Raw genomic sequence first — 57,671 nt, 5'->3', positions numbered from 1 at the left:
ATGCGTACGTCCTGCACAAGGAGCTTGGCGAATTGATGACGAACAACATGACCGTCGTTCGCTTCAATAAACGTCTGGAAGAAACGATCTCGACGATCAAGGAATTGAAGCAGCGCTACCGGAACATCAACATCAACGACACCGCGCGCTGGAACAACGCCGGCGTTGCGTTCACCCGTCAGCTGTGGAACATGATGGAGCTGTCCGAAGCGATGACGCTGGGCGCCCTGATGCGCAACGAAAGCCGCGGCGCGCACTACAAACCGGAATTCCCGGATCGCAACGACGAGGAATTCCTCAAGACGACCAAAGCCAAGTGGACGGCCGAGGGCCCGCAAATCTCGTACGAGGATGTCGACGTTTCGCTGATCACGCCGCGCAAACGCGACTACTCCAAGGATAAATCATAGGAAGGAGAATCACGATGGCGGAAACAGCAGTAGCAACTAAAACGGTTAAGCTGGTTATTACGCGTCAAGACGCTCCGGATTCGGCGCCGTACACGGAAGAGTTCGAAGTTCCCTACCGCGCGAACATGAACGTCATCAGCGCGCTGATGGAAATCCAGCGTAACCCGAAGAAGGTCGACGGTCAGAAAACGGCTCCCGTATGCTGGGAATCCAACTGTCTGGAGGAAGTCTGCGGCGCGTGCTCGATGGTCATCAACGGCAAGCCGCGTCAGGCTTGCAGTTCCTTGATCGACCAATTGGAGCAGCCGGTTCGACTGGCTCCGATGAAGACGTTCCCGGTCGTACGCGACCTCGTCATTAACCGCGAGCGCATGTTCAACGCGCTCAAGCGCGTCAAAGCATGGATTCCGATCGACGGTACGTACGATCTGGGTCCTGGCCCGCGCATGGCCGAAACGAAACGCCAATGGGCTTACGAGCTGTCCAAATGCATGACTTGCGGCGTTTGCCTGGAGTCCTGCCCGAACGTCAACGACCGCAACAGCTTCATCGGCCCTGCGGCGATCTCGCAGGTTCGCTTGTTCAACGCTCACCCGACGGGCGAGATGAACAAGGAAGAGCGTCTGGAAGCGCTGATGGAAGACGGCGGCATCGAAGGCTGCGGCAACTCGCAGAACTGCGTGCGCTCCTGCCCGAAAGGCATTCCGCTGACGACGTCGATCGCGGCGATCAACAAGGATACGACGAAGCATTTGTTCAAGAAATGGCTGGGCATGTAGCTCCGGTTTTGCGATGGGCGCTCCCGTGGTGCTTCGCACCAAAGTCGCTCCCATGCGCAAAACCTGCGCGGCGGGTTAGGTAGAAAAGCTGTTCCCCGAACTTCTGGGGAACAGCTTTTTTCGTGTGCGCTTGCGGTGCTTCGCACCAAAGGCAGACTCGGTTTTGCGATGGGCGCTCCCGTGGTGCTTCGCACCAAAGTCGCTCCCATGCGCAAAACCTGCGCGGTCGGGAAATCCACGACCATAGCAAACATGGAAGCTGGCCGTATCATGTTCTTCCATCCAAACTGGCCTCAACAAGCGGCGTGAAATCGGACGGAAACCTAACGATTGCCAGCGTTGCTAATTCACGAATAATGTGGGTTTTAAAACTCTAACGGTTGTGGCTGATCTTATTGGGCGTAGAGGCCTGATTGTGCAATGGAAATTTCGCAATAGGCGCTCTGGCAACCGTTAAATTTATAAAATGGTCATTTTGAACCGATTAGCCTTCCTGGCAATCGTTAGACTTAACGGGTTCTTTTTCGCAAGTACGCTTATATCTATTTGCATGGCGTCGAAAGCAAGACTTTGCTCATAGGCGCGTTGCTCGAGGGGGGCACAGATTCATGATGGCAGGACTAACGGCGAATCGATTCATCCGTTTAAAAGAACGCCAGGCATTACCCGTCCTATACAAGCATGCAATTATAAGTTCGATTACGGCCAGCTGGAGGATTTCGCTGCGGTTAATCCGGCGACGTTGGAATCCGCGCTGCGCGAAAGCTTCTGTATTATATATACAACACGATGCAACCGACTTTCGTGCGTGGACCAAAATCGCTTGCGCACGCTGGCGCTGGAAGGCGGCAACAACTTCGTGATACGAAGCCGACGCCGGACGAACACGAGCTTTAGTTGTCTGTGCTGTCTTATGGCTAGCAGGCACGCGGTGAGAATCCGAGCGACGCCGAGGGAAGGGGGGCCTGAGACGACGTCGAGCTGATGCAGCGTTAAGCTTGAAAAGCCCGAAGTTTTTCGAGCGTCAAGCATTAATGGCTATCATAAGGCTGCTCTAACTCATCTCACGATGGCGACTTGCGGCCTCTTTACTATGGGAACGCGATTCTATACGATAGCATAGACGGACGGACGCACTAGGACAAATAGCGAATGCACAAGTACAAAGGAGAGTGGGCTCATGCGCAAGGTGCTGGTACTCGGAGGAACGCGATTCTTTGGCAAATTATTGGTCGAACGGTTGATCGCCGCCGGGGATGACGTGACGATCTTGACGAGAGGCGGGCTGCCGAATCCGTTCGGCGACCGCGTGACACATATTCAAGCCGACCGCAAGGACGCGGAGGCGCTCGGGCAAGCTTTGGGACAGTCGGCGTACGACGTCGTATACGATAACATCTGTTACTTGCCGGAGGAGGCGGAGGAAGCGGTGAAGCTGTTCGCGGGCCGCGTGGGCAAATACGTCGTGACTTCCACGCTCAGCGTCTACCCGTTCGGTGGTCCGCGCAAGACGGAAGCGATGTTCGAACCCCGCGGATACGAGCTACCGACTCCCTATCCGGCGGAGATTAATTACGGCGAGGGCAAGCGCTTGGTCGAAGCGGTCTTCTTGCAAAAGGCGCCTTTCCCCGTCGCTGCTGCGCGGTTTCCGATTGTGCTCGGCGCAGAGGATTATACGCGTCGGCTGCATTTTCACGTCGAGCACGTGCAGCAAGGGAAACCGATCGGCATCCCTGCGCCGGAAGCGAAGCTGTCGTTCATTGTTGCCGGCGAAGCGGCCGAATTCCTGGATTGGCTTGGTCGCTCGGCTGCGGAGGGTGCATACAATGCTTGCTCCTCGGGGGATATCTCGCCAAGCGAAATCGTGAAGTTGGTCGAGCAAGCGACAGGCAAGGAAGCGAGCGTCGCGCCGGAGACCGAAGCGGCCGATATGTCGCCTTTCGGCGTTCCCGATGATTGGCGGATGGATACGGCGAAGGCCGAAGCGGAAGGGTTCGTCTTCCGGGAGCTGGACGACTGGCTGCCGCAGCTCATCGTCCGGCTGGCGCAGGAACCCGCACGCGGCTAAGCGAATACTGACGTTGCCGCGGAAGTGTTTTACGGGCAGGGAATGGAAGAGATCGGCACAAGATCAACAAAAGGGCTGCTCCCGTCGAGGAACAGCCCTTTTGCTATCTTGCTATGATAGGGTAAGCAGCCAGCGGCGGCTTAGCACCAATGTTCGCCCCAATCTTGAATGGATTGGATAACGGGCTCTAGACCTTGCCCCTTCTGGGTTAATTCATATTCGATCCGGACGGGCATTTCCGGATAGACATTACGTTTGATGATCTCGCAATGCTCAAGTTCCTTCATGCGGTCCGTCAGCATTTTATCGCTCATTTCCGGAATCTGTTCCTTGATCTCCTTGAACCGTTTCGGTCCACCGAGCAGGACGCGTATAATCAATCCGGTCCACTTTTTCCCAAGCAACTCGGTTGCGCATTCGTACTTTGGGCACATTTTGGAATAATCCACGTTATCACCCCTCTTTCGCTTCCTCTATTGTAACACAGGACGATTTGTAAAGGGAATGGATATTCGGCTTGTCGAATAGAATACTTTTGATTTTCTATCAACTATAGTAAAGTAAGTCCTGCATGAAGAGGAATATAATGGAACAATACATGAGCCTCGTTCCTATTGCCGAAATATTTTCTAGTACGCAGCGGATGATGGACTGTTATAATAATGAGACATACATCGGTCACTGAGGTGCATAATGACGGACAATTGGGGTTTTTATGAACGGCGCACGGGCAACGATCACATGCGCGTTCTTGTAAATATCGGCTATAAGGCCGCGGCGCCGCTGCCGGATTATCCGGAGCTGCTATCCGTGACGGTGAATCTCTATCCCGTTCGCGCGCAAAGCCGCAATAACCGGCAGGTCATCGTGCAGCTGGAAGAGCTGGAATCGAAGCTGGAGACTTGGCTGAGCGATAAGGCGGACGCGATTTATATCGGCCGCATCAATGCGGCGACGCGCTTGGAGTTTTATTATTTTCTAAAGGAAGGCCGGCTGGATGGGGCGGTATTCCGCCAATGGCTGGACGAGAACTGGGCGCATCGGGCGCAGTCTTATATTAAACCCGATCCGGAATGGGAGTTTTATCGATTTCTGCTGCCGACTGCTCTCGAGGAGCTTTACGTTCACAACGCCCAAATGATCTATGCGCTGATTCACAAGGGCGACAAGATCGGCGAACCGAGAAATGTCTATCATTGGCTGCTGTTTCGGGAGGATGAGGACAGGCTCGAGATGGAGGACCTGCTTCAGCGGGAAGGATACGTCATCGAGAAAGACAAGGAAAGCAAGCCGGAGGAAGATTATCCGTACCCGCTCGTCATCAGCAGATACGAAGACGTGAAGCTCGATACGGTTAACGCCCGCGTACGGGATCTCCACCGCCTCCTTGACGGCGTAGACGGACGATATGACGGCTGGGGGTCCACGATGCGGCTCTCGAACGTGAACCGATTTCGCCGCTATATCCGGCGCCGCAAGGATACGGCCTACTCGGCGCTGCGCCGGATGTTCGCTTGCGGACATTCACAATCGAACCAGAATCAAGCCGGCAAACATTAACGCGAATGCCGACCACTGCAGCGTCTGCAGACGTTCCCGGTATACGAGAATGGAACCGGCGGCGACAACGAGACTGTTCGCGGCAAAGATCGGTCCCGCAATGTTCGCTTGTCCCATTTGCAGCGCTGCCGCATACAGCTGCAAGCCGGCATAGGAGAAAAGCCCGGCGATAAGTCCCCATTTCAGCCCCGCCGAAGCTGCATGAGGCTTGATGGCCAAGGAGCTGCGCTCACCGGCTATTGATTGCAAACCGCCGAGGGAATGTATCCGGGACCGGTCCCGGACGGCAATCCAGGCAAACCCGATGAAAGAAAGCAGATAGGCGGCGAATAAGACCGGGGATCCGTGCAAGCCGATGGCATCCGTCACTTTCAAGCCGCCGTTGCGCAGCGCGAACAGCAGGATACTGAGACTGACGAACAGATGCCATCTGGGATTCAGCCGCGTCTTGGCGCCGCTTCGTTTGATGGAGATAAGCACGATCGCGATCAGGAGCAGCAAGACCCCCGCGAGCTCCGCCGAGGTCAGCGGTTCATCGTAGACGAAGGTGCCGAGCGCGATTACGAGGATGATATTCATGTTCGTCAGCGGGGAAGTCAGGCTGGCCGGACCGTACGCCAACGCCTTCATGAACAGTGCATTGCCAAGCGCGGAACCGGCGCCGATGAGCAGTCCCGCCGCCCATACGCGAGGGTCGGTCCAGGCCGCTCCGAGCGTACCGTCGACCGCGCCGTTTACGGCGAAGCCAGCCGCCCCCGAGAAATACAAACCCAGAAACAAATAGACGGATGAACCGCCCTGCATCTGGGACACTTTCATCCACCATCCCGCAAGCCCGAAGAGCAATGCGCTGCCGACGGCTGCCGCAAACCACATGTCGTTGTCACCTTCCTGGAGAGCACGGTTCGAATTTGTCACACAACTGCAATGTTCCTGTTATCGTCCCATTACAATTGTGGGGTAAGATACTGACCAAGACCCCCTTTTGATTATATACTTTTAACGGACCTGCATCGTGCAGGTCCGCTTTTTTTTACCGCATGTGCCCCGTTAGCCGCAGCGTCATATTCGCTTTTGCCCTGCCTGCAGCGCATTTAGAGCGGCACGGCTACAGGCTGTTTGTTTTTGTAGTACACCCACTGTTTATAACCGATTTGCTTCAATCGCTTCGCGACACGATCCCAATCTTCGCCGACCCGGCTCGGTTTATGCGCATCGGAGCCAAACGTCACCGTAACGCCGTAATGGCAGGCCCGCTCCAAGATCGCATCCGACGGATACCAGCCGCCTACGTCCTTGGTGGATCCCGATGTATTGATCTCGATGGAGGCGCTGCTGTCCGCGATGAGCCTCAGCGCTTCGTCGATCGCGTCATCGGCCTGGATCGCGGAGAAGGCCGGATAATAACCTTTCATGGCATCGATATGACCGAGGACCTGGAACATTCCGCTCTGCGCGGATTGTCCGATCAGCTTGTAATAGTGGCGTTTCTCATCCTGCTTCTTGGCTTCCGACAGGCCTTTCCACCGGTTTCGGTTGAAGATGCTGACCCCCCGCGATTGATGCACCGAGCCGATGATGTAATCGAACGGATATTGGGCGTAGATATCCCGGTACACGGCCGCATGCTCGGGGAAGAAATCCGATTCGACGCCGAGCAGGACGTCGATTTTGCTTTCGTATTTTGCTTTCAGGCGCTGAACCTCGTCGATGTAATGCACGAATTCGCTCTTCGCCATCGCGATGCCCGGATTCGGACGGTCCTCCACGCTCGCGAAGAACGGGGAATGATCCGAGATTCCGATAACGCCTAAGCCTGCCTTGATGGCGGCTTTAATATAATCCTCGATATTGTCGTCTGCGTGACCGCAGCGGAAATGATGCGTATGCAGGTCGAATTTCATACAGGCACTTCCTCCTATTCGCTGCTAATGAAATGATCCTCGGGCATGCCTTTCAAATCGCTTAGAAACTGATTCATCGCGGAATTGATATACCGTCCCGACTTATAGACGAGACCGACGGGGTGGCTCATGTCGAGTTCGCTCACTTTGATGCGATTGAGCGTCCCGAGGCGAACTTCGTTGGCGATGGAGAGCTTGGATACGACGGCGGCGCCGAGGTTGATTTCCACCATTCGCTTCACTTCTTCGCTGCTCGACAGCTCCATGACGATATTGGGCTGCAGGTTGAACCGCCGGAAGATTTGATCCAGAAAACGGCGTCCTAACGTATCGGGCGAAAGCATAATCATCGGTATGTCCTTCAACGATTCGACCGTCGTATGCTTCAGATGGCTCATCGGATGCTCAGGCGCGACGACGAGCTCGTACGTGTCGTAATACAAGATCGACGTTTCCACGTTCGGGTTCCGTTCGTTCAAATAGGTGATGCCGATATCGACGCTGCCGTTCTCGACGCTGGCCATGACGCCGGACGAGGGCATGGAGTGAATGGTTGTTTTGATAAGCGGAAATTGGTTTTGAAAATAAGACAGCACGCGCGGCAAAATCTGTATGGCGATGGAAGAGGTGGTGCCGAGAACGATATGGCCCTGCGGCGTTTGGCTGAGATCGGACAGTTTCTGCTTCAATTCTTCTACGATGGCAAGAATCCGCTCGGCGTGGTCAAGAAACACTTGTCCGCGGTCGGTCAGCGTTACGGGCTGATTCCGATCGATTAGCACCGTCTTGAACTCGTCCTCAAGGCTTTTGATTTGAGCGGATACAGCGGGCTGGGTCAAATTGAGCAGCTCGCCGGCTTTGCGGAAACTCATTGTCCGAGAGATCGTCAACAGCGTTTCAAGCTGGTTAATGTTCACGGAATCCCTCCAAGTCTATTAAAGATTTTTATCACAATCCTTTCTTATTATAAATGAAATTCCGTCGAACGCAAAGCATCAGGACGCTGCCGCAGGACGCCGCGGCCTAAAATCGTTCGGCAGGATTCATTCTGAAGTTGTCGAATGTTGTGTGAGACCGATGAGTCTAAAGCCATAAAGGAGCGAATCGCATGGACCCGAAGGCCGTCAGAAGCTGGATCATGTACGACTGGGCCAACTCCGCGTTTGTTACGACCATCATGGCTGCCGTCATGCCGATTTTTTACGCCGATGTCGCCGGTGCCGGACTGAAAGGAAATACCGCGGAGACCTACTGGGGCTACACGCAGACGATCGCAATGATCTTCGTTGCCGTGCTTTGTCCGATTCTTGGCGCCATTGCGGATTATACGGGCTCGAAGGTGCGATTCCTCTCGGCATTCATGATCGCAGGGGCGGCGGCCTCGATCGGCATGGCGTTTATCGGCGAAGGGGATTGGTTGTTCGCGTCTTTCCTTGTCGTGATCGGCACGATCGGATATGCGGCGTCCAATACGTTCTATGATGCGCTCCTGCCGAGCGTCTCCACGCCGGCTACGATGAATGAGGTCAGCAACAAAGGCTATGCGATGGGCTATCTGGGCGGCGGCTTGCTGCTGCTGGTTAATCTTGTTATGATCCTATTTTACGATACGCTCGGCTTCCCGTCGAAAACCGCGGCTTCGCAGACCGTATTCGTCATGGTCGGGCTGTGGTGGATTCTGTTCTCGCTGCCGATCATGCGCAATGTCAAAGAAACGGCGCGCGAGACATCCGGCTTCGCCGCAGCGGTGAAGATCGGGATTCGGCGCGTGAGAGGGACGATCGGCACGTTGAAGAGGTACCCGGAGCTGCTGAAATACATGGCGGCCTTCTGGTTCTTCAACGACGGCATCAACACGGTCATCGTCATGGCCACCATTTACGGCAGAGGTATCGGGATCGAAACGAACGATCTGATCGCCGCGCTGCTGATCACACAGTTCGTCGGCTATCCCAGCACGCTGCTGTTCATTAAGTTTGCCTCGCGCATCGGCGTCAAGAAGTCGATCTACAGCTCGCTGCTGGTCTACGTGCTGATCGTCATCTTGGGCTTCTTCATGACGAACGCGATACACTTCTACCTATTGGCCGCGATGGTCGGGCTCGTGCAGGGAGGAAGCCAGGCGACCGCGAGATCGCTCTATGCCGCGCTCGTGCCGCCGTCGCGGACGGCGGAGTTTTTCGGATTCCTCAGCTTGTCGAGCAAGTTCGCCTCCGTTGCGGGACCGTTCGTGTTCTCGGTCGTCGGCACGCTGACGGGCTCCAGCCGGTACGGCATTCTGGCGCTGCTCGCTTTCTTTATCATCGGCATCGCGATTTTGGTTTATGTGGACGTGGACAAAGGACGGGAAGAGGCGCTCGCGGCAGAAGTTTAAGCCAAGAGGGTTCGACGCGGACGTAGGACACTCATCAGGTTCAGTCACAAGAGAGGGGTTAACGGAACATGAAAGGAACGACGCATCTGACGATCGGTCTGGCGATCGGGGCAGCCGCGGCTGCAAGCCATGCGTTCACGGTCAAGCATGCGGCACTGTACGTTGCCGTGGCGGCATTCTCGTCGCTCAGCGCCGATCTGGACGGCACGAATATGCTGAGCGGCAAGCTGAACCGCACGGCGAGGACCATTCATGCCCTGCTGCTGTGGGGCGGCGCCGCGCTGACTGTCGCAATCGGCGTGCAGTACGCGGCGCAGGGCGTGCTGCACATGGAATGGGCGATCGCGGCGGTCGCGGTCCTGCTGCTCGGGCTCGTGCTCGGGAACGGGATGATCCGCAATGCGCTGGTCAGCGCGATCGGTGCCGCACTGTTATACGGCGGCCTCAACGGCGAAATGAATTGGCTGATCGGCTTGGGCGTATTCGTAGCTTGGGTACCGTGGCTGAACCACCGGGGGCTGAGCCATACGATTTGGGCGGCGGGAGCATGGTGGGCGATCGGCTGGGGACTGGAGCAGCAGATCGGGGTGGACGGCATCGCGCAAGTCGCGTTATGGGGATACCTGTCGCATCTCATCGCGGATACGCTGACGCCGAGCGGCGTCAAATGGCTGTACCCGCTCACGAAGAAGACGTTCAAACTGCCGATTGGCAAGCTCTGAGCAGGAGCGGATACCGCAGTCATCTATGAATCGCCGTTTAGAGGCCTTAAAGAGTCCTGACAAAAAGCCCCGTTGATCCAACGGGGCTTTTTGCGTATGTCGATGTCAGAGCCATTCTTTCTTGCGGAAGATGAAAAACATTCCGAATCCCAGCAGCAGCATGAACGATAGCAGGACATAGGAGCCGCCGTGCATATGAAGGCCGGGGATATAATCGAAGTTCATTCCGTAGATGCCGGTAATGAAGGTCAGAGGCATGAAGATCGTCGTCAAGGCCGTGAACACGCGCATGATTTCATTCGCCCGGTTGGCCAGGCTGGACTGGTATGCCTCTCGCAAGTTGCCCATCAGATCGCGGTACGTATCGAAGGTCTCGGAAATTTTGACGGCATTCTCGTAGATATCGCTGAAGTATTTCTGGAGCTGGTCGTCGATCAGCTTCAAGTCCTTCTTGTTGAGCGTCGCGATCAGTTCCTTCTGCGGTCCGAGCACTTTCTTCAGCCACAGAATTTCGCTTCGCAGGCCGATGATTTCGTTCAGATGCGATTTCTTCGTATGCATGAGGATGGCTTCCTCGAGGCTCTCGATACGCACCTCAATCCGGTCGCCGACGAGGAAGTAATTATCCACGACGATATCGACCAAATGGTAAAGGAAATGATCCGGCCTGCTGACCTGCTCCTGAAGCAGAATCGGCTTCAGCGTGCGCAGCTCGTTGATCTTCTGTTTCGTGACGGTAATGATATAATGGCGTCCCAGAAAAATGTTCAAGGCGCGCAGAAAAATTTCTTCATCGTCGAACCGTATGCTGTTTATGACGAGAAAATAATGGCCTTCGTGAATTTCGATCTTCGGCCGCTGCTCTTCTTCGCTCAGGCAGTCCTCGACCGCCAGCTCGTGAAGCGAGAATAACGGCTGCAAGATGGTCAGATCGTCGACGTCCGCGTCAATCCAATAAAAGCCTTCGGCAGGCGGAACGGTCGCCGTGGAGATGTCTTCGATCGTTTTGAAAATGCCTTGCGTCACATGACGGATTTTCATCCGCGCTCCTCCTCTCTTGCCTAGCTGTATTTCCCGGATGCCGGCATGAGGAAGGAAAGCATGTGCGAATACGCTCACGGAACCATTCGCCGATTACCGCGTAACCGCGGGGTGTGCGTACGAATAGGATCGGGTAAGCGCAGGCGGACAAACTGACGTTCCAACATGCCGGTTATCAATGCGGAAACACGCATTACCATTGCGGATAATCGCATGGTTCATGCGGTTGTCCGCAGGCCTCGGGTCGCCTTCCATAGTCGTAAACACCCCTTTATACGTTCAAATAAGTGCGTTATTATGCATAATCCTTGTCTAGTATACTCCCACAACGACTTTCCATACAAGCACAAAAGCGGCAGGTGTCCGCGTGGTATAGCATATGCGTCCGAGAGCCCGCGGTGACGCGATTTTGGACCCTTGAAGCGGCGGCGTCTTGACGGAAACGAAGGAATGATTTAAAGTAAGGCCATAACCTGATTTACAACCAAATAAGCAAGCTTTCTTATCAAGAGCAGGCGGAGGGACTAGCCCGATGAAGCCCGGCAACCGGCGTGAAGACGCACGGTGCTAATTCTTGCGGAAACGTAAAGTTTCTGAGAGATGAGAGGCGCATGAACGATACAGTTATGCCCCTCTCTGTCGGAGTGGGGCTTTTTTTCATTGCGCTCCTCACGAGAAGAAACGGCTGTCGCCGTCCCCATGCGGCGCGGTAAGCTTCTTCCCTTAGAAATATAAGAAATGTGTAGCGATAACCTACACTTTCTTATGTTTGGAAAAACAGACCAGACTGGAGTGAGTAGACATGCCGATTAAAGTACCCGATCAATTGCCTGCGAAAGATATTCTCACCGAAGAGAACATCTTCGTCATGGACGAAAGCGTCGCCTATCACCAAGACATCCGCCCGCTGCGGATCGCGATTCTCAACCTGATGCCGACCAAGGAAGTGACCGAGACGCAGCTGCTGAGACTGATCGGAAATACGCCGCTGCAAGTGGAGGTCGTGCTGCTTCATCCGAAGACGCATCTGTCCAAGAACACGTCCGCGCAGCACCTGGAGTCCTTCTATAAGACGTTCGACGACATCAAGCACGAATATTACGACGGCATGATCATCACGGGCGCGCCAGTAGAGACGCTTCCATTCGAAGAAGTGAACTATTGGGAAGAGCTGAAAGACATCATGGACTGGTCCGCACGCAAGGTCACGTCGACATTCCATATCTGTTGGGGCGCACAGGCAGGCCTGTACCATCACTATGGCATTCCGAAGTACGACCTGGCCGACAAGATGTTCGGCGTCTTCCCGCACGAGGTCGATAAGCGCGAGGTGCCCCTGATGAGAGGCTTCGACGAGCAGTTCTTCGTGCCGCAGTCGAGGCATACCGAAGTAAGGCGCGAAGACGTCGAAGCGGTCAACGATCTGGACATTTTGTCCTCGTCGCCCGATGCGGGCGTATATATCGCGGCTTCCCGCAACGGCCGGCAAATCTTCGTAACGGGCCATTCCGAATACGATCCGTCCTCGCTGAAAGCGGAGTACGACCGGGACGTGGCCAAGGGCATGGACATTGCCATTCCGAAGAACTATTATCCGAACGACGATCCGTCGAGGCAGCCAAGATCCACTTGGCGGGCCCATGCGAACCTGTTATTCTCGAACTGGTTGAACTACTACGTGTACCAGCAAACCCCGTATGACCTGGGAGCAGGCATTTAAGTTTTACAGCTTTAGCCGGCCATGGCCATTTCAAATAGGAGAGGGAGACTTCAGCACATGAAAATCGAAAGCCGTTTAGCGCAAATTGGATCCATTAAAGAGCCCGTTACCGGTGCCGTCAGTTTCCCTGTTTATCAATCGACCGCCTTCCGTCACCCGCGTCTCGGCGAAAGCACCGGATTCGATTACGCGCGTACAAAGAGCCCGACGCGCCAAGTGCTGGAGGAAGCGGCGGCGGAACTCGAGTCCGGCGATGCCGGTTTTGCCTGCAGCAGCGGCATGGCCGCGCTGACGACCGTATTCTCCCTGTTCGGACAAGGCGATCACCTCCTCGTGTCGCTGGACCTGTACGGCGGTACCTACCGCCTGCTGGAACGGATCATGAGCCGCTTCGGCGTGACGGCCTCCTACGTGGATACGAACGACGTCGATGCGCTGAACACGCTTTGCACGCCGGCTACGAAAGCGATCCTGATCGAGACGCCGACGAACCCGCTGATGATGATCACGGATTTGGAGCGCGTCTGCGGCTGGGCCAAATCCAAAGGCTTGCTGTCCATCGTGGACAACACGCTGCTGACGCCGTTCTTCCAGCGCCCGATCGAGCTGGGCGCGGATATTATCGTGCACAGCGCGACCAAATACCTCGGCGGCCACAACGACGTGCTCGCCGGATTGATCGTGACGAAGGGCAAGGAGCTCTCCGAGCAGATGGCTTTCCTGCACAACTCGCTTGGTGCCGTACTGGGACCCCAGGATTCGTGGCTGCTCATGCGCGGCATGAAGACGCTGGCGCTGCGCATGGAGCGCCATCAATCCAACGCGACCGCGGTCGCGGGCTGGCTGCTTGCGCACGAAGCCGTCGACGAGGTCTATTACCCTGCGCTTCCGCATCATCCGGGCCATGAGGTGCAAAGCCGCCAATCCTCCGGCAACACGGGCATTTTCTCGTTCCGCTTGAAGAATGCCGCCTACGTGGAACCGATCCTTCGCCATATCAAGCTGATTGCCTTTGCCGAAAGCCTCGGGGGCGTGGAATCGCTGATGACGTATCCGGCCGTGCAAACGCATGCCGACATTCCGCTCGACATCCGCCAGCGCATCGGCGTCGACGACCGCCTGCTTCGCTTCTCGGTCGGCATCGAACATCAAGACGACATTATCGCGGACTTGGAGCAGGCGTTCGAAGCGGCCAAACGCGAAATCGGGGAGGCGTAAACGACATGTCCGAGCAGCATTCCGAGAAGAAGAAACCAGACACGCGATTCGCGACGAAGCTGATTCATTTCGGCGCCGAGATCGACGAGCATACCGGCGCATCCAGCGTGCCGATCTATCAGGCTTCGACGTTCCATCACCATGATATCTTCAATCCGCCGGTGCACGACTACAGCCGTTCCGGCAATCCGACGCGCCAAGCGCTCGAGGATTACATCGCCCTGCTTGAAGGAGGCGTCAGAGGGTTCGCGTTCGCCTCCGGCATGGCTGCGATCTCGACAGCGTTCCTGCTGTTCTCCACCGGCGACCATGTCATCGTAACGGAGGATGTATACGGCGGCACGTACCGGCTTCTGACGACCGTGTTGAACCGTCTCGGCATCGAGTCGACGTTCGTCGACATGACGGATTTCAATGCCGTGAAAGAAGCGCTTCGTTCCAATACGAAAGCCGTCTTCATGGAGACGCCGTCCAATCCGACGCTGAAGATTACCGACATCGGCGAAATCGCGGCGTGGGCCAAATCCCACGACCTCATTACGCTGCTGGACAATACTTTTATGACGCCGTACCATCAACGTCCGATCGAGCTTGGCGTGGACATCGTCCTGCACAGCGCGACGAAGTTTCTCGGCGGACACAGCGACGTCCTGGCCGGCCTTGCCGTCGCGGCGAACGACAGCCTGGGCCGCCGCCTGAAGCAGCTGCAAAACGGTCTTGGCACCGTGCTCGGCAGTCAGGAATCATGGCTTCTCATCCGCGGCATGAAGACGCTGCAGGCGCGCATGGAGCACAGCGAGCGCAGTGCCCGCCAGCTGGCGGAATGGCTGGACAGCCATCCCGGCGTGGGGCGCGTCTATTATCCGGGGCTTGCCAGCCATCCTCGCCGGGACGTTCACGAGAAGCAGTCCAAGGGCTATGGCGCCGTCGTCTCGTTCGACGTCGGCGACGGGGAACGGGCGAAAGAAGTGCTCAGCCGGGTGAAGCTGCCGCTTGTCGCGGTAAGTCTCGGCGCGGTCGAGAGCATTTTGTCTTATCCGGCGATGATGTCGCATGCGGCGATGCCGCGCGAAGTGCGTCTTGAACGCGGCATTTCCGACGGATTGCTCCGTTATTCGGTCGGACTCGAGGATATCGGGGACCTGATCGCGGATCTGGACCAAGCGCTCAACGGTTAATTAGGCGCAAATAAAGCAATGCGCGGCAGTCCTGCGGGACCAGCCGCGTTTTTCTTCGTCATGGCGGGGGCATGCTTGCCCGGATGCCGCATGACGGTCGATTTCGTTTGTGGTAGTATAAGTTGAACCTGTTTGGACACGGAAATGTGGAGAGAAGGAGGTCTTTCGCATTGCATAACATCGATCGCATTTTAGATAAAGCATTGCAGGGAGAACGAATCGGACTAGAAGACTGCGTGACGCTGTTCGAATCCGACGAAATTGAGAAAATGGGCCATGTCGCCAATCAGCTGATGATTCGGCGCCACCCCGATCCGATCACGACATTCGTCGTGGGACGGAATATCAACTATACGAACGTATGCGACGTATATTGCCGGTTCTGCGCGTTCTATCGCGCTCCGGGATCGAAGGAAGGCTACGTCCTGTCGGACGAGACGATTCTGAAGAAGATCCAGGAAACGATCGACGTAGGCGGAACGGAAATCCTGATGCAGGGCGGGGTCAATCCCGATTTGCCGTTCAACTATTATCTGGACCTGCTGCGCAAAATCAAACAGCATTTTCCCGACATCACGATGCATTCCTTCTCGCCGGCGGAAATTCAGAAGATGGTCACCTTGTCCGGCTTGTCGCTGGAGCAGGTGCTGCGCGAGCTGAACGCGGCGGGGCTCGATTCGCTTCCGGGCGGGGGCGGTGAGATTCTCGACGACCGCACCAGACGGAAAATCAGCCGCCTGAAGGGCTCGTGGACGGACTGGATGGACGTCATGCGCACCGGCCATAAGATCGGCATGAACGCGACCGCGACGATGGTAATCGGGTTCGGCGAGGAGATGGAGGAGCGCGCGCTTCACCTACTTCGCGTCCGCGAAGCGCAGGATGACTGCATCGCGAACGGCTACGATTCCAAAGGCTTCCTGGCGTTCATTCCATGGACGTTCCAGCCGGAGAACACGAATATGAAGCGCGAGAAAGCAACGCCGGAGGAGTACCTGAAGACGCTGGCGATCAGCCGGATCACGCTCGACAATATCGATAATTTCCAGTCCTCGTGGGTAACGATGGGGCCGGAGATCGGCAAGCTGACGCTCTCTTACGGCTGCAACGATTTCGGCAGCACGATGATCGAGGAGAATGTCGTTTCCGCAGCCGGTACGACGCATAAGGTCAATATCGGCTCGACGCTGCGGATCATTCGCGAAGCGGGCAAAATCCCGGCGCAGCGGAACACGAGATACGACATTTTGAAAGTGTACGAAGAATCCGAGCAGGCGCAGAACGATTTCATCATGCAGAACTAAACCTGCAGCTCGGCGCTATAGGGTTTGACGATTCGAACAAACTAAGCTTTCTCTCCGGCGGACGGCATCCGCTTGGAGGGAAGGCTTTTTTGTCGTGCTTGCGCGCATGCGGCTGCTTCTTCCGGCCGTGCGGACCGATCTGCCGCCTGCATACCAGATATCGCCTTCCATCCCAACCCACAGCCAGCGCAGGCAGAGCATACATCGTATATCTGCTTTCCCCGAACCATATACTGTTAAGGAAGCTCTCAAGCGCATTTTCATGGAAGCTCGTCTGCCCAAACCCGTACAAACTCAAGGCGTTTTTCAAATAATCGCTCTCCGGCGTTCCGCAAAAACTTTTAGGAGTGAGCCTATGGAACTGTTTACCGTTTCTCTGCACTCAGCTTCTCACGAAGCGATCGACCGCCTTCATCGTTATTTAAGCGAAGCCATCGTCGATGTACATAGCGCCGCTGACACGAACAGCGCAGCCGCCTTCCTGCGTCCCGACTACGCAGGGATGACGATTCTCTGTCAGGCGGATCTGCCTAAGTTTCAACTGGCGCAGGACGGCCCGCCTATATACCGCCAAGCGGCTGCTGCCTGCGCGCGTTACATTTTGGGCGAGCTGGAGCCGATGCTGCTGAAGGCCATTATCCGCAAACAATTTCATTACGAGGATGCGGCGGAAATCGAAGCGTTGTCGACCTACTGCCATAACATCTTGTACGGAACGGGTATTTCCGCGCAGCAGGAAGAAGACAACGCGGTGGAAATGCGCCATTCGGACATGGAGCGGCGCCTTGGCAAGGTGGCGGACGAATTGGAGCAGTTTCTCTCCGGCAATACCCGCCTGCATCTCGACGGCTTCGTATCGTTCCGGCTTGCCGCTTATTGGCAGGAACTCAAGGATGTCGTCGCGTACGCGGTCGACGAATATGTAATGGATAAACAGTACCAGGAATTCATCTCGCTGCTGAAATATTTCGTGCGGATGCAGGAAGTCAAGCTGCCGATCGTTCACGTCCTGCATGTAGGCGGAAGCGAGTTCGTTCTCTACGATCAGCAATTTCAGCTGTTGGATACGGTGCCCGCGGACAGGATCGTCGCGGAAATGCTGGAATCCGAGATGAATATGGAGGACATGATCGTCAGTACGCTGATCACCGTCTCTCCGCAGCAGATCGTCATCCACACGAGGCAGCCCGAGCTGCCGGTCATGCGGACGCTGGAAACGATCTTCGAGCAGCGGGTGCGGCTATGCTGCACATGCGGCCAATGCAGCCTGCATTTCGAGGAATCGGATGCGGCGCTTGCCGAGCCGGCAGCCGAGACGCGCATCCGGAACGTGATCCCGTAAGCGGATACGGACGCTGCCTTAGGCAATCAGGCTTGACCGGCCGCGAGCCAGCGCTTATAATGGAAGGTATTCAAAGGCATTGACGAAGACATGTAGCATCGCCCCGCACGGTCCAGAGAGAGGGAACCCGGCTGAAATTTCCTCGCGCTGCAGCGTTGTTATACCCCTTCGTAGCCGTGAAGTTGAAACCGGGCCCCAGGCTTGGCGGTAAGCTGCACCGGATCGTTTCCGTTACCGAACGTCTACAAGGATCGGCTTAGCGCTGTATGCGGCCGCCGATTGAACTAGGGTGGAACCACGGGTCATTAACAAGCACTCGTCCCTTCGCGGGGATGCGTGCTTTTTTATTTGGGCGCGCACGTCCGCAGCAAACAATTTCCGTATGGGAGGACGAACAATCATGAGCATTCAAGTCAAGCTGCCGGACGGCGCAGTCCGGGAATACGAGCAAGGCACGACGATCGAAGACGTAGCGGGATCGATCAGTACGGGTCTGCGGAAGAACGCGGTCGCAGGCAAAATCGACGGGAAGGTCGTCGACCTCTATACGCCGATCGATGCGGATGCTCTGCTTGAGATCGTTACGCTGGATTCCGCCGACGGTCTCGAAGTCTACCGCCACAGCACGGCGCATTTGATGGCGCAGGCGATCAAACGGCTCTATCCGGAGCGCAACGTAAAGCTCGGCATCGGTCCGGTCATCGAGGACGGCTTCTATTACGACATCGATATGGACGAGACGATGACGGCCGAAGATCTCGAGAAAATCGAGAAAGAAATGGAACGCATCGTGAAGGAAGATCTGCCGATCCGCCGCCGCGTCGTCAGCCGCGACGAAGCAGTCGCCATCTTCACCGAAATCAACGATCCGCTGAAGCTGGAGCTGATCCGCGACCTGCCGCAGGACGTGCAGCTTACGATCTACGACCAAGGCGAATTCTTCGACCTCTGCCGCGGGCCGCATCTGCCGTCGACCGGCCGGATTAAGGCGTTCAAGCTGCTGAGCATCGCGGGCGCATACTGGCGCGGCGATTCCAAGAACAAGATGCTGCAGCGCATCTACGGCACGGCGTTTCCGAAGAAAGCGCAGCTCGACGAGCATCTGCACTTCCTGGAAGAAGCGAAGAAGCGCGATCACCGCAAACTCGGTAAGGAGCTGAAAATGTTCACGTTCTCCCGCGAAGTCGGCCAAGGCTTGCCGCTGTGGCTGCCGAACGGCGCGCGCGTGCGCAGAACGATGGAACGCTACATCGTCGATCTTGAAGAACGCCTGGGTTACCAGCACGTGTATACGCCGGTATTGGCGAACGTGGAACTGTACAAGACGAGCGGCCACTGGGAACACTACAGCGAGGACATGTTCCCCATGATGGTCATGGACAACGAGGAACTCGTGCTCCGTCCGATGAACTGCCCGCATCATATGATGGTGTTCAAGAGCGAGATGCGCTCGTACCGCGATCTGCCGGTCCGCGTCGCCGAGCTCGGAACGATGCACCGCTACGAGATGTCCGGCGCGCTGACAGGTCTGCACCGCGTGCGCGCGATGACGCTCAACGACGCGCATATCTTCGCCCGCCCGGATCAGATCAAAGAAGAATTCGGCCGCGTTATCGCCTTGATCCGCCAGGTCTACGAGGACTTCGGCATCAAGGACTACCGTTTCCGCCTGTCGTACCGCGATCCGCAGGATACGGAGAAGTATTTCCAGAACGACGAGATGTGGGAAATGTCGCAGCGGATGCTGCGCGAAGTCGTCGAGGAGCTGGGCTTGCCGTTCTTCGAGGCGGAAGGCGAAGCCGCATTCTACGGTCCGAAGCTGGACGTCCAGATCAAGACGGCGCTTGGCAAGGAAGAGACGCTCTCCACGGCGCAGCTGGACTTCCTGCTGCCGGAGCGCTTCGAGCTGGAGTACGTCGGCGACGACGGCAAGAAACACCGTCCGGTCGTTATTCATCGCGGCATCATCAGCACGATGGAGCGCATGACCGCGTTCCTGCTGGAGAACTTCGCAGGCGCGCTGCCGCTTTGGCTGTCGCCGATTCAAGCGAAGATCATTCCGGTATCGACGGCATACGAGGGGTACGCGCGCGAGCTCGAAGAGAAGCTGCAGTTGGCCGGCATCCGCGTCGAGTCCGATCTGCGCAACGAGAAGCTCGGCTATAAAATCCGGGAAGCGCAGCTGGAGAAAGCGCCTTACATGCTCGTCGTCGGCGAGAACGAAGCGCAGTCGGAATCCGTATCCGTGCGCAAGCGCGGCGAGGGCGACCTCGGCTCCAAGCCGGTAGCCGAATTGATCGCGATGCTGCAGAACGAAATCGCGACGAAGCAAATCTAATCGCAGACATCGACCATGGCGCATGGCGCGCCGCATAAAGCTTGTCGTCATAGGGTATCCTTCGTGTTAAGGAGGCTTACAAACCCTAATGACGACAAGCTTTTTATCGCTTCATCGCCTTTTATTGTCATGCGTTGCAGCGCTTCTGCTGTTCAGCCAACTAGTGCCGGGCGGGTGCGGGGCGGCAGGCGCCGCAGGCAATAAGCCGGGCAATTCCGGAAAGAAGGACGATTTCGGGATCGCGGCGATGTCATTCGAATCGACAAAGGACCTTCATCATATGCAAGTCACCGCTACCGGATATACGGCTGGCGTGGAGTCCACCGGCAAACGGCCGGGGCATCCGCTTTACGGCATCACTTATTCCGGCGTCAAGGTGCGCCGAAGCTTCGTCTCCACGATCGCTGCGGATCCCAAGGTGTTTCCGATCGGGACGGTGCTCTACATACCGGGCTATGGTTACGGTATCGTAGCGGATACGGGATCGGCCATTAAAGGCAGGAAAATCGACCTTTATTTTGAAACGAGGAAGCAGGTCTTCAAGCAATGGGGCAAGCGCAAAGTAACGGTATACGTGTTGAAACGGGGCAACGGCAAGTTGACCGAAGCCCGGGTGACCAAGCTGAACGAGGCAGTCACTGCGGAGAAGACGCTGCCGCTATCCGTGCTTGAGTCCTAGAAAGAGATACGGGAAGGTTTGACGATCCTTGTTGAACCTTCTCTTTTTTTTACAGATTTCCTGTGCTACAATAAATGTAAACGTTATCATTTAGTAACTGGGGGCGGTTATTAGTGAATGGCGATCAGAGTCCGATAGACCAAGTGAACGATTTGGTATCGCCAAAATTCGACTTGATGGAAGACAAGCTGCTGCAGCTTTACAATTCGATGATCGTGGTGGCTATGTCGAACGTGCGCAATCAATCGGACGCGCAGGATGCCGTGCAGGAAGCTTGGGTGCGTATATTGACGAAGCACAGGACGCTGCGGGAACGCGATAAGTTGGATGCCTGGGCCAAGGTGATAACGGCCAATACGGCAAGGACCATCAATAAACAGTCCCGCATGACCTACCCGCTCGGCGATCGAGATCCTGGGGCGGAGGAGCTGTATTGCCGCCGGGACGAGCATCGGATTATGATGGAGATCCGGGAGCTGCTGGAATCGCTCGACTCCCGCACGAGGGCGCTGCTGCTGTACAAGTTCTATTACGGGTACAGGGATCAGGAAATCGCGGCGGCATGGCAAGTGCCCATCGGTACGATCAAAGCTCGGATTCATCGCACAAAGCATCGGCTGCGGCAATGGATGTCCTACTAAGAAATACGCACGGATTCCCTTCTTTGGGCTTACATAAACGCTTTGCGGGCCTGCCATACTAAGTGACGTACGGGAGGTGAGCAGCAATGGCGAAAAACAAAAACAATAAATTCAACGCGCAGAAATCCAACTACAACGCTGAATTTGCATCCGAGAACGCGGCAAACTCAGCTAACGCATCGACGAAAGCCGCTTCGCAAAAAGCGGAAAAATAACGAAAGCCGCCTGCGGCTTAGGAGAGGGACCCTGAAGCGGTCCCTCTTTTCTTATGTAATGGGCATGATGGACGTGAGTAGTGCGAGTTGGGAGCGCTCGACTGGAGATGGACCCGAATGCTCTGTCGCGGGATTTGAGCGGAATTGGACAGGAATTCAATGCCAAAGCGACCCCTCGTGTTATGGGATCTGACATCATCGTCAAATATTTGCCACTTCTTTCAAATAAAAAATGGTTTTCAAACGAAAGATGATCATGTAAGATAGTTCTTGTAACTATACATGACATGCATGCGAGGGGAGAGGCATTATTATGACGGATCCTATTTCATACATCCCGCCTTCTCGTTTGAAACATCGTAAGGCTGCGGAAGTCATTCCTTTCCTGAGCACTTATATCGCCAAGAGGGAACAAGAGATCGCGGAGATCGAGCAGATGGTGGAGCGCTACGAGAGACGCCGTTTGCAGGAAGAACGCACCTATCAATCCATGTCGACGCTGCGCCGCCTCCTGTCCGGCAAGAAGCCTGCGCATCATGTGGCCGTCGAATACATACATTACGTCAAGCGCCCGATGGAGAAGGTGCGTTTGCTTCGGCTTGAAATCGAGCAGGCGCGCAAAATATTGAATACATCCGATCCGTCGGAAATCATCACCGTCTCCAGCGAGATGGAAGACGAACTGAATTAACCGTTCGGCCGCCCTCGTGAGGGCGGTTTTTTTGCGTGCGCTCATAAGAAAAAGTAAAGCCTCCATTTTCAAGCAGGACCGAGGTCGCTGCAAGCAATGGAGGCTCAAGTATAGAAGGAGAGGCATGGCTATTGGCGCGATTTGAGCTGCTCGACGTCCAAGAAGTCGTGATCCTGATTATAAGCGGGTACGCCGTGTATGCCGACGTCGAGTCCGATCAGTTCCTCGTCTTTGGAGACGCGGACCGGCATGACCCGTTTGATTAGCATTAGCACGAGCCATGTCAACGCGAAGCCCCATACGCTTACGATGGCCAGCCCCAGCGCCTGCACGCCGAGCAGCTTCAAGCCGCCGCCGTAAAACAGCCCGGAATATTCCAGGCCGACGCCTTTGACCAATTCCGGCTTCGCGAAGAGTCCGACTGCCAGCGTTCCGAGCGAACCGCTGGCGCCATGTACCGCGAAAGCTCCCACCGGATCGTCGATTCCTTTGTTCTCGAGCAGTTCCGTGACCAGTACCATGACGATTCCGCAGACGGCGCCGATCAGCATGGCCGCCCCGTCCGGGACGAACGAGCAGCCGGCCGTAATGCCGACTAGTCCGGCCAAGGAGCCGTTGATGACCATCGGAGGGTCGGCTTTCTTATAGCGGAACATCGTGAACAGGATGCATCCGGCACCGCCTGCTGCCGCGGACAGCATGGTCGTGACCGCGATATGCCCGATGGAACCGCTCGTGGCATTCAGGGTGCTGCCGGAGTTGAAGCCGAACCAGCCGAACCAGAGAATGAATGCGCCGACGGATGCGAGCGGCAAATTCGAAGGAGGAACGATATTGCTCTTTCCTTCCGGCGTGAATTTCCCGATTCGAGGTCCGATGAAGATGGCGGCTGCCAGCGCGGCGAAACCGCCGAGCGCGTGGATGACGGCGGAGCCCGCGAAGTCGATCATGCCGAGTTTGCCGAGCCAACCGCCGACTCCCCATACCCAGTGGCCCGCGACCGGATAAATAAGGCCCGTCATAGCTATGGCATAGAGGATATAGGCTCTGAAATGGATGCGCTCCGCGACCGCCCCGGATACGATGGAGATGACCGCGATGACGAAGGCGCATTGGAAGAGCCAGTACGTCTCGTTCGAGATATTCAATTGAATGTGGGATAAGTCTCCCCGCAGCAAGAAGCCGGACGTGCCGATCAAACCGCCGGCATCCTTGCCGTACATGAGTCCGAAGCCGAGAAAGTAGAAGACGAGCGCGCCGAACGTAATGTCCACGAAAACCTTCATGATGATGCTGACCGCGTTCTTCTGTCTGACGAAACCAGCCTCTAGCAGTGCGAAGCCGCCTTCCATCAGGAGAATCATCGCGGCCGTCAATACGACCCAAATGGTATTCAACCCGACGGAGAGAGCTGCTACATCCATTATTTCCATCCCCTGTCTACTTTCCATGTTAGGTTTTATCTCTCAAACCTAGTCCGAAACCCATTATATAAGTGCTGTGTTAGTTATGTCAACGAATGAAGTGACAAGATGTGACACCGAATTGAAAGCGCTCCATTATGGCTTGTAGCGGTGTTCTATCCATGCTTCAGCCGCGCTCAGAACCCCGCTTGATGAAAGCTCCGTTATGCAGGAGAAGATAGCTTCAAACTCAGCCTCAAGACGTAGGAAGGGTCAATCGACAGACCCTTTTGCGCCGTCCGCGCCTCCTGTTATACTTGGCGTACAAACCTTGCATATTCATTCGGAAGCTGGTGTCGTCATGAACGGTAATTTTATTAATCGATTAATGTGGGGACTTCTCATCATCGTCGTCGGTGTCGGTCTCCTCTTAAGGCAAGGCGGTTATGCGGATTTCGATATCGGCGAGATCTTCTCCGTCTATTGGCCGATCATTCTTATGTTTATGGGCGTGCAGGGCTTGCTGCAGCGAATGGTATACGGCCGCGGCAGCGCATTCGGCTCGGGCGTGCTGATCGTGCTGGGGTTTTTATTCCTCGGGCGCAATTTGGATCTGCTCGTCTGGTCGATGGGCGATATCATGAAATTCGCCGCTCCGCTTGTCCTCATTATCTTCGGACTCTCCATGATATTTAAACCCAAATCGCGGAAAATCAACGAAGAAAAGCTGAGGGACGAGTGGAAAGCGTATACGTACGGTCCGGCCGACGAGGACGTAACCGTTCCGCCGGCACCTCCGCTTCACCCGGATCCTACCCGTCCTCGGACGGAAGACGAGATTCCGCAGTCGGCTGAACGAACGGACGCGTTCTCCGGTCCGGAAGAACAGGATCCGCGCATATCGAGGCCGAACCGAGAACAGGTTCCGGGCCCGGGTGCGGCCGAAGGGCCATTCGGTCAGCCTCCCGGCAATGACAGAGGCGAGCCGCTGGGGCGGCATACGCAGCATCTGCATAAGAGGCGAATGGACCGCTGGGAGAAGCATGCCATGCACGCGGCCAAGATCCGCGAGCGCATCGAGCGGCGGAACTCCCATCACTATCAGCGCCATATTCATCGCCATCTCCACCGAAGGGATCGCGTGGAGTGGTGGAATCACGATCCTAACGTCCAGTCTCGTTCGGGCTTTATCGGCGATATCTATCTCGGCCACGATTACTGGGAGCTTAAGCCGATGAACATTTCCCATTTTATCGGGGATACGGTGCTTGATCTGACGAAAGCGCAAATTCCGACCGGCGAAACGGTCATCAACATTTCTTCCTTCATCGGGGATGTGAAGATATATCTGCCGAACGATTACGAAATCGGCGTTCACGTGGTGACGAGCGCCTTCATCGGGGACGTGGCGGTGCTGGAGCAGAAGGAAGGCGGCATCTTCAAGAACATCGACGTCGAAACGCCGTTTTTCCAGGATACGGACAAAAAAATACGGCTGCACGTGAGTACGTTTATCGGCGATGTGCGGGTCACGAAGGTAGGCTGATCCGCGCATGATGGTTCGTTTGTTTCGAAATAGCAAATGGGACATGATCCTTCTCTTCGTCGCTTCGTCCGTCGTCTCGGTTCTGATCTGGGAGCTCGGCTGCGAGATGCTGACCGAGGAAAAGCTCCGGAACGACTGGTGGATCGGCGTCATCGCCATCTTCCTGCTCGTCAGCGCCGGCTTCGGATATTGGGCTGCCAAACGGATTCAGCGTCAGATCGACATGATGGTCATCGGGCTGAAGCAGGCCGCTCACGGGAATTACGGCACGCGGCTGCCGGAAGAAGGCACGTTCACGCCGGCTTTCCGGGAGTTTAACGATATGCTGGAATCGCTCGACGAGCGAACACAGTGGATACAGCGCTCCGGCGAAGAGCAGGTCATGCGCGAGGCGGCTTCCAATGAAGCGGCCGTGCTTGAAGAGCGGCGGCGGCTGGCGCGGGATCTGCACGATACGGTGAGCCAGCAATTGTTCGCCATTCATATGTCCGCTTCGTCGCTGCCGAAGCTGCTGGAGATCAATCCGGACCGCGCGGGCGATGTCATGGATCAGCTCATTTCTATCTCCTCCATGGCGCAGAAGCAAATGCGGGGCTTCATCGCGCAGCTGCGCCCCATGGAGCTTGAGGGCAGGTCGCTGCAGGAGGCGCTGGATAAATGGTTTCCGGACTACTGCCGGCAGAATGGCTTGCAGGGCGTGCTTGAGTGGCGCGTGAAAGAGAAGCTGTCGGACGCGAAGGAGCATCAGTTATTTCTCATTATCCAAGAAGCCATGGCGAATATCGTCAAGCATGCCGGGGCTCAAACGGCCTTGCTGACCGTGGCGGAAACCGAGCGGCAAATCGTCATGACGCTGCAGGACGACGGGGCGGGCTTCCGGGCGGATCAAGTGAAGCGGGGGTCCTACGGCCTCTCGACCATGCGCGAGCGGGCAGGCAAGCTGGGCGGCGATGCGTCCATCATCAGCAAGCCGGGGAGCGGAACGAGAGTCAGGGTCACGCTGCCGAATTACGTGAACAAAAAAGGAGCCGATCGAAACGATGAGCGCGAATGATCAATGGAAAATAATGATTGTCGATGATCATGATATGGTGCGGGCAGGGCTTCGGACGTATCTGATGCTGGATCCGAAATTCGAGGTGATCGCCGAAGCGGCGAACGGACAGGAAGCGATCGACATGCTTCGCGCGGGCATCGCGGGCGGGCCTCCGCAGCTCGTGTTGATGGATCTGATGATGCCGGTCATGGACGGCGTGGAAGCCACGAGAATCATGATGAAAGAATTCGCGCAGCTGAAGATCGTCATGCTGACGAGCTTTCTGGAGGACGAGAAGGTCGTTGCCGCCGTCGAAGCGGGCGCGGTCAGCTACGTGCTGAAGACCGTTTCCGCGGAGGAACTGATCTATGCGCTGAACGGCGCGGCCAAGGGAATGCCGGTCATGACGCATGACGTTTCCCAGGCGTTGACGCGCGGCCTGCGGCAGCGAAGCACGCAGGGGGCGGATGAAGGCTTGACGGACCGGGAGAAGGAAGTGCTGCTGCTCATCGCCGAAGGGATGGCGAACAAGGAAATCGCCGAAGAGCTCCATATCAGCATCAAGACCGTGAAGACGCATGTCAGCAATCTGCTGATGAAATGCGAGCTGGAAGACCGGACGCAGCTGGCCGTCTACGCGCATCGCAAAGGGTGGGTAAAGACGGGATAATTGTCAACGGGGCAGGGTACCTTAACGCTATACTAAGGCCAAGAGGAGAATGCCCGTTATGATCCCCCTTGAATCGAAGCTGGAATTCAGCGAGAAGGAATTTACCGAAGTGCAGAGCCTGCTGGAGGAGCATCAATTCGCGCTTGGCGGCAGTTGGGACTACGAGCACGGCTATTTCGACCGCAGCCTCGATGAAGCGCAGATGGTCTGGCTCCGGATGCCGTTCGCGGTCATTAACGGCGCGATCGACAGCGAGACGCAGGACTTGGACGCCAAGATCAAGCTGGGCCAGCCTTTCGTTCTGAAGCATGTGTACAATGAAGGGCTGGACAGCGAGGCGCAGGTGAGCACGCTGGGCGGTTTGATGAATCAATTTCAGGAGCCGCTGGATCCCGATGCCGAGGTCGAGAGCAAATGGATCACGAAGGCGAAGGACGTGCTCGCCGAAGTGGAAGGACGCCTGCTCCACTAGAGTTGATAGAAGGACCGCAATACCGGGTAATGCTGATTTATACGGCTGCCCGGTTTTTTTATTTGGCATTATAACAATTTTAAGTTTGATTTAAGGTAGATTGTGCAAGATAGAACTATAGAACAGCAACGAAACAAATGTAAGCAGCTTATCATGGGAATTCCAAGGAGGAGTTAAACAATGGACGACCAAAACAAAAAAAACGATTTCGACGATTTCTTCAAACCGACGAACAGCGGAAACGGTGACGAGAGCGGCGATTCCACCCATAAAGCGCACGACGCCAAACCGGAAGACGCCGAGACAGGCAAATCTTCTTACTACTATTCTTACGGACCTTTCAAGCCAGGCTCCGAAGAGGCAGCCGAGCAGGACGGTTACGGCCCCCGCGCCGCATCCGAATCTCGGCAGCAAGGACTGGATGCGCCGTCAAACGCACAGCCTAGCGCGGTAGAAGTTACGCCGCCGACGCAGCTGCGGTCCTTCGCTCCTTCGCAATCGGCCCGCGGCGGCTGGCAGCCCAAAGAAAAACGCCGCTCGCCGTTCAAGGCGATGTTCGCCTCCTTCCTGGTCGGCGTGATTGCCGTCGGATCGCTGATGTACGTATCCGATCGCGAGAATTGGTTCACGTCGGAGCAGGCGCTCGTGCAGCAGTCCAATACCGCGGACCCGGCGGTAGGCAGCGCGGGGGACAACGGAAGCGTCTCGACGGCGGCCGACGTGGTCAGACCTAACAACATCGCGCAGCTGTTCGAGAAAGCAAGCCCTGCGGTCGTGAAGATCGAGACCTTCACCAAGCAGCAGCAATCGGGCGGCCAGCAAGGCAGCATGGACGACTTCTTCAGCCAATTCTTCGGCGATGACGGCTCCGGCGATCAAGGCCGAGGCCAAGGAAACGGCGGACGGGACGATGGCAGCCAAGGCGGCCAAGGCTCCGGGGAATTGACGCCGGAAGGTATCGGTACCGGATTCTTCTTCGATTCGACGGGCTACATTCTGACGAACCAGCACGTCGTGGCGGATGCGGACGAGATTCAAGTCACCGTTCAAGGCTACAGCAAGCCGTTCGTGGCGAAGAAGCTCGGCTCCGACTATAATCTCGATTTGGCCGTACTTAAAGTAGAGAACACGAAAGCATTCCCGACGCTTCCGATCGGCAGCTCGGACAAAATCAATATCGGCGACTGGGTCGTCGCGATCGGCAATCCGTACGGATTCGACCACACGGTCACCGTCGGCGTACTGAGCTCGAAGGAACGTCCGATTACGATTCCGGATTCCGAAGGCACGCGCCAGTACCAGCATTTGCTGCAAACGGACGCTTCGATTAACCCGGGCAACTCGGGCGGACCGCTGCTGAACCTGAACGGCGAAGTCATCGGCATCAATACGGCCGTCAGCTCGCAGGCGCAGGGCATCGGATTCGCGATTCCGACCAGCACGATCACCGAAGTGCTCGAGAACTTGAAATCGAACAAGGAAATCCCGAAAGCGCCGGTACCGTTTATTGGCGCGACGCTGGCCGAAATCACCGAACCGCTTGCCAAAGAACTCGGCCTGAACAGCACGGACGGTTCGGTCGTATCGGATATCATGTACAAATCGCCTGCCTATATGGCGGACCTGAGACAATACGACGTCATTTCCGGCATCGACGGCAAGAAATATAACCGCGAGGATCTGATTGCGACCATTCAGAAGAAGAAAGTCGGCGATGTCGCCACGCTGAACATTATCCGTAACGGGCAGAAGATGGATTTGAAAGTGACGATCGGCAACAAGAACGATTTTGCGACGCAGCAGCAGTAACGCTCGAACGAACGAATGATATTCGCTCCCATGGGGCGCAGGGCAGCTTGACGGCTGATCTTGCGCCCCTTTATTTGGGATTTTGCGGGCGAAATGGTTTCGTGCCGGAAATGGTTTGCGCTATAATGAAGGCAGTTTTTTTGCAATGGGAGACATTAGACGTTGGGGGTAAGCCATGAGACCGCATATATTAGTAGTGGATGACGACGAGAAAATCACCTCCTTGCTCCGGCGAAGCCTCGCATTCGAAGGCTACGAGGTAACGACCGCGAATAACGGCATCGAAGGCTTGAAGCAAATGCTGGCCAGCGATCCGAATCTGCTGATCCTGGACGTGATGATGCCGCAGGTGGACGGCTGGGAAGTGTGCCGGCGCGTACGGGAAGGCGGCAGCTCCGTTCCGATTCTGATGCTCACCGCGAAGGACGATATCCAGGACCGCGTTCGCGGGCTCGATCTCGGAGCCGACGATTATTTGGTGAAGCCGTTCGCGCTCGAAGAGCTGCTTGCCCGCGTCAGGGCGCTGCTTCGCCGCAAGCCGGATAAGCTGGAGGAAAGCTCGAGCCGTCTGCAGTTCGAGGATTTGACGCTGGACTTGGATTCCAGGGAAGCGATCCGCAGCGGGCGCCGAATCGATCTGACGGCCAAGGAGTTCGATCTGCTGCAACTGCTGATGCAGAATCCGCGCCGCGTGCTGACGCGCGATTCCATCATGGACAAAATCTGGGGCTTCGATTACAGCGGCGAGTCTAACGTGCTCGAAGTGTACATCGCGATGCTCCGCCAGAAGACGGAGGACGGCTCGGGTTCGCGGCTCATTCAAACCGTGCGCGGTACGGGCTACGTGCTCCGGGGCGAAGGGGGCTGACCCGATGTCGATCCGGCTTCGACTAACCCTTTGGTACTCCGCGCTGCTGACCGTGACGTTGTGCATTTTCAGCCTCTCCATCTATCTGTTCGTCAACTATAATTCGTACCGGGACGTAAAGACGGAGATTCAGGACCAGCTCCGGCAGATGCGAATCGTATCTTCCCTGAACTATTTCAATGGACTTAATCTCGATTTCGATAATCAGTTCGAAAGCAACGTGTACATCCAAGTAAAGAACTACACGAACGGAGATGTAGCCAAATCCGATAATCTGAAGCGCGCGAATAAACAATTCGCGGTTCCCGATCCGAATCAAAACATCAAAGAAGGCTATGTCACGCTGAAGCTGGATCAATATGAATTTTTGGCTTACCAGCAGCCGCTGCGGCTGAAGCAAAACAATCAGATCGTCGGTCTTCTTCAGATTGCCGTGTTTACGAGTCCGATCGACAATTACATGAAGAATCTGCGGACCATTCTGATCTTCGCTTCCTTCGGCGTTATCGTGATCGCCTTTACGATCGGGCTTTTCTTGGCGCGCAAGTCATTGCGGCCGATCGAGAACGTGATTCGGGCTGCCAAGAGCATTCAGAACGAATCCGATCTCAGCATGCGAATTCCGATCGCGGGCCCGAATGACGAAATCGGCCGCCTGACGGATACGCTGAACGGCATGCTCGGGCGCATCGAGACGACCTACAACGAACTGGACGATGCGTACAAAGCGCAGCGGAGGTTCGTGTCCGACGCTTCCCATGAGCTGCGAACGCCGCTCACGACGATTCGGGGCAATATCGAGCTGCTGGAGCGGATGTGGCCGCCCATGCTTGAGGCCGGAGCCGCAGGCGCGAGCGGTCTGGACGATTCCGGCTTATCCCGCGACGGCTATACGTCCCAAAGCGACCAGAATCGGATGACGATGACGCGGGAAGCGATGCACGATATCGCGGGCGAAGCCAAGCGGATGTCGAACCTCGTGAACGATCTGCTGGCGCTGGCCCGGGCGGATGCCGGCTACGAGATGGAGAAGACGACGCAGCCGCTGCTTCCGCTTGTCGAGGACGTGGCGCGCAGGGCGCAGCTGCTTCCTAGAAATGCGGATTGGAAAATCGGGAACCTAAGCGCCATCGAAAACGTACAAGTAAATGCGCACGCCGATTTTTTGCGTCAGCTGCTGTTCATCTTCGTTGAGAATGCATTCAAGTATACGCCGAGCGGTTATGTGGAGATGCGGGCGGCAAGGTCGCAGGATCAAGCCGGCATCATCATTAAGGATACGGGGATCGGGATGAACAACAAGGAAGTGCCCCATATATTCGAGCGCTTCTATCGGGCGGATGAATCAAGAGGCGAGACGAGCGGCACCGGACTCGGGCTGTCGATCGCCAAATGGATCATCGACGAGCATGGCGGCTCTGTCGAAGTATCGACGCGCGAAGGCGAAGGGACGACATTTACCGTATGGCTTCCGATTGCTTTCCTCGGCAGTGCGAATGAAGTATAATAATAGAACTGGGCATTTTGGCCCTGTCATTTTCGGATGGGGTAAGCAGGAAAGCAGGTGAGCATTTTCGATGGAAATTGTAAAAATTTCTCCACGCGGTTATTGCTACGGTGTCGTAGATGCCATGGTATTGGCTTTGCAAACGGCCCGCAACTTGGATTTGCCGAGGCCGATCTATATTTTGGGCATGATCGTCCATAATAGTCATGTGACTGAAGCGTTCAAGCAGGAAGGCGTCATTACGCTCGACGGCGAGAACCGGCTGGAAATTTTGGAGCAGATCACGACCGGGACCGTTATATTCACGGCCCACGGCGTCTCTCCCGAAGTCCGTAAACGCGCGAAGGAACGCGGGCTCACCGTCGTGGATGCGACTTGCCCCGACGTGACGAAGACGCATGATCTCATTCGCGAGCGGACCGCGGACGGCTATGAGGTCATTTACATCGGCAAGAAAGGCCATCCGGAGCCCGAAGGGGCGATCGGGGTCGCGCCGCAACACGTTCACCTGATTGAACGCGAATCGGATATCGACGCGTTGGCCATTCAAAACGACCGCATTATCATCACGAATCAGACGACGATGTCGCAATGGGACATCCGCCATCTGATCAGCAAGCTGCTGGAGGCATTCCCGGCAGCGGAGATCCACAACGAAATTTGCCTGGCGACGCAGGTTAGGCAGGAAGCGGTGGCCGAGCAGGCGGGTCAAGCGGAGCTGTGCATCGTCGTCGGCGATCCGCGAAGCAACAATTCCAACCGTTTGGCGCAAGTGTCGGAAGAGATCGCGGGCGTACCCGCCTACCGGATTTCGGACGTTTCCGAGATCGACCGCGGGTGGCTGATCGGCAAGACGCGGGTGGCCGTCACTTCGGGCGCTTCGACGCCGACGCCGCTGACGAAAGAAGTCATCGCATATTTAGAGCAGTACGATAACGACAAACCAGAGACCTGGGAGATTCGCCGCACGGTCAACATGGATAGATTGCTTCCGGCCATACGCGTGAAATCGGTTCAGTAAGTGAAAGGAGCGCAGGCCCAATGTCCTCACCGAGAAAAAAGCGCTCGATTAAACGTTGGCTGAAATATAAATATACGCAGTTGATGCGGGCCCCGGGCGGTCCGGCCATTGTGGCCCTTGGATTCTCAATCGGCATCTTCGTGGAAATGTTCACGCTCCCTACCTACGGGTTAGCGTTCTTCCTTATTTTCCCTCTTATTTATTGGATGGGGGCAAGTCTGGCCGGCGCCTTGGTCGGCTTCGTTTTCGGGAAAGTCATTTTCATTCCGGTGGCCTTCGTGAACAGCATGGTGGGCGGCGCGGTGCTGCCGAATCATATGCAGGTAGACATTCCGTTTCTGCCGCACTGGCTGAATCATGCGCTGCTCGTGAATTTGAAGCTCATCGTCGGCGGGGTTATAGACGGTCTCCTGCTGGGCGCCATATTCTATTTCCCGGTGCGGTTCCTTATCAAATACATGGCGGATAAACGCAAAGAGAAGCGCAAGCAGCGCCGCCTGGCTCTGGAAGCGAAGCCGGCGTCATAGTAATAGACGTAAAAATAGCGGAAACCGGTTCTTGACGGAACCGGTTTTTTCATTTATATTTACTTTAGCGATTAAAAGCATAAAAGCCACAAAGCGTCGAAGCTTAAAAGCGAACACGCGTCTAAGCGTGATAGAGAGGGAGTTATTCTATGATCGTCATTACGAAGAACAACGAACCGGAAGAGCGTATCTTGGAGATCGTTCAGCATATCGAGAGAGCGGGCGTGCAGGCGCATGTCTCGCGCGGAACGGATCGTACGGTAATCGGCATTATCGGTAAAGCGGAGCCAACGCTCGCCGAGCACCTGCGTCAAATGAAAGGCGTAGAGAACGTCATCAAAATATCGAAGTCCTATAAGCTCGCAAGCCGCGACTTCCATCCCGACGATACGATCATTGAAATCAAAGGCGTCCGAATCGGCGGCGATAATCTCACGATCATGGGCGGACCTTGCGCCGTCGAAACGCCGGAGCAGATCGACGAGATCGCAAGGCTGGTCAAGGCAGCCGGCGGACAGGTGCTTCGGGGCGGGGCTTTCAAGCCGCGCACGGGCCCATACAGCTTCCAAGGGGTCGGCGTGGAAGGCTTGGCGATGATGGCGGAAGCGGGCAAGAAGCACGGCCTGCTTACGATTACGGAAGTCATGACGCCGGAATATGTGGATGTCTGCTGCGAATACGCCGATATTCTGCAAGTCGGCACGCGCAATATGCAAAATTTCGACTTGCTGCGGAAGCTCGGAACGGTAAAAACGCCGGTACTGCTGAAGCGCGGCTTCAGCGCAACCTATGACGAATTACTCAATGCGGCTGAATATATCCTGGCGGGCGGAAATCCGAACGTTATGCTCTGCGAGCGCGGAATCCGAACATTCGAGTCTTACACCCGCAACACGCTCGATCTCGCCGCGATTCCTGTCCTGCAAGGACTCAGCCATCTGCCGGTCATCTCGGATCCGAGCCACGGCACGGGCCGGCGCGAATTGGTAGAGCCGATGTCCAAGGCATCGGTCGCGGCGGGAGCGAACGGACTCATTATCGAGATGCATACCGACCCGGACAACTCGATGACGGGGGACGGCGTTCAATCGCTCTTCCCGGATCAATTCGCGAAGCTGCTGAAAGAACTGGAACAGCTGGGGAACCTTGTGGGTAAGCGGTTCGATACGCCGAAGGAGCCCGCGGAATACTTCGCGAACTGGATCAAGTAATCGCCGCCAAGCGGCACCGTTATCGCATTTGCACAGACCGAAGCCGCCCTCGGGACAGGGCGCTTCGGTTTTTATTTTGCGCGAATTCCTTGACTATTTCGAAATTGAAAATTATGTGAAGTTAGCTGACAAAGAGGTCAAAAAATACCTTACATAGCTATTGACGAGATTTGACCCTTAATTCTATAATAACGACATAGTTTCAGTGCAGAAGTTGAACAATTATTGTCCTACACATCGCAAATGTTCGGAAATGGAGGAAATACCTAATGTCAGTTCAAAATGTTTTGAACACAATTAAAGAAAACAACATCATGTTTGTCGATTTCCGCTTTGTGGATCTTTCCGGCCACGCGCACCACATCACGCTTCCTGCCACGGAAGTGGATGCCGATACGTTTGTAAACGGCGTAGCTTTTGACGGCTCCTCGATCGCGGGCTTCCGCGGCATCGAAGAATCCGACATGGTTATGATGCCGGACACAGATTCCAGCTTCGTGGATCCTTTCACGGATCACCCGACATTGAACATTATGTGCAACATCCACACGCCGGACGGCGAACGCTATGAGCGCGATCCGCGCAGCATCGCCCAAAAAGCCGAGGAATACCTGCAAACGACAGGAATCGGCACGGCTGCTTTCTTCGCGCCTGAATCGGAATTCTTCATTTTCGACGACGTTCGCTACGAAAGCAAAATGAACACGTCCTACTACTCCGTTGATTCCGACGAAGCTGCTTGGAACACGGGCCGCAAAGAAGAAGGCGGAAACCTCGGCTACAAAATCGGCGTTAAAGGCGGCTATGTACCTGTAGCTCCAGTCGATGCTCAACAAGACATTCGCAGCGAAATGGTTCGCGTGATGCAAGAATCCGGCCTTCGCGTCGAGCGTCATCACCATGAAGTAGCTACGGCCGGCCAAGCGGAAATCAACTTCCGTTTCGACACGCTGACTAAAACAGCCGATAACCTGCTGAAATATAAATACATCATCAACAACGTTGCCCGCCAATGGGGCAAAGTCGCGACTTTCATGCCTAAACCGCTTTTCGGCGATAACGGCAGCGGCATGCACGTGCATAGCTCCATCTTCAACGGCGATTCCCCGCTGTTCTACGAGAAAGGCGCTTATGCAAACCTGAGCCAAATGGCTCTGCACTACATCGGAGGTATCCTGCATCACGCTCCGGCGCTGATCGCGATCACGAACCCTTCGACGAACTCCTTCAAACGTCTGGTACCAGGCTACGAAGCGCCGGTTAACCTCGTATTCTCGAAAGGCAACCGTTCCGCGGCCATCCGTATTCCGGTCGCTGCCGTTACGCCTAAAGGCTGCCGCATCGAGTTCCGTACGCCGGACTCCACGGCTAACCCTTACCTGGCCTTCGCAGCCATGCTGCTTGCCGGTTTGGACGGCATCAAACGTCAACTGGATCCAGTGGCTCTTGGCTATGGTCCTTTCGACAAAAACATCTACGATCTGTCCGACGAAGACAAGAAAGAAATCCGTTCCGTACCAGGCACGCTGGACGAAGCGCTTGACGCGTTGGAAGCTGATTCCGAGTTCTTGACTGAAAGCGGCGTATTCACGCAGGACTTCATCGACAACTTCGTAGCTCTGAAACGCGCAGAAGCGAAAGCTGTATCCATCCGTGTTCATCCGCACGAATACAGCCTCTACTTCGACTGCTAATCCGCACTTATCCGTTCCACTTTCAAGCGAGCTCTCAGCGAGAGCTCGCTTTTCATATGGGCATTTTGGTTCGAGAAAGCGTTTTTATCGCCTAAATCCGAATATTATGTATTAAACTTTCATTTTTGTTCGACTTTATGACTTGATGCCAAGCCGCAAAATTGCTATCATACTACATAAGCAAATTGAAGAGTGGAGTGAGTGTCCGTGACGAATCGCGCGTATAACTTTAATGCCGGACCGGCGGCTCTGCCGCTGGAAGTGCTGCAGCAAGCCCAACGGGAGTTTATCGATTATGCGGGAACCGGGATGTCCATTATGGAAATGTCCCACCGCAGCAGCGTGTTTGAAGGCGTAAACGACGGGGCGCAATCGCTGCTTCGTGAATTATTCGGCATTCCCAGCCATTATAAAGTATTGTTCCTGCAAGGCGGAGCCAGCACGCAGTTCGCCATGATTCCGATGAATCTGCTGACGCCGGGCAAAACGGCTGCGTTCGTGCATACGGGCAGCTGGGCTGAGAAGGCATATAAGGAAGCGAAACTGTTCGGATCGACGGCGATTGCCGCGACTTCGGAAGCCGACAAATTCAACCGTATTCCGGCATTGAGCGACATTCAGCTGCCTGCCGATACCGCCTACCTGCACATCACGTCGAATGAAACGATCGAAGGCACGCAATATGCGGCCTATCCCGATACGGGCGACGTTACGCTGATCGGCGACATGTCGAGCGATATCCTAAGCCGCCCGGTCGATGTGAGCAAATTCGGCATGATCTATGCCGGCGCTCAGAAAAACCTGGGACCTTCGGGCGTGACGATCGTTATCGTGCGCGAGGATTTGATCGCGGAAAGCCCGAAGACGATTCCGACCATGCTTCGTTACGACACGCATGCGAAGAACAATTCGCTGTATAATACGCCGCCGTCCTTCTCGGTCTACCTGGTCGGCCTGATGCTCCAATGGGTGAAAGAACGCGGAGGCGTCGCTGCCATGGAGCAGTTCAACCGCGACAAAACGAAGCTGATCTACGACACGATCGATCAAAGCGGCGGTTTCTACCGCGGTTTCGCCGACGTCGCCAGCCGTTCGTCGATGAACATCACGTTCCGTCTCGGTACGGAAGAGCTGGAGAAGCAATTCGCCAAGGAATCCGAGCAGCATGGCTTCGTCGGTCTGAAGGGGCATCGGAGCGTCGGGGGGCTGCGCGCATCGACGTACAATGCCGTGCCGCTGGAGAGCTGCAAGGCGCTTGCGGATTTCATGGGTGACTTTATGAAGCGTAACGGGTAGGGATAAGAGCATAGGGCTTAAGAGCATGACCTGCGGTCGGTTGGGTCTTCAATCGCTGTTGTAGTCGGATTTCTGGAATGGTACATTCAGAAATGGTAGAAATCCGACTACAAAGGCGACCACTTCGTTTTTCCGCCTCCAACCGACCTCCGGTCACTTTTGCCGCCGCGGCTCGACATTTCTTTTTTGGAAACATTTAAAGACCGCCGGTCCTCATTGGACGGCGGTCTTCTGATTGAAATGCTGTGAGCAAGAGCAAGAACTACGAGTAAGAGCTAAGAGCTTAACTTAATGTAAGAGCAAGAACTACGTGTAAGAGCTAAGAGCAAATGCTAGGCCCTAAGTACTATGCTAAGGCCTAAGGGCAAAAGCCAAGAGCCAGTTCCCTTTAAGCCAGCGACGAGTCTGCTGCGCTGCTTCCTGGGCCGGACAGCTTGTAGCCTACGTTGCGGACGGTCATGATATATTCCGGCGTACGGGCGTTTTTCTCGATCTTATCGCGAAGATGGCTGATATGGACGTCGACGATGCGCGTATCTCCGAGAAAATGATAGTCCCACACGCCATGCAGCAGCTGCTGGCGGCTGAGCACTTTGCCGCGGTGGCGGCATAAGAAGAGCAGCAGTTCGAATTCCTTCGGCGTCAGCTCGACCGCCTTGCCGTCGATTTGGACCTCGCGCTGCTCGGCCAAGACCGACATCCGTCCGATTTCGTGGACGACCATTTCCCGAGCGCCCGGCAGCGACTGGGTTCTGCGGAAGATGGCTTGAATGCGGGAAAGCAGCTCCTGAGGAGAAAACGGTTTCGTCATATAGTCGTCGGCGCCGTTGTCGAGTCCGGCAATTTTGTCCGTTATGTCCTGCAGGGCAGTCAGCATGATGATGGGCACGGCATTGTTTTGCTTACGAAGCTCCCGGCATACTTGGATGCCGTCCATCTTGGGAAGCATAAGATCAAGAACGATGAGATCGGGACGAAACGGCTTCAAGAGGTCGAATACGGCCTCCCCATCTTGGACGCAGCGGACTTCGTAGCCTGCAAGCTTCAAATTAAATTCCAGCAGCATGGAGATGGAAGGCTCGTCATCGACGATTAATATTTTTTTCTTCATCGTTATGATCTCCTTTTCTTGCAATGATACCTCTATTATGAAGGCGAAGTTTTCACAATAGATTAAACAAGCGTAAATGCTGTGTAAAAAATGTAGAGGAGTTAACAAAAAAATGGCTTTTCATATCGTGCTCGTCGAACCGGAAATTCCCGCGAACACCGGCAATATCGCGCGTACTTGCGCCGCTACCGGCACTATTCTCCATTTGGTGCATCCGCTTGGGTTCCGTACCGACGATAAAACGCTCAAACGCGCCGGCTTGGATTACTGGTACGCCGTGGATGTGCGCCATCATGATTCCTTCGAGGAGCTGAAGGCGGAGTTTCCGGGCGGCCGTTTCTTCTGCGCCAGTACCCGCAGTTCTAAGGTTTACTCCGAGCAAAGCTATAGGGACGGAGACTTCTTCGTCTTCGGAAAAGAGACCAAGGGCCTGTCGCAGTCGATTTTGGACGCGTATCCCGACACCTGCATTCGCGTGCCGATGACCGATAAGGTCAGATCGTTGAATTTGTCGAACTCGGCTGCGATCGTCGTTTTCGAGGCCTTTCGCCAATTAGGCTTCCCGGGATTGGAATAAAGGTAATTAATTCCAAACCACTTGCACAATATTAAGCAAATATAAATAAATGCAGGAATTGTTTCATGACTATCGAACCCTAAGTAGGATGCAAAACTGTCATCACGTGATAGCTTACAAATTGCGACTACAGGAGATGTGTAATTGTGAAACCGGCTGGCGTTGTTCGGAAAGTGGACCAACTCGGGCGAATTGTGCTGCCCAAATCCCTTCGGAAGAGATACCAAATGAACGAAGGGGATCCTGTCGAAATCTTAGTGCAGGGCGATCATATTATTTTGGAGCGCTATCGTCCGCGCTGTGTATTTTGTGGGGTGTTGGAGGACGTTCGGGGATTCAAGGAACGCTACCTGTGCGGCAAATGTATGGCTGAAATGGCCCAGTTGAAACAGTAATCGCGCGTGGGACAAATAAAAGAAGCTTTCGGCAGCTGCGGCGAGCAGCGGCTGAAAGCTTCTTTTTCATTCGGTTTTTACAGACCTTTGGTTTTATCGTCGTTGTAGGACGCCGTCATCATCGCGATCAAGAACAATGCGAAGACGGTAAGGACGATCAGAAAGTTAATTGTCATTCCTCTTACCCCCTAGGTTGCCGGTCTTTCGGCACGAATCTTGGCAAGCACTCCCCTCATTATACCCAACGAGCCGCGAAAAGAAAACGTTCAAAGTTGTGAACAAGTTGTTACGGCACGCGACTTGCACGTATACGCCAGTTCGAAATCGCGCATGGTAAATCGAACATGATCATGAACTTAAGCGAATTCCGTTCCGCCTGAGCCCGCCGCTGCGTAACATGTGACAATAGGCAGCTGAGGAGGGAAGGCGGATGAAAAGTCGGAATGTACGCCGGGCGGAAGGGCTGGGAACCGCTTCGTTGGCGGATTTATTAAAGCAAGCCGGGCAGGAGGAGTTCATTTCGTTCGCAGGCGATATGCCGGCGGATGATTGTCTTCCGCGCGAAAGAATCATGGCGGCGCAAATAGCGGAACCTGCCCGTGAAGCCGAAGACGTTGGCTCGTCCGTTCCGGGATCGTCCCATGGCCAATTGTCTATTTTAGAACGGTTATGCGCCTTCATGGCGGTCCGCGGAATCGCGGCCGATCCATCCAATACGCTGCTGACGACGGGAATGCAGCAGACCGTGCAGCTTATTGCCCGGTCGCTGTTAGAACCCGGAGATACGGTGCTCGTCGAAAATCCGACGCAGCCGGCCGTATTGCGGGCTTTCCTCGCGCGCGGACTTCAAGTCGTGCCGGTACCGGGCGACCGGGAAGGTCTCCTGATCCCTGAAGCCGAACGCCTCATGCAGCAGCATCGACCTAAGCTCATCTATGTCATGCCGAGCCTGGGGGACCCCGATTCCAGGCTGTGGAGCGAGGATCGGCGCGTCGCTCTGCTTTCGTTAAGCCGGCGAATGGGCGTGACGATATGGGAAGACAATCGCTATGGAGAGCTGCTGTTCCCGCATGACTCGGATAGCGCGCCTGCCTCCCTGTATGAATTGAATGCCGGGCGCGAACGGGATGGCGTTCTTTATACAGGGTCGTTCTCGGCTTTGCTTGGGCCGTCGTTTCCCGCTGGCTGGATCATCAGCAGTCGTGGGACTGCCGCTCAACTGGCTGCAGCGCAGCAATCACTCGAGCATAAGGACTCAGGAGAGAGCACGGCGTACCGGACATTCCGGACACTGGAACGCGTACTAGACGAATGTGATTTGGTCGAGCAGGTACGCATCGTTAGGATGTCCTATTTCGAAAAAATGCAGCGCACGAAGGCCTTGCTTCGCGGCCATAACCTAAACGGCGTCTCGTGGAAGGAGCCAAAGGGGGGCATGTTTCTATGGGTGGAGCTGCCCGAGGGGCTGGATGCGGAAGCCTTGCTTCGCAGCGCTGCGGCAAAACAGGTCACGTTCGAAACAGGCGCCTCGTTCTACGCAAAAGACCCGCAGAACAACCATGTCCGGCTCACGTATTCGAATATGCCGGAGGAACAATTGAAATCCGGCATTGACCGGTTCGCCGAAGCGGTGCGCGAGTTTCTCGCACGCTCATCACCCTGATCCGGGGGCAGACAGACAATCAACGGACAGACAATCAACAGTTAGACACGCAACCGCAAGAAGACCGGAATCCGATTCGTCGGGTTCCGGTCTTCTTCGTCCTGCGTTTATTATTCGCCGTCCTGCATGCCGGTTTGATTGTCCTCGCATGGCAAGCCGCCTGGCCGATTAGACTTTGAGCGTAAACTGTCCGTCGCGGATTTCCAGCGGGGCGCATTCGAGCTGCTCGCCGGGAATGTTCGTCGACTCGCCGGTAGCGAGATCGAAGCACCAATAATGCAGCGGACAGATCAGCTCGTTCAGGTGGGGACGGACCATGCCTCCCGCATGCGGGCAAATCGCCGATATTAAATTGTACCGCTGCGGCTCGTCGTCTTTACGCGGGGCTTCCACAATGAAAAACGGGTTATTGTCCACATTGACGGCAGCGGGGAAAGCCGCGAAATCGTTTACGCTGCCGATGATTTTGACGGGTTGTTGTTCGCTCATGGTCTAATGATCTCCTTTATAGATGAGTTCGGCTTCGGCGACGGTCTGTGCGGCCGCTCGTTTCTGGTGCCAGGCGGTTAAGATGTCCGCGTGCTGCTCCACGGCCTTCGCGCCTTCGGGCTTCACGCTGTACAAACCTCTGGCCACGCGTTGAAACCAGCCGTAGTAATCCTTCTGCATAAAATGCGCAGCCCGCGGAATTTCGGTGAGCACTGCGGCTTCTCGGGGCGACAGGCTGCCGTGCTCCACGAGCGCCCAAGCGATGCGCAGGGCTTTCTCCCGATAAGCGGTTACAAGTTTGCGGCCGGAACTGCCGCCCGTATTGTAGTCGCCGCTTCGTTCGCGGAATTCGGTCAGCAGCCTCGCCTGCCGGGCGCGCCGCTGTCCTCGGACCGGCGGGTCTCCGGGCTGGCAAAGCATCTCCAGTACAGGCGGCTTCGTTTTGAAGAAGGTGACGGTCATAAGACCAAGGCCCAGCATGCGGCACAGCTCGGTCAAGTCCCCGAAGCGTTGGTTGTGGGCGCCGGCCTTCTTCCGATTGCGCTCGACGGCCAGAATGACGCTGCCGTTCAGACGCAGTCGTTCCACGCCTTGCAGGAGCAGGGCGAGGTTGAACGTTTTCTTCATTTCAACTAGCAGCGTATCTCCCGTATCGGGATGAATCGCGACCAAGTCGCAGTGCATGATCTCGCTCTTGACTTCATAGCCCTGCGCTTGGAAGTACGTTTTGATCGGCTTGTACAGCTCGGTCTCGTGTTGGACGGCCAATTCCCGCCCTCCCTTCAACGGAGATTCTTTGGCGATTATAACATATTCAAGCCCGGCCCTCAGCTATATTTGGGAATGACATCGGCTGTCATAGATTTCTTCGGACTCCGAGCACGGAAAAAGTCGATTTTTCTTCTGCTTCGACATTTCGGCGCAGAGGTGGAAAAGCGTTGGCGCAGCGGGCTTTCCAAGCGATCGGACGGCGGCGCGATGCCTGTTCGCTTCCGCGAAGCGCGTTTCGATTTTGTAAAAGAACCGCTTAACGAAGGCGGTTTTTGTTGAAAACTTGTTTAAATTATTGGGCAACTTCCTTTACGAAAGCGCATAGGATTGTATTACTTCAATAAAAAATGCCGGGCAGCTTTAGATGGTGGGAAAACGTTCGAATGCCGCCCACGACCCGCATGGCAGAGGCAGCTAGGAACACCGGGATGGACGAGAGGAGGTACGGCATGGATATTTTGAAACGGATTTCGGAGTACAAGGCGGAAAGCGAGAAGCTGGCTTGGCAGGGCTCTTTCAAGGATTACATCGAGCTGCTGAAACAGGATCCAACTCCAGCCATGACTGCGCATGCTCGTGTCTATGACATGATTGAGTCGTTTGGGGTGGTTGAAGACAGTAGCGGAACGAAGAAATACAAGTTTTTCGAACAAGAAATATTCGGCTTGGATCGTGCCGTTGAGAAACTGGTAGAGGAATACTTTCATTCATCGGCCCGTCGGCTCGATGTGAGAAAACGGATCTTGCTGCTCATGGGTCCCGTCAGCGGCGGGAAGTCCACGATCGTTACCATGCTCAAACGAGGACTGGAACAGTTCTCGCGTACGCACAAAGGTTCAATCTATGCCATTAAAGGCTGCCCGATGCACGAAGAACCGCTTCATCTGATTCCGAATGAGCTCCGGGCGGAAGCGGAACGCGAGCTCGGCGTCCGCATCGAAGGCAATCTATGTCCTTCCTGCCAAATGCGGTTGAAGACGGAGTTCGGCGGCGAGATCGAGAACGTACAGGTGGAACGGGTGCTCGTATCGGAGGAGAACCGCGTGGGCATCGGGACGTTCAGTCCTTCCGATCCGAAGTCGCAGGATATCGCCGATCTGACGGGCAGCATCGATTTCTCGACCATTACGGAATTCGGTTCCGAGTCGGATCCGCGGGCTTACCGCTTCGACGGGGAGCTCAACAAAGCGAACCGGGGTCTGATGGAGTTCCAGGAAATGCTGAAGTGCGACGAGAAGTTCTTATGGAATTTGCTGTCGCTGACGCAGGAGGGTAATTTCAAGGCGGGCCGGTTCGCGCTCATATCGGCGGATGAGCTCATCATTGCGCATACGAACGAGACGGAGTACAAATCGTTCATTGCGAACAAGAAGAACGAAGCGCTTCAATCACGGATGATCGTCATGCCGATTCCGTATAACCTGAAAGTATCCGAGGAAGAGAAAATCTACAATAAGCTGATCGGTCAGAGCGACATGAAGCATATCCATATCGCGCCGCATTCCCTGCGCTCGGCAGCCATCTTCTCCATCCTGACCCGGCTCAAGGAAACGAAGAAGCAGGGCATGGATCTCGTGAAGAAAATGCGCATGTACGACGGCGAGGAAGTGGAAGGCTACAAGGAAGCCGACCTGAAGGAAATGCAAAGCGAGTACATCGAAGAGGGCATGTCGGGGATCGATCCGCGTTATGTCATCAACCGGATATCCAGCGCCTTAATCAAGCAGGACCTGCAGTGCATCAATGCGCTCGACGTGCTGCGCGCGCTTAAGGACGGCCTGGATCAGCATCCTTCCATCACCAAGGAAGAACGCGAACGATATTTAAACTTCATCTCCGTCGCGAGAAAAGAATACGACGGCTTGGCGAAGAAGGAGATCCAGAAGGCCTTCGTCTACTCCTTCGAAGAGTCGGCGAGGACGCTGTTCGAGAACTACCTCGACAACATCGAGTCCTACTGCAACTGGGCCAAAATCAAGGATCCGCTCACGGGCGAAGAGATGGATCCGGACGAACGGCTCATGCGTTCCATCGAGGAGCAGATCGGCGTGTCCGAGAATGCGAAGAAGGCGTTCCGGGAAGAAATCCTGATTCGGATCTCGTCCTACTCGCGCAAAGGCAAGAAGTTCGATTACTACAGCCACGAGCGGCTGCGCGAAGCCATCGAGAAGAAGCTGTTCACGGATTTGAAGGATATCGTCAAAATCACGACGTCCACCAAAACGCCGGACGAGAAGCAATTGAAGCGGATTAACGAGGTGTCCAAACGCCTGATCGACGAGCATGGCTATTGCCCGGTCTGCGCCAACGAACTGCTTCGTTATGTCGGCAGCCTGTTGAATCGCTAATCGCGTAGTGAAAAGCATGACCTGCGGTCGGAATGGGTTTCCAAACGGTCCATTCCGATCTCCGGTCACTTTTCGCCGCAAATCCGAACAAAACGGGCCTTCCAACATGCAACGCAGCACGCGATTATTCGCATGCTGCGTTTTTTCGTCGTGCTGGCTATTGCGGTTCAACTGGTTTAAGATAAGAAATATTTCTTGGCGTAAACCTACTGGAGGAATGAGAGGATGTACCGGTTGTTGATTACCGACGATGAGACGATCATCGTGGACGGTCTATTTGAAATGTTCAGCGAGTATACGGAATCCATGGAATTGGAATTGTACCGCGCCTATTCCGGCGACGAGGCGATTAAGCGGCTCCATACGACACAGATCGATATTCTGCTTACGGATATACATATGCCGGGCATATCCGGGCTTGAAGTGCTGAGACAGGCCAAATCGATTTGGGCGCACTGCAAAGTGATTATGCTGACCGGATACAATGAGTTCAAATATATTCAGGAAGCCGTTCGTTCGGGCAGCATCGAATACGTCCTCAAGACCGAAGGCGATGCCAAGATCGTGCAAGCCGTGGAGAAGGCGTGTCTGGCGCTGAAAGAAGAGTGGCAGCTCAACGAGTTGATCGTGAAGGCAAAGGACAGCATGAGCCTTGCGCTGCCTATGCTGCGTAAAGCGTTCTTGATGGAATGGCTGGAAGGCGCGCGAACGGCCGCCGAGATTCGGGAGGAGCAGCTGGCGGAAATGCAAATTCCGCTGCGGCAGGGCCAACCGGTGCTGCTTGTCACGGGCAAGGTCGACCAGTGGCGCACCGGGATGTCGCTCGCGGACAAGGAATTGCTGCTCTTCGCGATTGACAATATCGCGGAGGAATATTTGCGCGCGCGGCTGCATGTCGTGCAAGTCAAATACGAAAGCGATCAGTGGGTATGGCTGCTGCAATCCCGCGATCCCGCGGATGACGATAGCATGGAACGTTTCGTCTACGGGAGCTTAGAGATGACGCAGAAGCAAGCGGATCAACTGTTGAAGCTTAGCGTATCCTTTCTGATCGGCTCGAAGGAAACGGATTGGAACAAGCTGCCCGAAGCGTATTATCGCATGAAATGGCAGATCAGCTATGGCATCGGAATGGGCAGAGAGATGATGCTGCATGAATTCGGACCTTCCCCTTCGACCATCGAACAAGAAAATGATGACGAGGGCCCAAACAGAAGTCAGTATTTCGGACCGGATCTGAAAAAACTGGAATCGTATCTCGAGAGCGGCTCCGAAGAAGCATTCCGGCAGCATATGGCTGCGTTCCTGGACAAGCTGCCGGATTGGAACGAGCGTCATACGTTCACGGTTCAGGAGATATTTCTGGCGTTGTCCTCCATGTTCATGACCTGCATGAACCGCTCAGGATTGACGCACTCGATAGGACGCCGGATCGATCTCGGCAAATGCGTGGAATTGAAATCGTTCGCGGACTGGAAGGGCGTAGCGGATTACTTCCTGCAGATTGCCGCGCATTATTTCCTGCTGCGCAACCAATCCGAGTTCTCGCCGTACCGGGATGTTATCCAAACGATCGAAACCTATGTCCACGCGCATATTGCCGAGGATTTATCGCTTACCCGGATGGCGGAGATCGTTTATTTGAACCCGTACTATTTGTCTCGTTTATACAAGAAGCTGTCGGGCATCACGCTTACTGACTACGTCATCCACGTCCGCATGGAGAAAGCGAAGGAGCTGCTGCGCGGGACGAACTTGAAAGTGAACGAAATCGCGCAGGAAATCGGCTTTGAATCGCCTGCGTATTTCACTAGATTTTTCAAACGGGTCGCGAAAATGACACCGATCGAATACCGGGAGCGATAAGCATGACAAACGGAGGGGCACCATTGAAACAGGAACGGCGGTTGAAGCTATCCATTTATTCTAAGATCGTATTCGTCTTCTTGCTTGTTATCGTTCCGATCTGCACGATGAGTCTCGTCATTAATCAGAAGGGGATGAAGAGCGTTAAGGGCGAGCTGTCCAAGCAGCTGGAAGTCGGCGTTCAAAATTTCATGGAGACGTTCGCGAACGAGCTTGCGTCGATGAGCAAGCATCAGCAGGAGTTTATTTTGGACAAGGATTTGATGAACATCAGCTTCGGCGGTACCATGATCAAACCTTACGAGATGTCGCAGCGCATGCTGTATATCGAGGAGAAGCTGGGAATGATTCAAGACTCCAGCACGTTGATTCGAAATGTTAGCGCATACATACCGATCCTTGACCGCGATATTTCCACGCTTGGCAACGTATCGACATTGCCCGCCGAAGAGTACGACATGGTTATGAAAGCTGCAAGAAGCAGCGCATCCAAGGTTGTGGAGTGGCAGGGGAGATTGTTCATCGTGCTGCCTTATCCTTCGCTCGCCCTCTACGACCTGGACCCTTCTTATGCGCTCAGCATCGAGCTCGGCGTGGATACGCTGAAGCAGGAGCTGTCGCAATTTACGAAATACGGCAACGGGGGCTATGTGTTATGGAACGACGAACAGAGCTGGTCCGTAACGAGCGAGCAGGACAGTCAGCTGGTTGATGCGATTCAAGCTTCCTTGCGCACGAAGCATAACGGTCACACGCTCTCGGGCGTATACCCTTATCGGTATAACAAGACCGATTACATTGTGGTGCACCAGTATGTCCCGGGCTCGGACATGACTTTAGCTGTTTACGTTCCGGAGGAAGAGGTTCTTGGTCAGCTGTCCGTGTATGGGAACTGGTTCTGGATTATCTCGATTTTGTCGGTATTCGTCATTCTCTTCTTCTCTGCTTGGATCTATCGGCAGATCCATCGTCCGATGAGCCAGCTTGTACGTTCGCTGCGCAAGGTCGAGAACGGCGTGCTGGAGAAGATGCCGGTTACCCGCAGAGCCGATGAGTTCTCTTATCTGTATACCCAGTTCAATTCCATGGTGGATCAGCTGAATGTGTTGATTCATCAGGTGTACGAGCAGCGAATCCGTTCGCAGAGCTCGGAATTGAAGCAGCTGCAGTCGCAGATCAATCCTCATTTTCTGTACAACACGTATTTCACGCTGTATCGGCTTGCCAAGATTCATGATATCGACAAGGTCATTTTGTTCTGCGAGTATTTAGGCAACTATTTTCAATACATTACCCGTACCGGAGCCGAATCGGTGTCCATCGAGATGGAGCTTCAGCACTCCAGAGCCTATACGGATATTCAGGGGATCCGGTTCTCCGAACGGATTGCGGTTTCCTTCAATGAGTTCCCGGCTGAAATGGCAGAACTGAAGGTACCGCAATTGTTCCTTCAGCCGATTCTAGAAAATGCGTATAATCACGGCCTCGAGAACATGTTGAGTGCAGGCAAGATCAACGTCACGTTGAAGTCGACGGAGCTCTTCCATCAAATCATCGTGGAGGATAATGGCCAAGAGCTGTCGGAAGAGGTTATCGAAGAGCTGCGGAATAAGCTGCGGTATCGGGGCGATGCGCTGGAGACTACCGGACTGATCAACGTCCATCGGCGCATCCAATTATTTTATGGGAACGGAAGCGGGATCGAGCTCAAGCGCAGCGAGCTTGGCGGACTTCAGGTCACGGTTCATATAAGCCGCAGCGCTGTCTAGGCCGCGACGATCGAGCAGAGCCGAGCAAGTATGCCTTACGTGCAGCTAAGCTGGAATGGATTATGATTCGACATGAAAAGACAAAAAGTCATCAGAAGTCAACGAATGTGCAATTGTGAATCTGTTTCTTTGCGTCGCTGTTCCCCATAATAAGAGATGTGCAAGAGCAATTCATACCGACAGGGGGAAAACGTGTTGACTAGAACAAAGAAAACAGGATCAGTGCTTCTGACTGCCCTGGTTGGCATGATGGTGATTACATCTGCTTGCTCGGACAACAAGAACAACAATCAAGGAAATGCAGCCGAACAGACACCGGCAGCGGGAAATAATGCGACGGGGACCAATGATGCTCCGCCGGCGGATCCGATGGCCAAGTATGATCCGCCGATCGAACTGACGACGGTGGCATTCGAAGGCGAGAAACCGGAGTATCCGGCAGGCGATAGCATTGACAACAACATATGGACGAGAGCGTATGCCAGCGACCTCGGCATCAATGTCAAAAACCTGTGGGTAGCGGCGAATACGCCAGAGGTGCGAGACCAGAAGATGAGCGTTACGATCGCTTCCGGCAACTTGCCGGATGTCATGCACGTGACGGCGCGCGAGATGCAGATGTTGATCGAATCCGGTCAAGTCGAGGATTTGACGGATGTGTACGATCAATACGCCTCCGAAGGCGTTAAGAACATCATGAGTTACAACGGCGGCATTATTCTGGATGCTGCATCATACAAAGGCAAACTAATGGCGCTTCCGGATACGACGCAAGGCGGCGGCACCGATGGCGCGCCGATGATCTGGGTGCGGACGGACTGGCTGGACAAGCTGAAGCTGTCCCCGCCGAAGACGATGGACGATGTTATGAAAATCGCGACCGCGTTCACGAACGACGATCCGGATGGCAACGGCAAGAAAGATACGTTCGGCATGGCGCTCGACAAAAATATATATGACGGCTTCGCCGGCGTGCAAGGATTCTTCAGCGCTTATCATGCTTATCCGTTCAATGTGAATGTCAGCATGTGGCAGAAGGACGAAGCGACCGGCAAACTGGCTTACAGCGGAATTCAGCCTCAAGTCAAGAATGGCTTGATCGCCTTGAACCAAATGTTCAAGCAAGGCTTGATCGATCCGGAATTCCCGGTCAAAGACGGCAACAAGGTCGCAGAGACGGTAACTTCAGGCAAAGTAGGGCTGATGTTCGGTCAGTTCTGGAACGCCTCTTGGCCGCTTAACGATTTGAAGAAAGCAGACAACAAGTCCGAATGGATGCCATATCCATTGGTATCCGCAGATGACCAGCCGGCCAAATCGTACGTTGAAACGCCGGTGCCGAGCATGTACTACGTCGTCAAGAAAGGCTACGACCATAAAGAAGCCGTCGTGAAAATGCTGAATTATTATTACGATAAAATTTACGGCGAGCACGCGGAGTCCGATAAGTTCCATACCGTCACGGAGAACGGCAAGAAAATTCAAGTGTTCGGCTCGGCAACGATTCAAACCTTCACGATGGATACGAACGTGAAAGCGCACGAGCTTGTGACGGAAGCGCTGAAAACCGGCGATACGTCCAAGTTGAACGACGAATTCCTCGGCTACTACACGCAGATGAAGGAAGCGACGGCAGGAACGAATCTGACCGGCTGGTACTTGAATCCGATTTTCGGCGAGAACGGCGCTTACGAAGTACTGAAGAACTACAACGCCAACAATCTCATCTTATCCAACGAGTTCTATGGATCGCCGACGCCTACGATGATCGAGAAAGGCGCGTTCCTGAAACAGCAGGAAATCGAAGCCTTCACGAAAATCATCATGGGCGCGGCGCCTGCGGATGATTTCGATAAGTTCGTCGAGAACTGGAAGCAGCTCGGCGGCGACAAAATTACGGAAGAAGTCAATGAGTGGTACGCCACCAAAAGCAAATAGCCGAGGGGAGGGACTCCCTTCCCTTTTTTTATTGCCGATGAAGGAAGGAGTCTGAAACGCTATGTTGAAGTTGATGAAGAAAGAGCTGCCGCTCCATTTGATGGTTTGGCCGGCACTGGTCATTGTGCTTATCTACAGCTATGGGCCGATGCTCGGCATCGTCATTGCGTTCCAGAAATACGTGCCGGCCATGGGATTCTTCAAGTCCAAATGGGTAGGCTGGGATAATTTCGAATATTTGCTGCACTTGCCGAACATTTGGCAGGTCGTCGGCAATACCATCTATATTTCCGCGATGAAAATCATTGCCGGTCTCATCGTTCCGATCGTCGTGGCGCTGCTGCTCAACGAGGTTCGCATCCATGCCTTCAAACGATCGGTCCAAACGCTGGTCTATCTCCCGCATTTCCTATCTTGGGTTATTCTCGGCGGCATTGTCGTCGATCTGTTATCCCCGTCCACGGGGCTCGTCAATCAATTGATCTCTTGGTTCGGCGGCAAGCCGATCTTCTTCGTCTCCAACAATCACTGGTTCCCGTTCATTCTGGTCTCGACGGACATTTGGAAGGAATTCGGTTTTAGCACGATCGTGTACCTGGCTGCACTAACGTCGATTAACCCTGCCTTGTACGAGGCTGCGGTGATGGACGGAGCCAACCGTATGCGCCAAACCTGGCATATTACGCTTCCCGGCTTGCTGCCCGTTATCATTTTGATGGCTACGCTCAGCCTGGGGAACGTGCTCAATGCGGGATTCGACCAGGTGTTCAACCTCTACAGCCCTGTCGTTTACCAATCCGGCGACATTCTCGATACGCTCGTGTATCGCCTTGGCCTGATCGATTATCAATATAGCGTCGCAACCGCAGTCGGACTGTTGAAGTCTATCGTTTCACTCATATTTATGGCAGGTTCCTATGTATTGGCTTATCGTTTCGCCAATTACCGCATATTCTAGCCGCCTGGGAGGGGTACAGCATGGTTCGTTATAAAAGTTCAAGCCGCCGGCTGTTCGAAATCGGCAATTATGCGGTTCTCGCGCTCATTTCGGTGCTTTGCTTTTTTCCGATCGTTCATATTCTCGCGATTTCGTTCAGCTCCAGCAGCGCGGCTACGGCAGGGAAGGTCGGACTGTGGCCGGTAGGCTTCAACATGAAGTCCTACTCCTTCGTTATCAGCCAGCCGGCATTTCTGAAGTCGCTCGGTGTCACGCTGCAGCGTTTATTGCTCGGCGTGCCGATCAATATGCTCTTGGGCGTGCTGGCTGCCTATTCCTTGTCCAAGGAAACGAAGGATTTCCGTTTTCGGACGGTTTACGTATGGCTGTTCGTGCTCACGATGCTGTTCGGCGGCGGTCTTATACCGACCTATATGATCGTCATGAAGACCGGTCTGCTCGATTCGATCTGGGGGCTCGTCATTCCAAGCGCCGTCAACGTGTTCAATGTCGTGCTGATCCTCAACTTCTTTCGCGGCCTGCCGAAGGAACTGCTGGAAGCTTCCTTCATGGACGGTGCGAACCATTGGAAAACGTTGATGCGCATCGTGATTCCGGTATCGCTGCCGGTGCTCGCCACGGTGACGCTGTTCACGGTCGTGTTCCATTGGAACGAATGGTTCTCCGGGTTGATTTATATGAATTCTCCGCAGAAATACCCGCTGCAAAGCTACATGCAGACGGTTATTGTCAACAAAGATTTCACGCGGCTGTCCGTGGCCAATCTGACGCTGCTCGCCGAAGTGTCGGACCGCACGGTAAAGGCAGCGCAAATTTTCCTTGGCACGCTGCCGATCCTGCTCGTCTATCCTTTTATTCAGCGTTACTTCATGGGCGGCATCGTCATGGGAAGCGTCAAAGAATAACGTTAGCATGCATTCCTTCACTATAAGGAGATGGGACGATGAACGTAGGAATTGCTTATTACCCCGAGCATTGCGAGCCGCGGCGCTGGGCCGTCGATTACCGGTTGCTGGCGGATGCGGGGATTACGATGATCCGCATCGCGGAGTTTGCTTGGTCGGCGATGGAGCCTTCCGAGGGGCAGTATGATTGGAAATGGCTGGACGATTCGATTGCGCTTGCCGCCGAATACGGCATTGGGGTCGTGCTCTGCACGCCGACCGCTTGTCCGCCGATCTGGCTGACGGAGCAGTATCCGGAGGTGCTGCCGGTTCATAAGAACGGGCAGGCCGTGACCTTCGGTGCCCGCCAGCATCGTTCGTACCATTCTCCGAAGTATTTGGAGCATTCTTGCCGCATCGTGGAGAAAATGGCGGAACGGTACGGCGCACATCCCAACGTGCTGGCCTGGCAGCTTGATAACGAATATGGCGGGGAAGTCAAATATGATTTCGGTCCCTGCGCGAAACAAGCTTTCCATCGGTATTTGGAAGACCGGCATGGAACGATCGAGGCACTGAATGCAAGCTGGGGGACGATCTTCTGGTCCCAGCGCTACGATCGCTTCGATCAGATTCCGCTGCCTGCGCCGATTCAGTCGGATCTCATGATGTGGCATCATCCCAGCCTGGAGCTGGAATTCGCGCGCTTCTCCTCCAACGGGATCGTGGAGTTCGCACGCGCTCAAACCCGTATCTTGCGGAAGTATACCGGCGACCGCCCGATTACGACCAATGCGTTCATGTTCAGCTGGGGCGACAACGTGAACTGGGCGGAACTATTCGCCGAGCTGGACGTTGCCGGCGTCGATATTTACAGCGGCGATGAGTATGAAATCGCCTTCTACTGCGATGCCGCGCGCGGCGCGCTTGCGCGTCCGTTCTGGATCATGGAGTTCGGCGCCAGTTCGCCGGAGCTGGATCGGAAGCTGGAGCTCGTAAGTCAGCGGGGCTGCAGTCAATTCTTCTTGTTCAAAATGAAGCCGTTCCCTTGGGGCCAGGAACAGGCCCAGGGCCGTGGCGAGCTGCTTACGATTACGGGCGAGCCGGCCCGCAATTACGGCGTGGTGCAGCAATATACGAGACAATTAGATACGAAGAAACAAGAGGCGAAGTATCAAGATCCCCAACCGACAGGTGCTCCCGGATCGGCAGATCCCGGCCGTTCTGCGGCTAAGCTCGCGTTGTATTATCATTTCGACAGCTCATGGTGCTATCAATTGTCCGTCGGCGACCGGCTTCACTATCCCGACTACGTCGTCAAAACGGTGTATCGCAGCATGTACGAAGCACATGACGGCCTGATCGATGTGCTGTATTCGGCGGATCAACTCGGGGAACACGAGGTCGTTGTCATTCCGCTGCATACGATTTATGACGCAGCGCTCGAGGAACGGCTGATTGCGTACGTGCACGCAGGAGGCAAGCTCGTTGTGACGGCAGATCTCTTCCGCAAAAATCAACATAATGTGTATCTCGCCGAGGTGCCGCGTTTATTCCGCGAGCTGTTGGCATGGCAGCCGAACAACTTCATTCTAGATGCCATAGATACGCGTCAGAGCATATTGATTGCGCATGAATACGGGGCGGGCGGAACCTGGGTCGTCCCAAGAGATGCATCGAACGAAGAATGGCTTGAAACGATGGCGGTTGTGCTTAAGGCATAACCGCGTTTTTCTATTTCGATGCTCTCTGGAGCTGGGCGGATTATTATCACCGGCGCGATTTTTACGAATCCGACGACGGTTTGAAATGGGCGCTTCGTACGGACCGTTCGGTTCGGTGACGATCGACCGTCAAGCCAAGGAATCGTGCGCCGCGATGGCGCGCTTATTCGGCTGCGAGCTTCCCGGCTGAACGAATGCGGCGCAGCGGAAAGAAGGCATCAAAGGATAAGGGAAATCCGATAAAGGACATTATTGGACCATAGAGGGGGGCGTATAATAGGCATTGAATCAAACTCGAACATTGGAGGAGGAGATTTGATGATGAAGGCTTTATCGTCGTTTCTGTCTGTTTGCCTGGTTGTTGCATGCTTGGTTATCCTCGCGCCCGGTCAAAAGGCATATGCAGCGGAAACGAAAATTACGGTCAGCGCCGCGATGGTCATCAATGAAAGCGCTAACGGTAATCCGGCACTGCTGTTCGACGAGCAGGCCGCCGCCGGCGACCCGGCAAACGGGAGCGGCGGCAGCCCGACCACGCCGTGGTTCGGCGGATGGTCGCCTTCGAATTACCCGCTGTACGCGTACATCGATCTCGGACAGAATTACAATCTTTCCAACGTTTATCTGTACGACAGCTACAGCACGGGAAGTTTTAACGTATCGGCCGGCAGCCCGGGGAACTGGACGGCGCTGTTCACGGATCCGCTTGTCGGGTACATGACGTGGAACGCCCATCCGGTATCGGTGACGACGAGGTATGTTCGCGTCAACTTGGTCAGCGGCGGCGACGTAGACGAAATCGTGCTTTACGGCACGCCGGCAGGCGGCAGCGATACGACCGCCCCGGGAGCGACGTCGAATTTGTCGGCGGGATCGGCCGCTTCCACGTCCGTGCAGCTGACATGGACAGGAGCGGGCGATGACGGTTCGACGGGGACGCCTGCAAGCTATGACGTGCGTTACAGCACGGCGGCGATTACATCGGCGAACTGGGCAAGCGCGGCGCAAGCGACCGGAGAGCCGGCGGCCGCTGCTGCGGGAACGAGCAGATCGTTCACCGTGAACGGCCTTTCGCCAAGCACCACGTACTATTTTGCTTTGAAAACGTCCGACGAGGTGCCGAACGTTTCCGCGCTGTCCAATGTGGCGAGCGCAGCCACGACGGCGGCGACCGGAACATCCGGCAAAATCGCGATAACGCCTTCCATGTATTTGAATGAATCCGGGTACGGAGATCCATCGGCGCTGACCGACGAGCAGACCATTGCAGGAGACCCCAAGAACGGCACCGGCGGTTCTCCGACGCATGGCTGGGATCTCGGTTATAACTCGCTGTACCAGCCGGGCAGCGCGGTCATCGATCTGGGGACTAATTATGCGCTCTCTAATTTCTATATTTATGACTCGACCGGTTCGGGCAGCGTCAAAGTGCTTACCGGGACGCCGTTCAGCTGGAATCTGCAATTCACCGATCCGATGACGACGTACAATGGCTGGAACGCGCATGCGCTGGCGGTGACGACCCGCTACATCCAGATCATCGTTGATCCGGGCGCGTCGCTGCCGGAAATCGTCGTATACGGCACGGCGCTCGGCACGCCGGCCGCGCCGCCGGCACCGGTCGCCCAGACGCTGCCGACGATGGATCAGCTGATCGGCATTAATGCGTTCATCGATGATCCGCTCGATAAGATGAAGGTCGCCGGATTCGTCCGGGAATACCACAATTGGCAGTGGGACGAAGGGGACCTCTGGCCATTCGGAACGATCGCCACGGGCTATCCGGGCTATCCGAACAACCAAAATAAATTCGCTCCGAGCTGGGGCGGCGGCGGCGGCTGGAACTTCGACACCTATTACAGCGGCTTGAAGGCGGCCGGCATTACGGCATCTCCCGTATTGACCTGCAGCGCCAGCTGGCTTACGCTCGGACAATGCGACAAGCCGATCAAGAACGGATCGGGCAGAGATCCGCTTCTGCCGACTTCCTATATTGAACATGCCGACCATATGTATCAAATGGCCGCCCGTTACGGCAGCACGGCCGTTGCGGACGGCAAGCTGAAGCTGGCTTCCGGCCAGCCTCGCAGCACGGGCCTGAACACGGTGAAGTATTACGAGGACTGGAATGAACAGGATGGGTGGTGGTCCGGACGCGCGCCGTATTTCAACGCCTACGAATATGCCGCAATGGCGAGTGCCGACTATGACGGCCATCAAGGCACGATGGGCACGACGGCAGGAATCAAGAATGCGGATCCGAATGCCAAGATGGCGATGGGCGGATTGGCAAATCCTACGCTGGATACGATCAAAGCGATCAAGTTCTGGTCGGATTTCAAACGCGGCGGCAGCGTACCGTTCGATGCGCTCAATATCCACCACTATTCCTCGAACGGCAGCGCGGGTATCAGCCCGGAAGCGGACGATCTAAAGGGAAGGCTCGCCGAATTGACGGACTACCGCAACCGTTACATGCAGGGCAAGGAAGTATGGATCTCGGAATTCGGTTATGATACGAATCAGGGCTCGCCCGTTCACGCGCCGAGCATCGGAACGACTTCCCAATACGAGACTCAAGCGAATTGGCTGGTGCGTTCTTATCTTGCGGCAGCGGCAGCGGGCGTCGATAAAGCGGCCATGTATATGCTGAGGGATGTCGATGCCAACGATGCGACGCAATACGCGAGCAGCGGACTGGTCACCAGCCAGGCAACGGGACAGACGCCCAAGATCTCCTGGTATTATGTCTATACGTTGAAAAACCAGCTGACGGGCATGCGTTATGCTGGCGAGCAATCCTCCGGGAACGGCAACGTGAAAATCTATAAATTCAAGAGCGCGACGGGCAATAACGGCGCTTACGTCATTTGGAGCCCGACGGCGAGCAATACGACCGTGAACGGCTATCAACTAAGTCTGGATGGAACGGCAAACGCGGCTTCGCAGGTCTCGATGGCGAACGGGGATACCGACGGGGTCTCGTCGAGTCTATCGATCGCTTCCAATAAAGTGACGGTTAACGTAAGCGAACGCCCGCTCTTCGTGCTCGTCAATCATATCTCTTAAGCCATCCGCCTCCGGGAATCGGCAAGCCGAAAGCCGCGACACTTCGATGTCGCGGCTTTTGCTGTTGGTGAGCATAAGGAGACAATATGATATAATGGGAACATAAGTTCTTATTCTCTTGGAGGGGTGTTGAACATGCAGTTATTTTTGTTGAATGAGGACGGAGAATCCGTATGGGTGAATATCGAAGAGATTTGCCTGATTGCGCCAACGGCCGCAGGTCCGGCGTTCACCGCCGCGAACGGAGCGCTGTACCGGTTTCCGCATACGATGGAGCAGCTCGTCCAACATTTTGCCGGTTATGGTTTCGATCGGCTTGACCGCAATGCCGTCGTCAATATGGATGCGGTCAAAGGCTATGATCCCGTGCAGCGCAAGGTGTATTTCGATCTGCCCGAGAACCGGGGAGACGAGGGGCTGTACGCCACGGTTTCGGGCGCGAACGTGGATAAAGTAAAACATATGATCATCCGCGAAAGCGCGTGCCAGCGTTCGGCGTATTCCGCTGCGTGATGCCGCATAGGATAGGAGAGCGCAATATGGGCAGGGCGAGAGTGGCCCTATGAAAACGGGATATTCCGCGCTGTTGACTCGGATTTGCAATTCTTTGATTTACTCGTCCTTTACATGTCATTAAAGTTGACGCGAGGGGTGGGATTGAGTATGATTTAAGTAAGAATCAGCCAAAAATACTTGAATTTCCTGTAGAAGTTTGTTGAAAACTGACATGTAATTGACAACTGATGGTTTTGGAGGCGGTAATCATGTCGATGGCGATGCAATCACAATTCCACTCTTACGATTCACAATCGTTTTACGATGAAATGTTCGATAGGGACCTGTCCGTAAGGCCGCATTACGAGGG

The 57,671-nt window shown here is 55.1% G+C and carries 50 protein-coding genes and 1 riboswitch (2 of these 51 only partly in view); of the genes, 41 read left to right on the top strand and 9 right to left on the bottom strand.

Translation table 11 applies throughout. The annotated features are described in order from the left end of the window. The 3 genes from sdhA to GT003_RS12160 form a co-directional block, all read left to right on the top strand. A protein-coding gene (sdhA, locus tag GT003_RS12170) for a succinate dehydrogenase flavoprotein subunit (protein ID WP_161697911.1) crosses the window boundary here: on the top strand, nt 1-410 show its end. 1,339 nt of this gene lie to the left of the window's left edge; only the last 410 of its 1,749 coding nucleotides appear in the window; its start codon lies beyond the left edge, outside the window; its stop codon occupies nt 408-410. A 14-nt stretch (nt 411-424) separates the two neighbouring features. Continuing rightward, on the top strand, nt 425-1,189 hold the full coding sequence (gene sdhB, locus GT003_RS12165) for a succinate dehydrogenase iron-sulfur subunit (protein ID WP_161697909.1): 765 nt from the start codon (nt 425-427) through the stop codon (nt 1,187-1,189). Nucleotides 1,190-2,369: 1,180 nt separating this feature from the next. Further along, complete coding sequence (locus GT003_RS12160; protein WP_161697907.1) at nt 2,370-3,257, top strand: NAD-dependent epimerase/dehydratase family protein; 888 nt, start codon at nt 2,370-2,372, stop codon at nt 3,255-3,257. A gap of 140 nt (nt 3,258-3,397) precedes the next feature. On the opposite strand, the gene GT003_RS12155 is transcribed toward GT003_RS12160, so the two are convergent. Beyond that, nucleotides 3,398-3,706: a winged helix-turn-helix transcriptional regulator gene (locus GT003_RS12155; protein ID WP_338045913.1), complete on the bottom strand. Its 309-nt coding sequence runs from the start codon at nt 3,704-3,706 to the stop codon at nt 3,398-3,400. A gap of 244 nt (nt 3,707-3,950) precedes the next feature. Between GT003_RS12155 and GT003_RS12150 the strand changes: the two genes are divergently transcribed. After that, entirely contained in the window at nt 3,951-4,817 is an 867-nt protein-coding gene (locus GT003_RS12150) for a DUF695 domain-containing protein (protein WP_161697905.1), read from the top strand. Here the strand turns inward: GT003_RS12150 and GT003_RS12145 are convergent. From GT003_RS12145 to GT003_RS12135, 3 genes are all read right to left on the bottom strand, one after another. Next, the gene (locus GT003_RS12145) at nt 4,782-5,693 is read right to left on the bottom strand and encodes an EamA family transporter (protein WP_161697903.1); all 912 of its coding nucleotides are present in this window, start codon (nt 5,691-5,693) and stop codon (nt 4,782-4,784) included. The genes GT003_RS12150 and GT003_RS12145 overlap by 36 nt on opposite strands. 218 nt (nt 5,694-5,911) lie before the next feature. Continuing rightward, entirely contained in the window at nt 5,912-6,721 is an 810-nt protein-coding gene (locus GT003_RS12140) for a histidinol-phosphatase (RefSeq protein ID WP_161697901.1), read from the bottom strand. A gap of 14 nt (nt 6,722-6,735) precedes the next feature. Continuing rightward, the gene (locus GT003_RS12135; RefSeq protein ID WP_161697899.1) at nt 6,736-7,638 is read right to left on the bottom strand and encodes a LysR substrate-binding domain-containing protein; all 903 of its coding nucleotides are present in this window, start codon (nt 7,636-7,638) and stop codon (nt 6,736-6,738) included. Between the two features lie 191 nt (nt 7,639-7,829). Here GT003_RS12135 and GT003_RS12130 point away from each other — a divergent pair, with 191 nt between their 5' ends. Together GT003_RS12130 and GT003_RS12125 are read left to right on the top strand one after the other, a co-directional pair. Continuing rightward, the gene (locus tag GT003_RS12130) at nt 7,830-9,095 is read left to right on the top strand and encodes an MFS transporter (RefSeq protein ID WP_161697897.1); all 1,266 of its coding nucleotides are present in this window, start codon (nt 7,830-7,832) and stop codon (nt 9,093-9,095) included. Nucleotides 9,096-9,163: 68 nt separating this feature from the next. Further along, the gene (locus GT003_RS12125; RefSeq protein WP_161697895.1) at nt 9,164-9,817 is read left to right on the top strand and encodes a metal-dependent hydrolase; all 654 of its coding nucleotides are present in this window, start codon (nt 9,164-9,166) and stop codon (nt 9,815-9,817) included. A gap of 105 nt (nt 9,818-9,922) precedes the next feature. Here the strand turns inward: GT003_RS12125 and corA are convergent, their stop codons facing one another. Next, nucleotides 9,923-10,858, bottom strand: a complete 936-nt coding sequence (gene corA, locus GT003_RS12120) for a magnesium/cobalt transporter CorA (RefSeq protein WP_161697893.1) — start codon at nt 10,856-10,858, stop codon at nt 9,923-9,925. Between the two features lie 499 nt (nt 10,859-11,357). After that, nucleotides 11,358-11,465: riboswitch (SAM riboswitch) on the top strand. 195 nt (nt 11,466-11,660) lie between these two features. On the opposite strand from corA, the gene metA reads away from it, so the two are divergent. The 10 genes from metA (at nt 11,661) to GT003_RS12075 (ending at nt 22,184) form a co-directional block, all read left to right on the top strand. Further along, complete coding sequence (metA, locus tag GT003_RS12115) at nt 11,661-12,578, top strand: homoserine O-acetyltransferase MetA (RefSeq protein WP_161697891.1); 918 nt, start codon at nt 11,661-11,663, stop codon at nt 12,576-12,578. A gap of 57 nt (nt 12,579-12,635) precedes the next feature. Further along, entirely contained in the window at nt 12,636-13,796 is a 1,161-nt protein-coding gene (locus GT003_RS12110; protein ID WP_161697889.1) for a PLP-dependent transferase, read from the top strand. A 5-nt stretch (nt 13,797-13,801) separates the two neighbouring features. Beyond that, nucleotides 13,802-14,974, top strand: a complete 1,173-nt coding sequence (locus GT003_RS12105) for an aminotransferase class I/II-fold pyridoxal phosphate-dependent enzyme (RefSeq protein WP_161697887.1) — start codon at nt 13,802-13,804, stop codon at nt 14,972-14,974. A gap of 170 nt (nt 14,975-15,144) precedes the next feature. After that, a complete protein-coding gene (mqnC, locus tag GT003_RS12100) occupies nt 15,145-16,278 on the top strand; it encodes a cyclic dehypoxanthinyl futalosine synthase (protein WP_161697885.1) in 1,134 nt (377 codons plus the stop codon). 355 nt (nt 16,279-16,633) lie between these two features. Next, complete coding sequence (locus GT003_RS12095; protein ID WP_161697883.1) at nt 16,634-17,620, top strand: putative sporulation protein YtxC; 987 nt, start codon at nt 16,634-16,636, stop codon at nt 17,618-17,620. A 400-nt stretch (nt 17,621-18,020) separates the two neighbouring features. Continuing rightward, the gene (thrS, locus tag GT003_RS12090) at nt 18,021-19,958 is read left to right on the top strand and encodes a threonine--tRNA ligase (protein WP_170312210.1); all 1,938 of its coding nucleotides are present in this window, start codon (nt 18,021-18,023) and stop codon (nt 19,956-19,958) included. A gap of 88 nt (nt 19,959-20,046) precedes the next feature. Continuing rightward, nucleotides 20,047-20,637 carry a 3D domain-containing protein gene (locus GT003_RS12085; protein ID WP_161697881.1) on the top strand — a complete coding sequence of 197 codons (591 nt, stop codon included), beginning with the start codon at nt 20,047-20,049 and terminating at the stop codon, nt 20,635-20,637. A 113-nt stretch (nt 20,638-20,750) separates the two neighbouring features. After that, on the top strand, nt 20,751-21,278 hold the full coding sequence (locus tag GT003_RS12080) for an RNA polymerase sigma factor (protein WP_338045914.1): 528 nt from the start codon (nt 20,751-20,753) through the stop codon (nt 21,276-21,278). 86 nt (nt 21,279-21,364) lie between these two features. Beyond that, the gene (locus GT003_RS32850) at nt 21,365-21,493 is read left to right on the top strand and encodes a hypothetical protein (RefSeq protein ID WP_275589156.1); all 129 of its coding nucleotides are present in this window, start codon (nt 21,365-21,367) and stop codon (nt 21,491-21,493) included. Nucleotides 21,494-21,806: 313 nt separating this feature from the next. Continuing rightward, nucleotides 21,807-22,184 carry a hypothetical protein gene (locus tag GT003_RS12075; RefSeq protein ID WP_204798900.1) on the top strand — a complete coding sequence of 126 codons (378 nt, stop codon included), beginning with the start codon at nt 21,807-21,809 and terminating at the stop codon, nt 22,182-22,184. Between the two features lie 128 nt (nt 22,185-22,312). Here the strand turns inward: GT003_RS12075 and GT003_RS12070 are convergent, their stop codons facing one another. Further along, the gene (locus tag GT003_RS12070; RefSeq protein ID WP_161697879.1) at nt 22,313-23,608 is read right to left on the bottom strand and encodes an ammonium transporter; all 1,296 of its coding nucleotides are present in this window, start codon (nt 23,606-23,608) and stop codon (nt 22,313-22,315) included. A 340-nt stretch (nt 23,609-23,948) separates the two neighbouring features. Here GT003_RS12070 and liaF point away from each other — a divergent pair, with 340 nt between their 5' ends. The 12 genes from liaF to serC all read left to right on the top strand — a co-directional run bounded on the left by liaF (nt 23,949) and on the right by serC (nt 37,244). Further along, nucleotides 23,949-25,133 carry a cell wall-active antibiotics response protein LiaF gene (gene liaF / locus GT003_RS12065; RefSeq protein ID WP_239565803.1) on the top strand — a complete coding sequence of 395 codons (1,185 nt, stop codon included), beginning with the start codon at nt 23,949-23,951 and terminating at the stop codon, nt 25,131-25,133. A gap of 7 nt (nt 25,134-25,140) precedes the next feature. Beyond that, a complete protein-coding gene (locus GT003_RS12060) occupies nt 25,141-26,187 on the top strand; it encodes a sensor histidine kinase (protein WP_161697877.1) in 1,047 nt (348 codons plus the stop codon). Then, on the top strand, nt 26,174-26,839 hold the full coding sequence (locus GT003_RS12055; RefSeq protein WP_161697876.1) for a response regulator: 666 nt from the start codon (nt 26,174-26,176) through the stop codon (nt 26,837-26,839). Before GT003_RS12060 ends, GT003_RS12055 begins: the two co-directional genes overlap by 14 nt. A 58-nt stretch (nt 26,840-26,897) precedes the next feature. After that, on the top strand, nt 26,898-27,311 hold the full coding sequence (locus GT003_RS12050) for a YugN family protein (RefSeq protein ID WP_161697874.1): 414 nt from the start codon (nt 26,898-26,900) through the stop codon (nt 27,309-27,311). A gap of 180 nt (nt 27,312-27,491) precedes the next feature. Continuing rightward, nucleotides 27,492-29,120 carry a S1C family serine protease gene (locus GT003_RS12045; protein WP_161697872.1) on the top strand — a complete coding sequence of 543 codons (1,629 nt, stop codon included), beginning with the start codon at nt 27,492-27,494 and terminating at the stop codon, nt 29,118-29,120. Between the two features lie 175 nt (nt 29,121-29,295). After that, entirely contained in the window at nt 29,296-29,988 is a 693-nt protein-coding gene (locus GT003_RS12040; protein ID WP_161697869.1) for a response regulator transcription factor, read from the top strand. Nucleotides 29,989-29,992: 4 nt separating this feature from the next. Then, nucleotides 29,993-31,495 carry a sensor histidine kinase gene (locus GT003_RS12035; protein WP_161697867.1) on the top strand — a complete coding sequence of 501 codons (1,503 nt, stop codon included), beginning with the start codon at nt 29,993-29,995 and terminating at the stop codon, nt 31,493-31,495. A gap of 70 nt (nt 31,496-31,565) precedes the next feature. Next, a complete protein-coding gene (locus tag GT003_RS12030) occupies nt 31,566-32,516 on the top strand; it encodes a 4-hydroxy-3-methylbut-2-enyl diphosphate reductase (protein WP_161697865.1) in 951 nt (316 codons plus the stop codon). 20 nt (nt 32,517-32,536) lie between these two features. After that, nucleotides 32,537-33,043, top strand: coding sequence for a DUF2062 domain-containing protein (locus tag GT003_RS12025; RefSeq protein ID WP_161697863.1), 507 nt, complete (start codon nt 32,537-32,539; stop codon nt 33,041-33,043). Between the two features lie 149 nt (nt 33,044-33,192). After that, complete coding sequence (gene aroF, locus GT003_RS12020) at nt 33,193-34,254, top strand: 3-deoxy-7-phosphoheptulonate synthase (protein WP_161697861.1); 1,062 nt, start codon at nt 33,193-33,195, stop codon at nt 34,252-34,254. A 269-nt stretch (nt 34,255-34,523) separates the two neighbouring features. After that, on the top strand, nt 34,524-35,948 hold the full coding sequence (glnA, locus tag GT003_RS12015) for a type I glutamate--ammonia ligase (RefSeq protein WP_161697859.1): 1,425 nt from the start codon (nt 34,524-34,526) through the stop codon (nt 35,946-35,948). 207 nt (nt 35,949-36,155) lie between these two features. Further along, nucleotides 36,156-37,244 (top strand): 3-phosphoserine/phosphohydroxythreonine transaminase, encoded by a 1,089-nt coding sequence (serC, locus tag GT003_RS12010; protein ID WP_161697857.1) that lies wholly within the window; start codon nt 36,156-36,158, stop codon nt 37,242-37,244. Between the two features lie 388 nt (nt 37,245-37,632). Here the strand turns inward: serC and GT003_RS12005 are convergent, their stop codons facing one another. Next, nucleotides 37,633-38,355: a response regulator transcription factor gene (locus tag GT003_RS12005; RefSeq protein WP_161697855.1), complete on the bottom strand. Its 723-nt coding sequence runs from the start codon at nt 38,353-38,355 to the stop codon at nt 37,633-37,635. A gap of 112 nt (nt 38,356-38,467) precedes the next feature. Between GT003_RS12005 and trmL the strand changes: the two genes are divergently transcribed. The 3 genes from trmL (at nt 38,468) to GT003_RS11990 (ending at nt 40,990) form a co-directional block, all read left to right on the top strand. Then, nucleotides 38,468-38,932: a tRNA (uridine(34)/cytosine(34)/5-carboxymethylaminomethyluridine(34)-2'-O)-methyltransferase TrmL gene (gene trmL / locus GT003_RS12000; protein ID WP_161697853.1), complete on the top strand. Its 465-nt coding sequence runs from the start codon at nt 38,468-38,470 to the stop codon at nt 38,930-38,932. Nucleotides 38,933-39,078: 146 nt separating this feature from the next. Then, nucleotides 39,079-39,327, top strand: coding sequence for an AbrB/MazE/SpoVT family DNA-binding domain-containing protein (locus tag GT003_RS11995; RefSeq protein ID WP_161697851.1), 249 nt, complete (start codon nt 39,079-39,081; stop codon nt 39,325-39,327). A 430-nt stretch (nt 39,328-39,757) separates the two neighbouring features. After that, entirely contained in the window at nt 39,758-40,990 is a 1,233-nt protein-coding gene (locus GT003_RS11990) for an aminotransferase-like domain-containing protein (protein WP_161697849.1), read from the top strand. A 168-nt stretch (nt 40,991-41,158) separates the two neighbouring features. On the opposite strand, the gene GT003_RS11985 is transcribed toward GT003_RS11990, so the two are convergent. Together GT003_RS11985 and GT003_RS11980 are read right to left on the bottom strand one after the other, a co-directional pair. Then, complete coding sequence (locus tag GT003_RS11985) at nt 41,159-41,479, bottom strand: Rieske (2Fe-2S) protein (RefSeq protein ID WP_161697847.1); 321 nt, start codon at nt 41,477-41,479, stop codon at nt 41,159-41,161. A 3-nt stretch (nt 41,480-41,482) separates the two neighbouring features. After that, a complete protein-coding gene (locus GT003_RS11980) occupies nt 41,483-42,247 on the bottom strand; it encodes a DUF2161 family putative PD-(D/E)XK-type phosphodiesterase (RefSeq protein ID WP_161697845.1) in 765 nt (254 codons plus the stop codon). 452 nt (nt 42,248-42,699) lie between these two features. Here GT003_RS11980 and GT003_RS11975 point away from each other — a divergent pair, with 452 nt between their 5' ends. The 10 genes from GT003_RS11975 to GT003_RS11930 all read left to right on the top strand — a co-directional run. Continuing rightward, nucleotides 42,700-44,598 carry a PrkA family serine protein kinase gene (locus GT003_RS11975; RefSeq protein WP_161697843.1) on the top strand — a complete coding sequence of 633 codons (1,899 nt, stop codon included), beginning with the start codon at nt 42,700-42,702 and terminating at the stop codon, nt 44,596-44,598. A 225-nt stretch (nt 44,599-44,823) separates the two neighbouring features. Next, entirely contained in the window at nt 44,824-46,464 is a 1,641-nt protein-coding gene (locus GT003_RS11970; protein ID WP_161697841.1) for a response regulator transcription factor, read from the top strand. Nucleotides 46,465-46,487: 23 nt separating this feature from the next. Further along, entirely contained in the window at nt 46,488-48,233 is a 1,746-nt protein-coding gene (locus GT003_RS11965; protein ID WP_161697839.1) for a sensor histidine kinase, read from the top strand. Between the two features lie 195 nt (nt 48,234-48,428). Beyond that, complete coding sequence (locus GT003_RS11960) at nt 48,429-50,171, top strand: extracellular solute-binding protein (protein ID WP_161697837.1); 1,743 nt, start codon at nt 48,429-48,431, stop codon at nt 50,169-50,171. A gap of 61 nt (nt 50,172-50,232) precedes the next feature. Continuing rightward, entirely contained in the window at nt 50,233-51,129 is an 897-nt protein-coding gene (locus GT003_RS11955) for an ABC transporter permease (RefSeq protein WP_161697835.1), read from the top strand. A 20-nt stretch (nt 51,130-51,149) separates the two neighbouring features. Beyond that, on the top strand, nt 51,150-52,034 hold the full coding sequence (locus GT003_RS11950) for a carbohydrate ABC transporter permease (RefSeq protein WP_161697833.1): 885 nt from the start codon (nt 51,150-51,152) through the stop codon (nt 52,032-52,034). 38 nt (nt 52,035-52,072) lie between these two features. Next, nucleotides 52,073-53,737 (top strand): beta-galactosidase, encoded by a 1,665-nt coding sequence (locus GT003_RS11945; RefSeq protein ID WP_161697831.1) that lies wholly within the window; start codon nt 52,073-52,075, stop codon nt 53,735-53,737. 318 nt (nt 53,738-54,055) lie between these two features. Continuing rightward, complete coding sequence (locus GT003_RS11940; protein WP_161697829.1) at nt 54,056-56,806, top strand: fibronectin type III domain-containing protein; 2,751 nt, start codon at nt 54,056-54,058, stop codon at nt 56,804-56,806. Nucleotides 56,807-56,941: 135 nt separating this feature from the next. After that, entirely contained in the window at nt 56,942-57,319 is a 378-nt protein-coding gene (locus GT003_RS11935; protein WP_161697827.1) for a LytTR family transcriptional regulator DNA-binding domain-containing protein, read from the top strand. Between the two features lie 251 nt (nt 57,320-57,570). Then, nucleotides 57,571-57,671 carry the start of a circularly permuted type 2 ATP-grasp protein gene (locus GT003_RS11930; RefSeq protein ID WP_161697825.1) on the top strand. Its footprint extends 1,360 nt past the window's final position, so 101 of the gene's 1,461 nt are visible here — the first part of the coding sequence; its start codon is at nt 57,571-57,573; the stop codon falls past the right edge of the window.

Origin of the sequence: Paenibacillus sacheonensis, assembly GCF_009909195.1 — a bacterium.
Classification (GTDB): Bacteria; Bacillota; Bacilli; order Paenibacillales; family Paenibacillaceae; genus Paenibacillus_Z; species Paenibacillus_Z sacheonensis.
Note: the sequence above shows the minus strand (reverse complement) of the source record. Positions and strands in the feature narration are given on the sequence as shown.

Coding starts and splice junctions, on each gene's coding strand:
- sdhB (WP_161697909.1), top strand. CDS start 425: ATGGCGGAAACAGCAGTAGCAACTAAAACGGTTAAGCTGGTTATTACG.
- GT003_RS12160 (WP_161697907.1), top strand. CDS start 2,370: ATGCGCAAGGTGCTGGTACTCGGAGGAACGCGATTCTTTGGCAAATTA.
- GT003_RS12150 (WP_161697905.1), top strand. CDS start 3,951: ATGACGGACAATTGGGGTTTTTATGAACGGCGCACGGGCAACGATCAC.
- GT003_RS12145 (WP_161697903.1), bottom strand. CDS start 5,693: ATGTGGTTTGCGGCAGCCGTCGGCAGCGCATTGCTCTTCGGGCTTGCG.
- GT003_RS12140 (WP_161697901.1), bottom strand. CDS start 6,721: ATGAAATTCGACCTGCATACGCATCATTTCCGCTGCGGTCACGCAGAC.
- GT003_RS12130 (WP_161697897.1), top strand. CDS start 7,830: ATGGACCCGAAGGCCGTCAGAAGCTGGATCATGTACGACTGGGCCAAC.
- GT003_RS12125 (WP_161697895.1), top strand. CDS start 9,164: ATGAAAGGAACGACGCATCTGACGATCGGTCTGGCGATCGGGGCAGCC.
- corA (WP_161697893.1), bottom strand. CDS start 10,858: ATGAAAATCCGTCATGTGACGCAAGGCATTTTCAAAACGATCGAAGAC.
- metA (WP_161697891.1), top strand. CDS start 11,661: ATGCCGATTAAAGTACCCGATCAATTGCCTGCGAAAGATATTCTCACC.
- GT003_RS12110 (WP_161697889.1), top strand. CDS start 12,636: ATGAAAATCGAAAGCCGTTTAGCGCAAATTGGATCCATTAAAGAGCCC.
- GT003_RS12105 (WP_161697887.1), top strand. CDS start 13,802: ATGTCCGAGCAGCATTCCGAGAAGAAGAAACCAGACACGCGATTCGCG.
- GT003_RS12095 (WP_161697883.1), top strand. CDS start 16,634: ATGGAACTGTTTACCGTTTCTCTGCACTCAGCTTCTCACGAAGCGATC.
- thrS (WP_170312210.1), top strand. CDS start 18,021: ATGAGCATTCAAGTCAAGCTGCCGGACGGCGCAGTCCGGGAATACGAG.
- GT003_RS12085 (WP_161697881.1), top strand. CDS start 20,047: ATGACGACAAGCTTTTTATCGCTTCATCGCCTTTTATTGTCATGCGTT.
- GT003_RS32850 (WP_275589156.1), top strand. CDS start 21,365: ATGGCGAAAAACAAAAACAATAAATTCAACGCGCAGAAATCCAACTAC.
- GT003_RS12075 (WP_204798900.1), top strand. CDS start 21,807: ATGACGGATCCTATTTCATACATCCCGCCTTCTCGTTTGAAACATCGT.
- GT003_RS12070 (WP_161697879.1), bottom strand. CDS start 23,608: ATGGATGTAGCAGCTCTCTCCGTCGGGTTGAATACCATTTGGGTCGTA.
- liaF (WP_239565803.1), top strand. CDS start 23,949: ATGAACGGTAATTTTATTAATCGATTAATGTGGGGACTTCTCATCATC.
- GT003_RS12060 (WP_161697877.1), top strand. CDS start 25,141: ATGATGGTTCGTTTGTTTCGAAATAGCAAATGGGACATGATCCTTCTC.
- GT003_RS12055 (WP_161697876.1), top strand. CDS start 26,174: ATGAGCGCGAATGATCAATGGAAAATAATGATTGTCGATGATCATGAT.
- GT003_RS12050 (WP_161697874.1), top strand. CDS start 26,898: ATGATCCCCCTTGAATCGAAGCTGGAATTCAGCGAGAAGGAATTTACC.
- GT003_RS12045 (WP_161697872.1), top strand. CDS start 27,492: ATGGACGACCAAAACAAAAAAAACGATTTCGACGATTTCTTCAAACCG.
- GT003_RS12040 (WP_161697869.1), top strand. CDS start 29,296: ATGAGACCGCATATATTAGTAGTGGATGACGACGAGAAAATCACCTCC.
- GT003_RS12035 (WP_161697867.1), top strand. CDS start 29,993: ATGTCGATCCGGCTTCGACTAACCCTTTGGTACTCCGCGCTGCTGACC.
- GT003_RS12030 (WP_161697865.1), top strand. CDS start 31,566: ATGGAAATTGTAAAAATTTCTCCACGCGGTTATTGCTACGGTGTCGTA.
- GT003_RS12025 (WP_161697863.1), top strand. CDS start 32,537: ATGTCCTCACCGAGAAAAAAGCGCTCGATTAAACGTTGGCTGAAATAT.
- aroF (WP_161697861.1), top strand. CDS start 33,193: ATGATCGTCATTACGAAGAACAACGAACCGGAAGAGCGTATCTTGGAG.
- glnA (WP_161697859.1), top strand. CDS start 34,524: ATGTCAGTTCAAAATGTTTTGAACACAATTAAAGAAAACAACATCATG.
- GT003_RS12005 (WP_161697855.1), bottom strand. CDS start 38,355: ATGAAGAAAAAAATATTAATCGTCGATGACGAGCCTTCCATCTCCATG.
- trmL (WP_161697853.1), top strand. CDS start 38,468: ATGGCTTTTCATATCGTGCTCGTCGAACCGGAAATTCCCGCGAACACC.
- GT003_RS11990 (WP_161697849.1), top strand. CDS start 39,758: ATGAAAAGTCGGAATGTACGCCGGGCGGAAGGGCTGGGAACCGCTTCG.
- GT003_RS11985 (WP_161697847.1), bottom strand. CDS start 41,479: ATGAGCGAACAACAACCCGTCAAAATCATCGGCAGCGTAAACGATTTC.
- GT003_RS11975 (WP_161697843.1), top strand. CDS start 42,700: ATGGATATTTTGAAACGGATTTCGGAGTACAAGGCGGAAAGCGAGAAG.
- GT003_RS11970 (WP_161697841.1), top strand. CDS start 44,824: ATGTACCGGTTGTTGATTACCGACGATGAGACGATCATCGTGGACGGT.
- GT003_RS11955 (WP_161697835.1), top strand. CDS start 50,233: ATGTTGAAGTTGATGAAGAAAGAGCTGCCGCTCCATTTGATGGTTTGG.
- GT003_RS11950 (WP_161697833.1), top strand. CDS start 51,150: ATGGTTCGTTATAAAAGTTCAAGCCGCCGGCTGTTCGAAATCGGCAAT.
- GT003_RS11945 (WP_161697831.1), top strand. CDS start 52,073: ATGAACGTAGGAATTGCTTATTACCCCGAGCATTGCGAGCCGCGGCGC.
- GT003_RS11940 (WP_161697829.1), top strand. CDS start 54,056: ATGATGAAGGCTTTATCGTCGTTTCTGTCTGTTTGCCTGGTTGTTGCA.
- GT003_RS11935 (WP_161697827.1), top strand. CDS start 56,942: ATGCAGTTATTTTTGTTGAATGAGGACGGAGAATCCGTATGGGTGAAT.